42 protein-coding genes and 1 pseudogene (2 of these 43 running past the window's edge) are annotated in these 57,671 nt (G+C 44.0%); 13 read left to right on the forward strand and 30 right to left on the reverse strand.

Annotated features, from left to right (window positions below; translation table 11 throughout):
• Positions 1–661, reverse strand: partial view of a glycosyltransferase family 4 protein gene (locus G3352_RS03925; RefSeq protein WP_163753989.1) — the 5' portion only. The gene continues 350 nt to the left of window position 1, outside the view; only the first 661 of its 1,011 coding nucleotides appear in the window; the start codon lies at positions 659–661; the stop codon falls past the left edge of the window.
• Positions 662–925: 264 nt separating this feature from the next.
• Here G3352_RS03925 and G3352_RS03930 point away from each other — a divergent pair, with 264 nt between their 5' ends.
• Both G3352_RS03930 and G3352_RS03935 read left to right on the forward strand, forming a co-directional pair.
• Positions 926–1,918, forward strand: a complete 993-nt coding sequence (locus tag G3352_RS03930; RefSeq protein ID WP_163753992.1) for a sugar phosphate nucleotidyltransferase — start codon at positions 926–928, stop codon at positions 1,916–1,918.
• Entirely contained in the window at positions 1,915–3,207 is a 1,293-nt protein-coding gene (locus tag G3352_RS03935) for a UDP-glucose dehydrogenase family protein (protein ID WP_163753995.1), read from the forward strand. Before G3352_RS03930 ends, G3352_RS03935 begins: the two co-directional genes overlap by 4 nt.
• Before the next feature lie 503 nt (positions 3,208–3,710).
• Here G3352_RS03935 and G3352_RS03940 read toward each other — a convergent pair.
• Positions 3,711–3,923, reverse strand: a pseudogene (locus G3352_RS03940) (IS3 family transposase); the annotation flags it as partial.
• 1,260 nt (positions 3,924–5,183) lie between these two features.
• Here G3352_RS03940 and G3352_RS03950 point away from each other — a divergent pair.
• From G3352_RS03950 to G3352_RS03980, 7 genes are all read left to right on the forward strand, one after another.
• Complete coding sequence (locus G3352_RS03950) at positions 5,184–6,776, forward strand: GH32 C-terminal domain-containing protein (RefSeq protein ID WP_163754000.1); 1,593 nt, start codon at positions 5,184–5,186, stop codon at positions 6,774–6,776.
• Between the two features lie 138 nt (positions 6,777–6,914).
• On the forward strand, positions 6,915–7,619 hold the full coding sequence (locus G3352_RS03955; protein WP_205524696.1) for an MFS transporter: 705 nt from the start codon (positions 6,915–6,917) through the stop codon (positions 7,617–7,619).
• 148 nt (positions 7,620–7,767) lie between these two features.
• On the forward strand, positions 7,768–8,340 hold the full coding sequence (locus G3352_RS03960; protein WP_163754005.1) for a sugar O-acetyltransferase: 573 nt from the start codon (positions 7,768–7,770) through the stop codon (positions 8,338–8,340).
• Positions 8,341–9,012: 672 nt separating this feature from the next.
• A complete protein-coding gene (locus tag G3352_RS03965) occupies positions 9,013–10,254 on the forward strand; it encodes a DNA polymerase IV (protein WP_163754007.1) in 1,242 nt (413 codons plus the stop codon).
• Positions 10,251–10,616, forward strand: coding sequence for a YolD-like family protein (locus tag G3352_RS03970; protein ID WP_163754009.1), 366 nt, complete (start codon positions 10,251–10,253; stop codon positions 10,614–10,616). Before G3352_RS03965 ends, G3352_RS03970 begins: the two co-directional genes overlap by 4 nt.
• Positions 10,600–10,968, forward strand: coding sequence for a YhjD family protein (locus G3352_RS03975; protein WP_163754011.1), 369 nt, complete (start codon positions 10,600–10,602; stop codon positions 10,966–10,968). Before G3352_RS03970 ends, G3352_RS03975 begins: the two co-directional genes overlap by 17 nt.
• Positions 10,969–11,531: 563 nt before the next feature.
• Positions 11,532–12,629: an AAA family ATPase gene (locus G3352_RS03980; protein ID WP_163754013.1), complete on the forward strand. Its 1,098-nt coding sequence runs from the start codon at positions 11,532–11,534 to the stop codon at positions 12,627–12,629.
• Between the two features lie 633 nt (positions 12,630–13,262).
• On the opposite strand, the gene G3352_RS03985 is transcribed toward G3352_RS03980, so the two are convergent.
• From G3352_RS03985 to G3352_RS04075, 19 genes are all read right to left on the reverse strand, one after another.
• The gene (locus G3352_RS03985) at positions 13,263–15,929 is read right to left on the reverse strand and encodes a discoidin domain-containing protein (protein ID WP_163754016.1); all 2,667 of its coding nucleotides are present in this window, start codon (positions 15,927–15,929) and stop codon (positions 13,263–13,265) included.
• 195 nt (positions 15,930–16,124) lie between these two features.
• On the reverse strand, positions 16,125–17,774 hold the full coding sequence (locus G3352_RS03990) for an extracellular solute-binding protein (protein WP_205524697.1): 1,650 nt from the start codon (positions 17,772–17,774) through the stop codon (positions 16,125–16,127).
• A gap of 23 nt (positions 17,775–17,797) precedes the next feature.
• Positions 17,798–20,032, reverse strand: a complete 2,235-nt coding sequence (locus G3352_RS03995; protein WP_240342925.1) for a helix-turn-helix domain-containing protein — start codon at positions 20,030–20,032, stop codon at positions 17,798–17,800.
• A gap of 341 nt (positions 20,033–20,373) precedes the next feature.
• The gene (locus G3352_RS04000) at positions 20,374–21,495 is read right to left on the reverse strand and encodes a glycoside hydrolase family 88 protein (RefSeq protein ID WP_163754021.1); all 1,122 of its coding nucleotides are present in this window, start codon (positions 21,493–21,495) and stop codon (positions 20,374–20,376) included.
• A 39-nt stretch (positions 21,496–21,534) separates the two neighbouring features.
• A complete protein-coding gene (locus G3352_RS04005; protein ID WP_063563855.1) occupies positions 21,535–22,416 on the reverse strand; it encodes a carbohydrate ABC transporter permease in 882 nt (293 codons plus the stop codon).
• A gap of 10 nt (positions 22,417–22,426) precedes the next feature.
• On the reverse strand, positions 22,427–23,350 hold the full coding sequence (locus tag G3352_RS04010) for an ABC transporter permease (RefSeq protein WP_063563856.1): 924 nt from the start codon (positions 23,348–23,350) through the stop codon (positions 22,427–22,429).
• 56 nt (positions 23,351–23,406) lie between these two features.
• A complete protein-coding gene (locus G3352_RS04015) occupies positions 23,407–25,032 on the reverse strand; it encodes an extracellular solute-binding protein (protein ID WP_163754024.1) in 1,626 nt (541 codons plus the stop codon).
• Positions 25,033–25,354: 322 nt separating this feature from the next.
• The gene (locus G3352_RS04020; RefSeq protein ID WP_433956443.1) at positions 25,355–25,753 is read right to left on the reverse strand and encodes an RDD family protein; all 399 of its coding nucleotides are present in this window, start codon (positions 25,751–25,753) and stop codon (positions 25,355–25,357) included.
• Positions 25,754–25,947: 194 nt separating this feature from the next.
• Positions 25,948–26,910 carry an ABC transporter substrate-binding protein gene (locus G3352_RS04025; protein ID WP_240342926.1) on the reverse strand — a complete coding sequence of 321 codons (963 nt, stop codon included), beginning with the start codon at positions 26,908–26,910 and terminating at the stop codon, positions 25,948–25,950.
• A 59-nt stretch (positions 26,911–26,969) separates the two neighbouring features.
• Positions 26,970–28,712 carry an ABC transporter ATP-binding protein gene (locus tag G3352_RS04030; protein WP_163754030.1) on the reverse strand — a complete coding sequence of 581 codons (1,743 nt, stop codon included), beginning with the start codon at positions 28,710–28,712 and terminating at the stop codon, positions 26,970–26,972.
• Positions 28,709–30,508: an ABC transporter ATP-binding protein gene (locus G3352_RS04035; protein WP_163754033.1), complete on the reverse strand. Its 1,800-nt coding sequence runs from the start codon at positions 30,506–30,508 to the stop codon at positions 28,709–28,711. Before G3352_RS04035 ends, G3352_RS04030 begins: the two co-directional genes overlap by 4 nt.
• A gap of 286 nt (positions 30,509–30,794) precedes the next feature.
• Entirely contained in the window at positions 30,795–31,268 is a 474-nt protein-coding gene (locus G3352_RS04040) for a hypothetical protein (protein ID WP_163754036.1), read from the reverse strand.
• Positions 31,269–31,333: 65 nt separating this feature from the next.
• A complete protein-coding gene (locus tag G3352_RS04045) occupies positions 31,334–33,844 on the reverse strand; it encodes a WG repeat-containing protein (protein WP_163754038.1) in 2,511 nt (836 codons plus the stop codon).
• Positions 33,845–34,023: 179 nt separating this feature from the next.
• The gene (locus tag G3352_RS04050; RefSeq protein WP_163754041.1) at positions 34,024–34,302 is read right to left on the reverse strand and encodes a hypothetical protein; all 279 of its coding nucleotides are present in this window, start codon (positions 34,300–34,302) and stop codon (positions 34,024–34,026) included.
• A complete protein-coding gene (locus G3352_RS04055; protein WP_205524699.1) occupies positions 34,289–36,019 on the reverse strand; it encodes a hypothetical protein in 1,731 nt (576 codons plus the stop codon). The genes G3352_RS04050 and G3352_RS04055 overlap by 14 nt, the downstream gene beginning before the upstream one ends.
• 4 nt (positions 36,020–36,023) lie before the next feature.
• Entirely contained in the window at positions 36,024–39,539 is a 3,516-nt protein-coding gene (locus tag G3352_RS04060) for a DUF4132 domain-containing protein (RefSeq protein ID WP_163754047.1), read from the reverse strand.
• A 51-nt stretch (positions 39,540–39,590) separates the two neighbouring features.
• Positions 39,591–40,781: a VWA domain-containing protein gene (locus G3352_RS04065; protein ID WP_163754050.1), complete on the reverse strand. Its 1,191-nt coding sequence runs from the start codon at positions 40,779–40,781 to the stop codon at positions 39,591–39,593.
• Positions 40,766–43,168 (reverse strand): DUF5682 family protein, encoded by a 2,403-nt coding sequence (locus G3352_RS04070; protein WP_163754053.1) that lies wholly within the window; start codon positions 43,166–43,168, stop codon positions 40,766–40,768. Before G3352_RS04070 ends, G3352_RS04065 begins: the two co-directional genes overlap by 16 nt.
• Positions 43,156–44,256, reverse strand: a complete 1,101-nt coding sequence (locus tag G3352_RS04075; RefSeq protein ID WP_163754056.1) for an ATP-binding protein — start codon at positions 44,254–44,256, stop codon at positions 43,156–43,158. The genes G3352_RS04070 and G3352_RS04075 overlap by 13 nt, the downstream gene beginning before the upstream one ends.
• A gap of 580 nt (positions 44,257–44,836) precedes the next feature.
• Between G3352_RS04075 and G3352_RS04080 the strand changes: the two genes are divergently transcribed.
• The 4 genes from G3352_RS04080 (at position 44,837) to G3352_RS04095 (ending at position 48,294) form a co-directional block, all read left to right on the forward strand.
• Complete coding sequence (locus G3352_RS04080; protein WP_163754059.1) at positions 44,837–46,027, forward strand: cytochrome P450 family protein; 1,191 nt, start codon at positions 44,837–44,839, stop codon at positions 46,025–46,027.
• 39 nt (positions 46,028–46,066) lie between these two features.
• On the forward strand, positions 46,067–46,411 hold the full coding sequence (locus tag G3352_RS04085; RefSeq protein ID WP_163754062.1) for a ribosomal L7/L12 family protein: 345 nt from the start codon (positions 46,067–46,069) through the stop codon (positions 46,409–46,411).
• 170 nt (positions 46,412–46,581) lie between these two features.
• Positions 46,582–46,866, forward strand: a complete 285-nt coding sequence (locus G3352_RS04090) for an ArsR/SmtB family transcription factor (protein ID WP_205524711.1) — start codon at positions 46,582–46,584, stop codon at positions 46,864–46,866.
• 246 nt (positions 46,867–47,112) lie between these two features.
• Positions 47,113–48,294, forward strand: a complete 1,182-nt coding sequence (locus G3352_RS04095) for an MFS transporter (RefSeq protein WP_163754065.1) — start codon at positions 47,113–47,115, stop codon at positions 48,292–48,294.
• Between the two features lie 96 nt (positions 48,295–48,390).
• Here G3352_RS04095 and G3352_RS04100 read toward each other — a convergent pair whose 3' ends face one another.
• From G3352_RS04100 to G3352_RS04140, 9 genes are all read right to left on the reverse strand, one after another.
• Entirely contained in the window at positions 48,391–49,146 is a 756-nt protein-coding gene (locus tag G3352_RS04100) for an SDR family NAD(P)-dependent oxidoreductase (RefSeq protein ID WP_063563872.1), read from the reverse strand.
• Positions 49,147–49,484: 338 nt separating this feature from the next.
• On the reverse strand, positions 49,485–51,212 hold the full coding sequence (poxB, locus tag G3352_RS04105) for a ubiquinone-dependent pyruvate dehydrogenase (protein WP_163754068.1): 1,728 nt from the start codon (positions 51,210–51,212) through the stop codon (positions 49,485–49,487).
• A gap of 225 nt (positions 51,213–51,437) precedes the next feature.
• Positions 51,438–52,199, reverse strand: a complete 762-nt coding sequence (locus G3352_RS04110; RefSeq protein ID WP_163754071.1) for an SDR family NAD(P)-dependent oxidoreductase — start codon at positions 52,197–52,199, stop codon at positions 51,438–51,440.
• A gap of 158 nt (positions 52,200–52,357) precedes the next feature.
• On the reverse strand, positions 52,358–52,663 hold the full coding sequence (locus G3352_RS04115; protein WP_163754074.1) for a Dabb family protein: 306 nt from the start codon (positions 52,661–52,663) through the stop codon (positions 52,358–52,360).
• A gap of 215 nt (positions 52,664–52,878) precedes the next feature.
• Positions 52,879–53,127: a type B 50S ribosomal protein L31 gene (locus G3352_RS04120; RefSeq protein WP_062319704.1), complete on the reverse strand. Its 249-nt coding sequence runs from the start codon at positions 53,125–53,127 to the stop codon at positions 52,879–52,881.
• A 144-nt stretch (positions 53,128–53,271) separates the two neighbouring features.
• Positions 53,272–53,520, reverse strand: coding sequence for an HPr family phosphocarrier protein (locus tag G3352_RS04125; protein WP_079696156.1), 249 nt, complete (start codon positions 53,518–53,520; stop codon positions 53,272–53,274).
• A 184-nt stretch (positions 53,521–53,704) separates the two neighbouring features.
• A complete protein-coding gene (locus G3352_RS04130; protein WP_163754078.1) occupies positions 53,705–54,772 on the reverse strand; it encodes an NAD(P)-dependent alcohol dehydrogenase in 1,068 nt (355 codons plus the stop codon).
• Positions 54,773–54,915: 143 nt separating this feature from the next.
• A complete protein-coding gene (locus tag G3352_RS04135; RefSeq protein WP_163754082.1) occupies positions 54,916–57,066 on the reverse strand; it encodes an alpha-glucuronidase family glycosyl hydrolase in 2,151 nt (716 codons plus the stop codon).
• Positions 57,063–57,671, reverse strand: partial view of a glycoside hydrolase family 52 protein gene (locus G3352_RS04140; RefSeq protein ID WP_163754085.1) — the 3' end only. It continues 1,617 nt past the right edge of the window; 609 of the gene's 2,226 nt are visible here — the last part of the coding sequence; the start codon falls outside the window, past its right edge; its stop codon occupies positions 57,063–57,065. Before G3352_RS04140 ends, G3352_RS04135 begins: the two co-directional genes overlap by 4 nt.

Genomic DNA, 57,671 nt, shown 5'->3' on the forward strand with positions numbered 1-57,671 from the left:
CACAGCTCGCTCTTGAAATCAAATTAATTTTCTTTGCTCCACCGACAGGACCGATAAATCGTATCTTTTCATTTAGATGCGGTTTGACTTCGCTATCGAAATACTCTTGATATGCAGGCTTGTTAATTGTCCCAGCAATAATTAATTCTTTCCCCGTTTTTTGTGCAACTTCAATCGCTAAATGAACTCCTTTTTCTTTCATGATTCTACCCAAAAATAAAAGATAGCCCTTTTTCTTGGTTCGAAAAGTATAGTCACTAAGACGAATCCCGTTATGCACGAAATAACCTTTCTTGTTCTTATCACGAATTTTCTTGCTTACAAATACGGGGATTTGTGATCCTTTTGCCTTTTTGGAATGGGAGTTGTGGAGCGTAGGAATGGGCGGATTTGTTTTCGCAACAATGCCATAGTGATCATGGATAATATCTACATTTGAAGGAATGCGCTTAATGATGAAATCCAACTGCTGATCCGGGTCATCAGTAGGATATTCGTACGTCCTTGTGGCGTTGGTTTTCGAACCTTTCTTAGCAAATAAAATGACCTCATGACCTCGACGAACCAACTCTTCTGTCAGGTAGTGAATATCGCGCTGAGTGCCGCCATAATCTTCTGGGGGAACGGGAAGTGTATTCGTAGATATTTGAACTATTTTCATACCATTTCAGTCTCCTTTGGTTAGCATGAAGCCAACGGCTCTTTTGCCGTCATCTTATGCGAATGACCTGTGGAATGAATGGGCGTCAGAAAATTTTCACAAGCGTCAACGAACCATTTCATAAGAATTAGAAAACTTAGTTTTCTGAGAAACGTTCAAGGCTGTTAGAGCCTATCTATAAAATCTATCAGATGTTCGTCCAATCCAAATATATTTGTTTTTCATAGAGTATACAGAAGTGAAAATTAGAAGGGAGGAAACGACTTGAAAGGACTAATTCTTTGTGCTGGGAAAGGTTCCCGTATGTATCCATTCACTTTCTCTTATCCAAAATCATTGATTCCCGTAGCCAATACTCCCTTGTTGCACTCCTGTATAGATAAATTGGTCGAACAAGAGGTTTCTGAGATCGGAATAGTAATCCAAAAATCCCAAGAATCACTCATTAGAAGTAGCTTAGAGAATGTCACTAGGTGGAGTACGAATATTACGTTTATTTATCAAAAAGATCCAAAAGGAATTGCAGATGCCATATTGCAAGCAGAGCATTTTATTGGTCAGGACTCATTCATTTTACTCTTGGGGGATAACTTAATTTCCATTTCACTCTCTCAACTTAAGAAGCAAATAGAAGAACATGGGAATCATGTTGCGCTGCTTCTATCGGAAGTGGATAGCCCTCAAGATTATGGCATTGCAGAGGTGGAAGACCACCGGATTGTAAAGCTTGTAGAGAAGCCGAAAGCTCCCAAATCAAATCTTGCGGTATTAGGAGCATACGGTTTTACCTCCTCTATTTTCGAAGCTGCCAAAAAGATAGAGCCTTCGGCGAGAGGAGAATATGAAATTACAGATGCGATCCAATGGCTGATTCAACAGGGCTACTCGGTATCTTACCATCAAGCTGAAATAGCAAATATTGACGTAGGAACTTTACAGAGATGGCTTGATGCCAATCAAAAAATGCTTCGGGAGATGCCGGTTGAAAATGATATTCATCCTTCGGTGACTCTAAAAAACTGCAAGATTATTGCCCCAGTCTCTATAGAAGCAGGCTGTATTTTAGAAGATAGTGTGGTTGGTCCTTACGTTTCTATTGGTGCAGATTCCACTATTAAAAGCTGCTACGTCAGAGACAGCATCCTATTAAGTAATGTTCATATCAAGCAACTAACACACGCTGTTGTTAATACGGTAGTGGGGATCGGTTCTACCTTGGCTGGCTTGGAAGCGAGAAGGAAGGGTGACGAAGAATGAAAATACTCGTGATTGGGACAGGCTATGTGGGTACGACGACTGCCTTGGTATTTGCCGAGATGGGCTGGAAAGTAGTAGGACTTGATACAGATGCACACAAGGTCGATCAATTAATGAAAGGTGAACTTTATTTCTATGAGCCGGGTCTCAAGGAACTACTGGTAAAACACCTTAAATCCGGTCAGATTATGTTTACTACAAATCAAGCAAAAGCTATTCAGGAGAATGATGTAATATTTATATGTGTCGGGACTCCAGCGCTTACTGATGGCAGTGCGGATTTAACTTATGTGAAGCAGGTTTCACAAGATATTGGTCGTTATATGAAAGGTTATAAACTCATCGTTAACAAAAGTACCGTACCCGTAGGGACGCAGGAAAAAGTGACTCAATGGATATTGCGGTCACAGGCAGCATCTTATCCTTATGATGTTGCATCCAATCCTGAATTTTTAAGGGAAGGCAAGGCAATGGAGGATTCTCTAAATCCAGACCGGGTTGTCATTGGCGCGACGAGTACTAAAGCGACCAAAATGCTTCAGACCCTCTACGCTTCAGTTCAATGCCCTGTTGTTTTAACTACACCGAGGACTGCAGAACTTATAAAATATGCATCGAATGCATTCCTAGCCACAAAAATTTCTTATATTAATGAACTTTCCAGATTAAGTGACAAACTTGAGGTAGATATAAAAGAGGTTGCTTTTGGGATGGGACTTGATCAAAGGATTGGCAGCAGCTTCCTGCAAGCAGGAATTGGTTATGGTGGATCATGTTTTCCAAAGGACGTTGCAGCTTTACTCCGTATAGCCAAGGAAAATAATACGGAATTACAAGTACTGAAGGAAGTCGTTGATGTAAATGAAACACAATATATGTATATGGTTGAGAAAGCCAGAAAAAGGTTAGGAGATTTCGCAGGCAAAAAAATAGTGGTTCTTGGCTTGGCATTCAAGCCCGATACGGATGACATACGGGAAGCTCCTGCGATCCGGCTCATTCAGGAATTGACTGTGGGACAAGCACATATTAAATTGTTTGACCCGGTCGCCAAACTTCCCTCATATTTGAAGAATTCAAATATTCAATCCATGATTACCCCTGAGGAAGGCTTTAAAGATGCAGATGCTGTTTTTATATGTACGGAGTGGAAGATGTATCATGACCTAAACTGGAGTATGCTCAATAAACAGATGAAGCAGCCCAACATCTTCGATGGCCGAAACATGTTGAATGCCGACTTCATGAAATCGCTGGGCTACTATTATCAAGGTATAGGCTACAACTAATATAGGTTGATGATTCTTGTAATACTCCTCAACCTACCAAAACATGCTGCCGGTGCGAGCTCATAAATTAAATCTGAATAAGTTATACTTCTCATAAAAATCCCTTGGTCCTTGATACTAAAGAACCAGGGGATTTTACATCCGGAATTGAAGAGCAAGACTACATCTCCAATGAACTGCACTAAATAATACTGGCTCTAGGGCCGTGAATACGAGTGAACCAGTGACAAATGCTGTCGTCGCCAATTCTAGTGATTCTACTTCTTCCTGTAATCAAGTTGTCTTGAAAACTCATTTACTTCGACACTCCTTCGCTACGCATGCTGCTCAAACGGAAAAGATTCCGATCGATATTGTGAAAACACTGTTACATCAAAAAGATTTATCTGTCACTGAGTATTATTCCGTACCCACACATCGACAAATTTTAGATCCTGGAGACTCTCTGCATGATAGTTGGCTTCTTTCATTGATATCCAGAAGGGTGGATTGTCAACAGTAAATTAGACAGCTTTTTTAAGGGCTTCTTGGCGATGCTGAACAGGTGTCAGGTATCCCAACGTTCCATGAATCCGATGTTTGTTAAACCAGTTAACGTAATCGTATAATTCCAATTCCAGATGGCGAAGGCTCTGGAAGCTCATCTGGTGGATGAACTCAGTTTTCATGAATTTGTAGGTCGCTTCGGCCACGGCATTGTCATACGGACAGCCTTTCATGCCGATTATATTATCTTTTTTGATTGGCTGATTGCTTTACCACAGTTCAAAAAAGAATAGAAATTGAATTATCCACGCTAGAAACATTAACGATACGTGAAACAGAAAGCTTTTTGTCTTTTTTGGAGTATCAACTTGGGAATAATAAGCTAACAATCAACCGTAAGCTTTCTTCTCTTAAGTCCTCATTTGATTACTTACAGAATAAAGCCGAAACAATTGATTTAAAGAAAAAGAAAGTCAGGAAACGATCGCGAATCGTATGGAAGGAAAAATACTGAGAGAAAATGATTTTGAAGCTTTTAGAGTGTTTGTAGCATACGATTATGGCGATTAAACAAAACAAACAAACAAACAAACGTATCATGCATTTCCATCAGTTTAAACGTGAACGAGATACGGCAATAATTTCATTAATCTTAGGATCAGGACTTAGATCTGACGAAATCATCTGTAAGAGTAACTCGAAAAGGGGGAAAAGAACAATATGTTTACTTTAGCAGCTAACATCCCTAGATATTGAGAATTACCTGCAGGTAAGGGAAACAAGATATACCCCAGAAAAAAATGAAAGATTTTGTTTATTGCAGCACCTGTAGGACGCAAAGGTAAAAATAGACGTTTGACAAAACGTTCTATAGAAAAACTTGTTGAGAAATATGCAACAGCCTTTGGTTTGGAAAGCTGTCGAGGGACAAAAACATGGTCCCATTGAAGTCGCTATTCTAGCGGCTTTTTTATTTTATCGGTGCAAGTTCGTTTCCCGAGCCAAGGACAAGAACTTGTTCCGATTGCCGAAATGGACAAGAACATAGTCCGATCACCTATTAGATGAATACCTAATTAAATAACACGGTAGTCCATAATCTGAATACTAATTGATTGTATGTACCCAACTAATTGGAACATTCGAATTCGAAAATCAAGGAGATGCACTCAATCCCGAATTAGCACTTTTCAACAAACCTCTTAATTTTACATTTGTAAATAATTCACTTTGAAATATAGAAGGGTAATTAGACCGAACTAAATAAAGGTTGTCATTTTCTATTAATTAGCCATAAAAAGTGTGCAAATGTAAATTAAAATAGAGAATTACACATAAAAATATGTGCATATTCACAAGAAAACTTTGACAAATGAAGACATGTGCTTTATTTTGTTAATAAGGAATGGATTTCTAGATATATTAGGTATGCCATCCTATTAGTTACCGAAAAAAATCTTTTTTTAGAATCTAAATAACCTCAAGGGAGAGTGATTAAAATTAAAAAAATACATTTATCAGGGGAAAATAGTATCAGAAAAGGTCTGGGAAAATTTGTTTATAAAGATGAATACAGGCCACAATTTCATTATTCGCCTAAGAAAAATTGGATGAACGATCCTAACGGAATGGTTTATTACGAAGGAGAATATCACCTTTTTTACCAACATACTCCTCATGATACGCAGCCTGACTTCGGCAGAATGCATTGGGGTCATGCAGTAAGTAATGATTTAGTACATTGGGATGAACTTCCATTAGCCATCTCGCCGGGGGAAGATGGAGCGATCTTTTCGGGATGTGCGGTGGTCGATAAGAACAATACAAGCGGATTCTTCAACGAAGCAGGATCAGGATTGGTTGCAATCTATACTAATAATGCCAACAGCGCTCAGCCCGGTAAACCGCAGGTTCAAAGCATCGCTTACAGCAAGGATAAAGGTCGAACCTGGAAAAAATATGAAGGTAACCCTGTTTTATTCCCCACGGAAACGCTAGATTTTCGGGATCCAAAGGTATTCTGGCATGAAGAATCTTCAAACTGGGTAATGGTTCTTGCTGTAAGAGACCGTGTAGAATTTTATACATCTTCAAATCTTAAGGATTGGTCTTTTGAAAGTGATTTCGGTTCCGATATCCCAGGTATCCATCGTGGAATATTTGAATGTCCTGAGGTGTTTGAAATCCAAGTGGATGAGGACCCAAATACTACTAAGTGGATTTTGATACTAAGTGTCGGAGATAGAAATGGAGTAAATTCAAACGATTCAGAACCACCCGCAGGCGGTTCTGGCATGATGTATTTTATAGGTGACTTTAATGGTAAAGTTTTTACACTCGATGAAACATTGGCATCATTCGATACAATCAAATGGATAGATTACGGATCCGACTTTTACGCGGCCGTGACCTGGGATGGTATCCCGAATAAGGACGGGCGAAAGATTTGGGTCGGCTGGATGAATAATTGGCGTTATGCTTCCACTCTTCCTTCTAAGGAATGGCGTGGCCAGCTGTCCATTCCACGAGAGATTCAGCTTAGGACGTATTCGGAAGGTCTACGCTTAACTCAAGCACCCGTAACTGAGTTAAATCAACTTAGAAGATCGATTCTGTCTCTGCAAGACATTACGATTAAACCAGATATGAACGTTTTGTCTGCTGTTTCTGCTGCAAAGATGGAAATTATTGCGGAATTTGAAATCGGTACTGCAACAGCATTCGGGTTTAAGGTGCGAAAATCTTCCTCTTCCGATCAGGAGACAGTCATCGGATATAATGTCTTGAATGAGGAGTTGTTTGTCGACCGGACAAAGTCGAACAACGTTGATTTTCATCCCGATTTTTCTGCAAAACATAAGGCCCTTATGAAGCCAGAGCATGAAAGGATACAGTTGAGTATCTATGTTGATTGGTCAAGTGTAGAGGTCTTTGGTAACAATGGAACAACAATTATTTCAGACATGATTTTCCCTGACTTGGAAAGTAGAGGACTAGAACTTTATGCCTTTGGCGGAGAACTAAGGGTCGTGTCTCTTCAAATCAATGATCTGGTAAGCATTTGGGGAAATGAGACTATTTAGACTTTAGCAATGGCTTGATTCGACGAAACGGTTTACTGCGCGGTTTTGGGCATCAGATCTGAACTTGGTGACCAAAACCAATCAAAGTGGTGGCTGAGGCAACAGGTTTAAGCATAGCCACATGTCGTAATATACTTCATGAACTCCTTAGCACGGGTGAACTCATTGAATTGGATTTGGAGGACTCTACTGGAGGCAGACCTGCGCAAATGTACAGGAACGCTCGTTGGTGCTGGTCTTGGAGCATTAGCTGAGGCAGTCCATTTACAGATCAGCGTTCATTTCACCATATTGTCTCTAGTTATGCTCTGCGCAGTAGTTTATGGACAACGCTACCTGCCGGAGTCTACTGGAAAAGAATTAACGAATACAGATATGCCAAAGCGCTCGGGTATGAAAAAGCAATTCAAGGTATGGAGCGAGAAGCGAACGTTGTTCATAGGAATTATTGTCTTGGGTATGGCATTTGCCGAGGGGGCTGCAAACGATTGGTTACCACTAACCATTGTAGATGGTTACGGGGTTAATTCAACCATTGGCTCATTTGTATATGGTTTGTTTGTTGCCGCCATGACAATTGGACGTTTTGCTGGCGGAAGGATACTTGACCGGTATGGAAGGGTTCGGGTGTTATTAAGTTGCGCCCTCTCAGCTATGCTGGGTTTAACGCTTTGTGATCTGGGGTCAGCATTATATTGTCGCTTCTATAGGCGTCGTCTTCTGGGGTTGGGTACCTCTCTAGGTTTTCCTGTTGGTCTTTCTGCAGCAGGAGACAATCCCCAGGGTGCTGTAGCAAGAGTAGGAGCCGTGGCTACCACTGGCTATATCACATCTCTGGTGTAGCCACCTATGCTTGGTTTTCTCGGGGAACATTATGGATTACTAAATGCCCTGATTCTAGTACTTGTTGGCACCGTTATTTCAGGTTTTCTGTCTAGAGCCGCCAAACCGCTATAAGTTAAATTTTAATAAATAGAAGGATAAAACGACCATGAAAACAGAAAAACAAAAGATGCTTGATGGAGAATTGTATAAGGGTTGGGATCCTGAACTTACACGTGATCGAGCAAATGCAAGACGAATGACGCGAATATATAACCAGACAACAGAAACGGAAGATGAACTTAGAGTAGAATTACTCAAAAAATTACTCGGATCAACAGGAGAACACCTGGGTATGGAACCAAATATTCGTTTTGACTACGGTTATAATATTCATGTGGGTGAACATTTCTATACCAACTTTGATTGTACAATCCTCGATGTATGTGAAGTTAGGATTGGAAGTAACTGTATGTTCGGTCCAGGTGTTCATATATACACTGCTACACATCCCCTGGATCCAATTGAAAGAAATAAAGGTCCGGAATATGCAAAGCCAGTAAACATCGGAAATAATGTATGGGTTGGTGGCCGAGCTATTATCAATCCAGGTGTTACGATAGGTAATAATGTCGTAGTTGCTTCTGGAGCAGTTGTAACTAAGGACGTTCCGGACAACATGGTGGTTGGCGGCAACCCGGCGAGAGTAATTAAACAAATTGAAGAGACCAGTTCTTTCTAAATCTTTGATTAAATCCAAAGTCCAAAGATTATTGACCTTATAAACCGTAACTGTCTCACGATACTTTCAGAGGAAATCGTCGTTTAGTTACTAAACTCAAAAAGTTGTTGTCAAAGACAAGCGCATATTCCTGTCAAAAGTCGCTATTTTAGCGGCTTTTTTATGTTATCGGTCTTAAAAGCTGTAGGGTGGATTATTTTCAAGAGACCAGCTTTACTGACTGCAGATGGAACTAATAAACCATAGTTCCAATTCATGAGTGAGTACCTTCACCTTAGCGGCTTGTTCTGATAGCAACAACCCAGAAAATTAGAAATCGGGTGCTAATGGCGGTTCTACTACATTAAATAATGATGGGGGAAACCTGGTCGGTCTGAACAAAAAGTACTTGCTAAGTTTGAAAAGAGAACAAAAGATACTCTGGGTACAAAGATGAATATTAGAACTCAACTCTTCTGACGATCACAAACAAAAGCTAACTGAAATTGTCTGCCGGAGAAGGAGTTGTTACTGTTGGGAGTTCAATGATGGTGAAGCTGATATAACTTTGTATGATTTGAATCCATCACTACGTCATTTGTCTAATATAAATATTTACCTCTTGCATAAAGAACGTATGTTCGGTTTATAATATATACAAACATACGTTCTTAAAGTGCAGGAGTGATTTCAATGTTGGCTAAGCAGCGAACCATTATGCTGATCGATATGCAGTCGTTTTATGCTTCAGTCGAAAAGGCAAAAATGCCTCAATACAAAAATAGACCACTCGCCGTCGCCGGCGATCCAGCAAGGCGTTCTGGTATTATTCTTGCCGCTTGTCCACTGGCCAAAGCTAAAGGTGTATCTACCGCGGAACCACTTTGGCAGTCTCTTCAGAAGTGTCCGGAACTGATCATTGTGAAACCACACATGCAAGAATACATCGAAGTATCCACTCAAATCATGTCCATTATTGAGGAGTTCACCGATCTGGTTGAACCGTACAGCATAGACGAATTATTCGCTGATTTTACAGGGTCTATGCATCTATTCGGTAATGATCCAATCGATTTAGCCAAGCAAATTCAAGACAAAATCTATAATGAAACAGGTGTTTACGCGAGAGCTGGCATTGGTGAAAACAAAATCATCAGTAAATTGTGCTGCGATATGATTGCTAAAAAAGCAGAGGGGGGCATTTTCCACTTAAAGAAAGAGGAGTTACACCTTCACATTGGAGATAAGCCCATTCGCGATATGTGGGGGATTGGCTCCAGAATGGAAAAACATTTGTGGAAAATGGGCATCCGAACCATTAGAGACCTGGCGAATACACCTCTTTCCAAACTAAGAAGTAAGTGGGGCGTTAATGGAGAGGTCATCTGGCGAGTCGCAAATGGACTGGACCACTTGCCAGTGACCGTCAACACACACAGTACACAAAAGGATATTGGAAATGGTATGACGCTGCCTAGAGACTATACAGAAGCATGGGAGATCGAAGTGGTCATCCTCGATATCTGTACAGAAGTGTGTAGAAGAGCCCGCAAAAAGGGGCTGATGGGTAGTGTCGTTTCCGTGAGTGTGTCTGGAGCTGATTTTGACCACCCAACTGGTTTTCACAGGCAGGTTAAACTGTCTGATCCTACAAACATAACCGTTGATGTATGCAAGATAGCTAAACGCATGTTCCATCAACACTGGGATGGGCAACCTGTACGCCGTGTAGGCGTTTCCCTTTCTCAATTATCCAGCGCGGATACATATCAACTATCGTTTTTTGGTGATCAAGAGCAGAAACGCGCAATTGATCAGGTGATGGACGACATTAAGGATCGATTTGGCGATATTGCCATTCTACGAGCGAGCTCTATTACGGCTGCCGGTCAAGCGATCGATAGAGCATCTAAAATTGGGGGGCATTACAAATGAGCAAAAAACTTGAGGCCAATGGATTATGGGAATCGAGCCGCATGATGCTTCCACAACATAAAGAACGAATTATACAGCATCGTACTCAAATTCATTATCAAGTAAGACCTATAGTCCATGAAGATGAGTGGGAGATTATTGCACAAAATATAGATATGTCGCTTAACTATAGGTTGCAAGCCACCATTGAAGTGTTTCATGAGTGGGGCAATCGGTATATACGCGGGATCGTCACTTCAATCAGTACCTTTGGAAAGAAAATCAGAATTGAAATGGAGAATGGATTTGAATGGGTCGATTTTGATCAATTGGTCACTGTAAAGCTTGAAGAAGGAGGTGTGTACGATGAGACAGACTTCTGATGAACTTGCACTCGTGAAGAGGCTGGTAGAGCTTCCCTATCTTTTGGGTGCTCTGGAGGTAGATAAGCATAAAATATACGCTTCAAACTTTAAGATGAAATCTGTGTATGTTGACTACCTGGACGGTACACAAAAGAAAATTGCTTTAGAGATGTACAAATCGAAACAAAGGCTAAAGGAACATCATATTAAAATCATAGATGAAAAGAGATCTGAGCTGAGTTTAACGGTAGACTATTCGGTAAGAGGTTACCTTCATAAAATGACACTATTGTGGAGCAAAGTGAAAGTGGATGTAACCTTAATGCTTACTGAACATATGAACGTTGATATTACTGAATTGCCCAAATGAACATAGAGTTCAAGCAGAATACAGTATTATAACTTCATCGGGTGGATATAATGCAGTTATGACCATTGTTTTCTTCTCCCATATGGGTAAACCGACCTTTGAAGTTGAAGGGTCGTTTTTTTTGTTTCTATGTTAAAACAAAACTTAGAAGAAAAGAAGAGCCAAGTTGGAGAGGCATGTCGAGAGACAAGAACATTGTTCCATTCCAAGTCGCTATTATAGCGGCTTTTTTTTGTTTTAAGGAACAAAGTTCTTGTCCCAAATTGAGGACAAGAACTTTGGACCATTGCCGAAAAGGACAAGAACATAGTACTATGTCGAATAGAAGTCTGGAAATCTAATCCCTCTACAAACCAAGCAGCCAAGGAATATGTTGAAATGAAAGGGCTTGAAATTGAAAAGATTGAAAATACAAATCGAATTAAAAATGTAGCGCAACTTACAGATCTAAATGAATTTTTCGACTTTTGCAAGACAATATTAAAATAGAATAACCTTATTTGTTTTAGGGTCTATTGTTTCTTAGTTGTGTGGTTTTACTTTTAATGGATTTCATAAGAATTATGAGTTTGGTATATTACTTAATTTTACTTGATATATCACACTTAATCATACAACCACTACTAAGCGCATACTATCTTGAATTCAACATTATAGGGTTCACAACTAATCGTTTCAGAGAAAATTTGTTTAGAGGGCTTTATGATGAGATATTGAAAGTTGTTTTGCCTAATTTAAATCAAAATTTGAGTATGGATGAATTAATTGATGAATACGATTATGAGATTAGAAGTTATGATAATAGTACGAAAAAATTCAGAAAATTCGTGTCGGAATATATGCAGGATTTGTTTAAAGATGATAGATATTATGCACACAAATCTGCATTTTCAATAAATCAGTTGGAACGAGTGCTAGTAGAGTATTTATATGTAAACATGAAAATTAAAGCTTTTTCAAGTGCTTTTTCAAAGAAGCGAGAGACCTATTATAAAGGCGAAGCTCGAAAACTAGTGGATTCTGCTGATATAATTAATTATTTTGAAGGTGAATTTCAATTTTATAATGATATTAAGTTTTTGGGAATGTTTGATAGATATGTGATTTCAGATTTGTGGTTCTATCCTAATTCTGATCATTCTGATATTATTCCCTTATCTTATTGGAGTTCTGGCGAACTAAGTTTATTCCTAAGACTGGTTGAAATAGCCCACTCTGTTTCAGAAAATTCAGTCTTATTAATCGATGAACCAGAAACACACTTACATCCAAAATGGATTAACGGTTATATTAACATCTTAAAAGATATAATTGATGTGAATTGCCATGTAATTATTGCTACTCATGCGCCATTAATTGTTTCAGATATACCCAAAGAAAACATTATTTTATTGAAAAAAAATGGTACTGCAATCTACCAAGATTATATTGAAGAGAAAACAATAGGTTTAGAATACGATGGGATTTTAAAGAAAATATTTGATGTTGAAGAGAAGGAAGGTACAGTTCTAGAGAGCTATGAAAAAAAAATATTGCAATATATAGAAGAAAACAACATTAACTCGGCTATTGAATTATATGATCAACTAGGCGATAGTCCAACAAAATTTCAGTTATTTTTGAAATTAAAAAAAATATACGAGGCAAGGAATGAAGACTGACTAATTATGTATAAGATAACGGAAAACATAAATTTTTTAAAGCCATATCATGATTTTATGTGTACGCTATTAAAAGCAATAAGAATATCTTCAAAGAGGAATCCCCATTATACCAAGGATGAGTTGAAAGTGAATATGATTTTAATTAATCCCAATGTAAGGGATATACTTAACAGAGGAGTACTCCTTGATAAACTCTATAGATTGAAAGAGTGCCCTATAGATTTATGTAAAGAATATGGAAAGTTTGTTAGTAGGTATTGCAAAACGTACTACGAAGTAAAGGGAAAATCGTCGGCTGGGGGAGCCAGAATCTATACTCTATACATATGTACAAAATACGAGTTTTGTGAAACAGTTGTTGTTTTTAAAACTACACGACATCTTGTCATATCGATCGCTCGCTTAGATCGCTCACGCTCACATGGATAAATGTGGCTTTTTCTTTTTATAACCCCCGAGATATTTTTAATTTCGTATGGATAAATATGTGATCTCACATATTATAATTGTCGTATCACACAACTCAGTTATCTTAAATATAATATGCGCCCATTCCAGCTTTAAAATGAGCACATATTATATTCGATATTGAATTTGAATTAATTTCTTTGATTTTATCCTACGTCATTTTTAATTCCCGTGTATCCAAAATTCAATAATGCTGTTCCAGGTATTGGATTCGTTTCCTTGCCCGACATAACGAATGAATTTGGCCTGAACTGGTTCAAATTCAAATGTTTCATAAGCCGCCTGTTTTTTACTGGCCACATTACTTAATACTTTTTGGTAATTAATACCATCAGTTGATATCTCCAAATCAAAATAATTGGATCGCGTATGTCCATTATAGAATTGAATGCTTACCTGCCCTACTTGAGTCTGTTGCTCAAGCTCCAATTGCAGGTATTGTCCCTTTCCATCAGCAGACCATCTGGAGTCTGGATCACGATCGATCGTATGGACCGGCAGATTGCCATCATCTGCACTAGCCGTAACTTTGGTTACAACAGCGAACGGTCCTTCCGGCTCGGCCATAGGCTCTTTGACTTCAAATTTCTCCCGTGCCTCGACCGTTACGCCATTAAAGACGCAGCTCACGACAATGTCGACCTTTCCCGCTTTTAACGCATGGAGAGTAGTTCCTTCCGTATATCCAATCGTATCATCACTCGATGTGTACGTGACAGGAACATTCAATTCTGCAATATTTACGATCTCGCCATTATCTAATGTTAGAAACGAGGATAATTCTCCGCTTCCGCCTGCGCTGATTGCATTCCCTGCGACTCTCCAGCCGGGTACTGTTTTATTGGGACTTATGGAGATATTCTCTGGAAGTACGGGTGTATCAGCTACCTTAAACTTCACTCGCACGTTCTGGTTGTGACCCCGATAGGATACAGTGATCTCTCCAGTTCCATTAGTTCCTTGCGGTTGCTTAACTTTAACCTTTGCATCCTTCGCAAAAGCTTTTGCAGAGATGATCGGTGTTTCGGTTGTACCATAAGGCAAAGTGTGAACGTAATCCGTTCTTAAGAACTGCATCCCCCCTATAGCTTCGCCATTCACCAACAGGGATTGAAGCCCTAGATGAATATCTTTGATTCGTTTCTTGCTCTGGTCCTGATATAAACTTTGCGGGGATAAACGATCGCCCTGCCCAATGCCTTCCGCCATATCAAATGGCTGCGTATTCGCATCCGGAATGGAACCAACAATGTTGACGTTCACGTCGGTGTCCTTTCCTTTCGTTCCAATGACATATCCGTTCCCGAATTGTTCTGATTCAACAATAACGCCGGATTTACTAGGATGTGCCGCCTGACCGGTCGTATTCCAGAACACACTTTCAGTGGTTACCACCCCATGACGATTCGTTTCGGATGATCCATAATCCCGTGTAATGGCAGAGATTCCGTCCCCGTTAACGACCAGGTTATCGATCAGGTTCGCCATGCTCAAGTACATATGAAAATCAGTCAATAATGAAGGTTTCTCAGAATACGAACCTTGCAGGACATTCCCGTTCGCAGAGAAGTTGGCATATGTGAAGCTATGTCTAGCTCCTATTGCCTTACTATTCTTAATGAGATTATCATTGCCAATAAATTGATATAAATAACCGTTCCCATTTGCCCCACGATACTGCGGGTACTGCATGGTTACATGATCCACTGTGACGTTTTTTGTACGATCCAGAATAATCCCTTTGGATAGCAGATGGTAATCTGTATTGCCAGCTGGTTTATAGGTGTTAATATTTCGAATCCAGCTGTTGGCCACTGCAATCACATTGACAGCTTTAGCATTATCGGCTTCATATCCAGCAGTCCCAACGACTTTAAAGTCATCTTCACCAAGCCCCAACTTCGCATTTTGAATGTTTGCAATCGAGAAATCCTCCAAACCTACTTCGACAATCGGATCTGCGGTCTGACTAATCGTAATATCATCGCGCAGCTTCATTGGATAACGCGTCGGAATGTCTAGCGTGATCGTTTTGTTCTCCGAATCTACGCCTACAATTTGGCGATAGAATAACGGTTCTACTTTACCAAGACGTGACGACCACTTGTTTTGCATGCCAAGTTCACGTAAGAAACCTGGCGTCGTTTCGAATGAAATGACCACGTAATCATTCACTGCAAACCCGCTTGTGTCCTCAACGGGTAGCAGGACGGTTGGATCAGTAACTGACTTGCGAAGTTTCGTAGAGATTCCGGTTTTCTTCCAATCTCCGTTACCGATCCGGATAATATCCTTGTTTTTCATATTTTGCTGTGCATTATAGATATGAGTCTTGTTCATCCCGTCACCTTTCAGGACCACACGACTTGCAGGAATGTTTAGTGAATAATCCTTGCCATCCTGAGGGTTAACCTGATATGTACCTTTGGGAAGATACACGACACCCCCACCTAACGCAACAACAGCATCAATTGCCTTTTGAATAGCCTGTGTTGCATCTCGATTCCCTGAAGGATCGGCAAAATACGGTGATTTGGTAACGTCAATACGTTTGTTCTTAGCCGTTTTTGGTAATTCTGTTTCCCCACGCCGATAACCGGCATACGAAAAGTCATGCAGAAACCTTCCCTGTTCATCTTTAAATCCTGGATACCAATCATTTGGATAGAGTCTGCTTCTGCCATCCCTACCCAGAGACAGGTTCTCACCGGCACGATCAATAGATGGCTGTAAGTCACCCTCTGACGCTCGAACCTCCTGGGTTCCAGGTACAGACAATCCAACAGTCAACGTAAATGCCAACAATAAAAAAGGCCACTTTCTACGCATGCTTTCGTTCTCCTCCTTTTGGATTTCAGAGTATGTGAGCGGTTTCAAGAAACCCTTTAGTCACCTCCGATCCTGCTCAAGCAAGAGTCATGTGCATGCCAACTCAGCATGTCATAACCGATTGTAGAGCACGAGGGAACGAAATTACATCAACAAAAACGAAACTTCAATGCCCATTTTATACAATATAAGGGTTTATTTAGAGGATACAGCGCGATTATATCGCTCTAATGCCTGTTGTTGAATCTCAATCGCACGATCAATCTGTAATGACTTGATTTGCTCGACATACGTATCGAATGCATCCAACGGCTCAATGCCAAAAATGATTTTAAGCGACATCTCGTCCACCACTTTGTTCACTTCCTGCATGATGACTGACATCTCCGTGCTTTCTTTCTCGGTTTTGGGCAGAGTTGGTACCTGATGGAGAACAGCATCCGTACTGGACCATAACTGCACCGCCTCTTTCTGTTCCGGCAAAATATAATATTGTTCCATATATCGCGTATCCTGTACAAATGGACCGAAATAACTCGCTCTCGTGTACATCGCAAGCGCTTGCGCCGGCGACCACTTATCAGGGTTTTTCAAAATAGTTTCCGTATACGTCGGGTACCCGTCTTTCATCTTAAAACTAACACCTTCAATACCAAAGTTGAACAGCAAATGTCCCTCAGGCCCGTACCCGTAATCGAGCATCCGTGCTGCTTCTTCTACATGATGACTGTTGCTGGATATGGCGACTCCACTGGAACCGATTGCGGGAGCAAGTTGACCAAATTTCGGGCGATCTCCTTTGTTCATGACAGGATATGGCGCTGGCACAAGCTTTGCATGGGGATCCGACTCCTGCAAGATGGGTAGCCATGTACCGATCCCTGCCCCTGCATTCCAGATACTCGCGCCGCTGCGTCCTGTGGTCATGTTTGTATCCTGAGTCTCTGAATCGACGGCAGCCAGATTCTTGTCAATGAGTCCCTCCGCATACCATTCACGAAATAAGGATAGAAACGCCTTATATTCAGGTTCTTGTGCCCCAAACTTAATTTGGCCATCTTCCACGTAGAACCCCTTTTTAATGCCAAAAGCGCCAATAAAACCTCCACCTTCGATACCAAACAACGGATTCGGAACACCTAGAAAAGTAAGCGGGGCGTCAGCTCCCTTTTTGTCCTTAAATGCCTGAAGCATCGTATGCCATTCGTCAATCGTGGTTGGCACATCAAGTCCAAGTTCATCCAGCCAGTCGTTCCGGATAATCGGCCCTTGATAGGTTCGCAGCTTATCATCTCCCTGAATAAAAGGAAACGCGTAATAACTTCCGCTGGCTGTACGAATCTGCATATCAATGTCTGGATGCTCCGTCAGGTACTGCTTCAGATGAGGTGCGTATTGATCAATAACATCGTTTAATCGCAGAATATATCCATCTTTGATCGCTTTCTCCGGCCCACCGGGATAATTGCTCCACTCGTATTCAATCATATCCGGCAGTTCTCCGGACGTAAGCAGCACATTAATCGCTTCTTTGGCCTGATTGGCGGGAGGCCGGATGAATTGAAGGTTGACTCCGGTTCTCCGCTGCCACTCCTGAAAAAAAGGAACTTCATTGAAGCTGGACTTTATGCTCGCTGCATTGCCATTCAATTCTGCCCAGTAAGTTAATTTTCCATCGTCATTGGGTGAAGCAATTGAGACGGTCTGGTACTCTGATGAGCCGGAACGTTCATCCAGCTTGGCATCCGAATCTGTCCCGTTCTGATCGCAAGCAGTCAGCATGCCAAGTAGTAGGATGAATCCTGTCAACTTTGCTATGAATGCCAACTTCCTCTTTACGTTCATGTTCCGGTCTCCTTTCAAATCAATCAACTGATTTCTTTATATTTACCAGGCGTAATGCCTTCGTATTTCTTGAATACCCGGATGAAAGTTGCTGCATCGTTATACCCGACCAATCGGGATATTTCGGTAATGGATTCCTGTTTATGCTCAATCATTTCTTTAGCCTGTCGGATACGACACTTATGAATGCAGTCCAGCAGACCCTCACCCGTCTGATTCTTGAACAGTTTGGACAAGTAACTGCCCTTAAGCTCAAAATGCTCACCAATGGCGTTGACGTTCAAATTCACGTCTGTATAGTTATTCTCAATATACTGCGTGACTTGGCTACTGAGATGACGAAGGGAATCCTCACGTTCTTGTGATACATTCGTTGCGCGCTTGTCAGCGGCGTAGGAACATACTTCCTCAAGCAAGTTCTGCAAAGCCTCCTGCATCTCCTGAATGGTATCCCCGGCAATAATGTCCTCAATCCGATGCGGGTATTGGGTTAGCGTATGGTTATCCCTGTCTCCCAGATCATTGATGGCCTTGATCATTGTACCTACCAGGTTAAAAATCAGGCAACGTGCAAGTGTGAGCGACATAATCGGTTTATCAAAATTTCGCTCTGTAATCTCGTTCATATAAGCGCTGGCTTGGTCGGTATCTCCCGATTTGATGAAATTAAGAAGCTGCTGTTCCACCTGAAGCGGATAGTAGTAGCCAAACGGGTCATCCGCCATCGCATCACTGCGGACATCACCATAGGTAATGATACCTTTCTTGCCAAGCACCATTTTGTATTCCATCGCGTCTACTGCTTCCTGGTATGCTTCGGCGACACCAATCCACGACGTATGGCGTCCACTGATGGAGATCGTCAATTCCATATCATAGCGTTCCAGGAATCGCTGCGCTTCTGCCGCAATGTGATGAAGATCCTGGTTCCAATCCGAAGAATCCGCTTTCATATTTACAAGGCAGACCATCATATCATCAACTTCAGCCACATATCCGACGTGCTGACGCTCTGAAGCAAGTTCTTCAACCACATTGGAAATAATGAGATGGATTAGCTTGTTTCGTTCGTTGATATCAATACCTGGCAGCTTTCCATAGAGATTCTCTTCATTCTCGATTACAAATAGGATAACAGCAAATTCACTTGAATACAGCGGCATATGGAAGGAACGGAATGCATCTTCATAAGGCACAAGCGTATCCTGTTTGCCTTTGAGAAGCCGATTAATCATATTGGAGCGCAGCACCTGCTGATGTTTCTGCAACTGCTGGGCAATCTCATTCTTTTCTGAACGTGTGTTCATGATGACCTTCTGAATAAACCGAAGTTCGTTCCGATCAGCAGGTTCGTTCTGACTATTTTTGTCTTTTAGTGATTCCACGAGCTGTTGGATTGGGGAGTAATTCCGGCGCATGAAGAACCAGGTCAATACACCCGCACTAATGAGACTCACCACGATGCTGATATACGTAAAATTGCGGACATACACTGCCTTTTCCCAATATAGGCTGCTGGGAATAATCAATGCGTACTTGAGATCGGATACCGCAGAGTCCATGTAGAACATCTCCGACTTGCCTACCTTGGCGTTATCCAATTGAACCTGATTGCCATTCATGAATGGCTTCAATTCCTCTGACCCCGGATGATTGCTCATCAGAATCTCGTTATTCTGGTTTAGAATCAGCAGCGTGGCATCACTAAAACCCGAAATGCTCTCAATCGCTTCCTGGAATCTTCGCGTATCCGCCATGACGACAACCGTACCGGTCTCCTGACCATTCAAATCATCAGGCAGACGTGTAATGTACGCAATGGAAGACTCCGCCGGAGCTGCATTCTGATGTGGCAGTATAACGAACTGATTCGTCTCTGCACCCAGAATCTGATCCCGCCACGCTTCGAAAGACATTGCACCTGTGTTATGTATGGTATGAAATGCCGTTCGCATATCCCGAATATTACCTGAACGGAGAATGGATTGATCTTTTTTCCACACGACGTAGAATTCATCGATGGATGCGTAGGATGTTTTATAGAGACGGAGTTCCTTTACCAGTTGGTAAGCCGTATACGGCGCCTCTTTGGCGGGCTGATTGGAATACATCAGCGTTTGCAGATTTGGACTCCACGTCATCTCCATGTTTAACCGCTTCATCAGATCAACTTGAGTATCGATCGTATATCGCATCTGCTTCAATAAAGAATCGTTGGCCCGATGTATTTCACTCTTCAATGTCTCATTTGCTTGCATGTAAATAACCAAACTGATCAGAATCGGAACAATCAAAACAGCACTGTAAGAGACAAGCCAGGTTACAATTATGCTTTCTCGTTTTTGCCACAAATATCGAATGTTTAGCAACAACTCATCACCCAACTCTTCGTAGATTATCTATGTTTGGATCAGGAATTTATTATAACGGTAAGAGCGCGATTGGGATATAGATAAAAAGTTCAATTCGATTGACAAAAAGGGTAGCCACCACCAATTTTCCCCGTCAAATCAAGCACAAATAGCCCGAATAGACTAATTTCGTCTATCGGGCATTCGGTATCAAATTGAGAATTTTTTTAATATTCTTATTAAATTTTTTAGAAAATGCGGTGCTTCCAACCGTTTAATTTGGCACTCGCCTCGACGTAGAAATAGTCACCGTAAATGAGTGAGACGTTTACGTTCTGACCTGCCGGTTTATGACCGGTTCCCTCGAGAAGCATACCTTCGTGCTCAGGAAGATCCCATGTTCCATAATGATCCCTCAGGGAACTCAGGATACGTTTGGCAACAGTAGCATAGAGTCTGCCTTCCGGATCAGGAAGTACATCTGCAAGCTCAAGCAATCCGGAAGCAGCAATGGCACCAGCGGAGCTGTCTCGTGGGATCTCCTCCCCTTCTTCGGGCTCAGCACGGAAATCCCAATGCGGAACGCTATCCTCAGGCAGGCTGGAAATGAAGAAGTTCGCCACACGCTGTGCAGCATCCAGATATGCCGGGTCCTCTGTATAACGATACGAATTCGTTAATCCATATAAAGCCCACGCCGCTCCCCGACTCCATGCCGAATCCGGCGCCGCTCCCTGACCCCCTATCGCTTCTGCACGTTCACCTGTCTCGGGATCAAAGCGAATGATATGATGCACAGAACCATCTTCCCGCACAAATTGCTTCATGACCATATCCGCATGAGCTTTGGCGATATGGCTGAAACGAGGATCTCCACTTTCCTCAGATGCCCAGAAGAGCAAGGACAGGTTCATCATGGTGTCGATGATCGACCAGCCCAGCATGTCTCCATTCCAAGCCCGGATGAAGCCGCCTTTGGTATTGAAGCGGCCAGCCAGGAAGTTGGCGGCAAATAAGGCACGCCTTGCGGCATCGGCATCTCCGGTGAGTTTGTATTTGATGACGGCCGTAGGCAGGAAATGAAAGCCCACGTCGTGATCAAAGTAGTTGTTTTCTAGAAAACGTTCCGATAGTCTCTTATCCCAATTCCATGCAGCCTCTTTATACTTCTCATCACCCGTCATATCGTACACAATCCATAACATGCCCGGCCAGAATCCCGAGGTCCACCAATCGATTCTCATGTCGTCATAGATGCCATTTGCTCCAGCGACATGCGGAGACTTTTCACCTATGGCAGCAAGCATCTGATCGGCTTTACTTTTAATCTGATCCCATACTTCCTTGTTCACTTCATTTAATACGCTCATGTAACGTCATACCTCCTTACCGTTCTTCAATACTCTGATTTAACCTTTCAATGAACCAACCATGACACCTTTCACGAAAAAGCGCTGCAAAAACGGATAGATGCACAGGATTGGTATCGTCGCTACCATAATCGTCGCATACTTGATGGTTTCCCCGATCTGGAAGCGATCTCCAGCCGATGCACCTGCCGACATGCTCTCTGTAGAATTGGCGATCAGAATCTCACGCAGCACCAATTGCAATGGGAACAGCTCTCGACTTTTGATAAATACAGACGCATAGAACCATCCGTTCCACTTATCGACTGCGTAATACAGAATCATCACGGCAATTACTGGCATGGACAATGGGATAATGATCCGGAACAAAATGGTGAAGTGATTGGCTCCATCAATCTTGGCCGACTCTTCCAGGCTGTCCGGAATGCCCATAAATGACGTTCGCATGATGATCAGGTTAAACGTGCTGATGGCAAAAGGCAGAATGGTCGACCACAATGTATCTAACAGGCCAACGCCTTTTACAACCAGGTACAGTGGAATCAACCCGCCGCCAAAGAACATCGTGAACACGATAAAGAACATGAAGACCTTGTTCCACATCACGTTTTTACGGGATAGCACATATGCACCAAGCGCAGTCATGAACAGATTGACGATAACGCCGAACACAAGAATAAACAATGTATTACGGAAACCTGTGGCTATACCTGGATTGGCAAGTACGCTCTTGTAAGCTTCCAGACTAAAGCCGACCGGCTTCCACAGGAGACCTTTGTTTGCTAACAGCTGCGCTGAATCACTTAAGGACGCAAATAACACGTAGAGCAGCGGATACAATGTGACGATGACGAGCAGGATTAGAAACGTATAATTGAAGATCGTAAAGATTCGGTCAAACCAACCACTTTCCTTAATCAAAGTTACCACCTCACCATAAGCTGTTTTGACTCACTCTGCGGCTGATATAGTTCGCCGAAATCAGAAGAACGAGATTGATCACCGAGTTAAATAGACCGACTGCCGAGCTGTAACTCCATCCGAACTCCAACAATCCCTTTCGATATACGAAGGAGGAGATTACGTCAGCTGTTTCATAGGTCACCGGATTATAAAGGAGAATGATTTTCTCGAACCCGACATTCAGCATATTACCCATCCGGAGAATGAACATGATCGTAATAATAGGCAGCAATCCGGGTAGCGTAATGTGAAACATTTGCTTGAGACGGCTTGCTCCGTCTATCTTCGCCGCTTCATACTGCTCCAGGTCGATGCTCATCAACGCAGCAATATAGATAATGGATTCCCAACCGATCCGCTGCCATATTTCAGACAAGACATAGATCGGACGGAACAGCTCGGGCTTTTGCAGCATCGCCTGACCGTCATATCCAAGCATCATGATAAGGCGGTTGATTAAACCATCCGCGTTCGTGAAGTCCGTAATAATACCGCATATGACGACGAGAGAGATGAAATAAGGCATATACGTTATCGTCTGAACAACCCGCTTGAACGCGCGCTTGCGTACTTCGTTAATTAGCAGCGCCAGAATAATCGGTGCGGGGAATTCAAAGACCAGTGTGTACAAACTGATAAGAAGGGTGTTCTTCAGAACACGCAAGAAATAATAACTGTTGAAAAATTCTTCAAAGTGCTTCAGCCCAACCCAATCACTCCCCAAAATACCCTTCATCGGAGAATAATCTTTAAAGGCAATAATTGCACCGTACATCGGACCGTAATGAAATATTAAATAATATCCAATAACGGGAATCATCATGATGTATAAATACTTGTTCATCATGAAGTCCCGCACGAACCGGCTTCTAAAGGATTGACGATTGCTCATGATGTACCTTTTCACCTCTTTTCAATCGGGAGGGCTAGAGCCCTCCCCTTTTACAATTACCGGTTGTTGTAGCGTTCGAGTGCTGCTGTCTGGATTTCAATAGCTCGATCCAGATGTAACGATTTCATTTTCGCGACATAGCTCTCGAATTGATCCACCGATTCGTTGCCCAGAATGATTTTGATGGTCATCTCATCGACGAGTGTGTTGATATCATTCATGATGGTCGCGTATTCGGAGCTCTCTTCAGGTGTAGGTGTGATTGAAGGCAGATTATATTTGGCGGCCTGTGTATTCTTCCATACATCAATGGCATCACGCTGAGTCTGTAATGCAAAGAACTGCTCGGCATAACGTTTGTCTTGAACGAATGGACCGTTATAGCTGCTGCGGGCATATAGTGAAATCGCTTGTGCAGGAGCGAGTTTATCCGGATTCTTCAGCAGCAAATCCGTGAATTTCGGATAATCTCCTTCCAAGTTATAGCTGACACCCTCTTCACCAAAGTTGAAGAACATGTGCCCTTCCTCACTGTAACCGTAATCCAGCATGCGAACGGCAAGTTCCGGGTCCTTGGCTGCTGTTGTGATGGCAACCGTACCTTCCGAGGCATAACCCTGGTTAAGCTGGCCGAATTTAGGAATATCACCTTTGTTAAGTACCGGATATGGTGCGGCGACCAGAACGGCATCCGGATCATTTGCTTCTACGAGCGGCTGCCATTTGCCGATACCTCCGCCTGCGTTACCAACACTAGCGCCAGTAGCACCAGAAGCGAGGTTACCGTCGACGGATTTGGTATCCGCAGTCGAGATGTTTTTATCAATCAAACCTTCTTTGTACCATTCCTGGAATAACGTCAGGTATTCTTTGAAACCTTCTTCCGCAGGACCAAATTTGATCTGTCCGTCTTCCTGATAGAATCCGCGGTTTACACCGAAGGCGCCAAGGAACGCACCATTACCGGAATCGTTAAAGAATCGTGGCTTACTTACAACAGAGAACGGAGCGGCTGCGCCTTTCTTCTCTTTGAAAGCTCTCAGGGTTGTTGTCCACTCATCAATCGTTTCCGGAACCGGCAGTCCCAGCTCATCCAGCCAATCCTTACGAATGATTGGTCCCTGGAAGACACGAAGATACTCATCTCCCCGAATGAACGGGAATACATAGTAGCTGCCACTGTCCGTTTTGACCATCTTGTCGATGTCCGGATTGTCCTGCAGGTATTTCTTCAGATTCGGAGCATACTGGTCAATCAGATCGTTCAGCTTGAGGATATACCCATCATTGATGGCTTTCTCTGGTCCACCGGGAAAATCTCCGATGAAATTGTACTCCAGCATGTCTGGCAAATCCCCGGAAGCAAGCATCACGTTAAAGGATTCTCTGACCTGACCGGTCGGTGGTGCCGTGAATTTGAGTGGCACGCCGGTTTTTTCCTGCCATTTTTGAAAGAATGGAATTTCGCTGTGCGAATTTTTGACCCCGATCAAGTTTCCGTTAATTTCACCCCAATACGTAAGCGTCTTATCCGTTTGAATCGGATAGGTTGTCGCTTCCGTTGATCCGCTTGGTGTCCCTTTATCAGCTTCGCCCGTTTTACTGTCTCCGGACGAACACCCCAGGATCGTTGTACCTAATAACAGGATCATCAAACTCGTAGATAACACTTTTCTTCTCATGGACCTTATCCTCCACCTTTTGGGAATGTCTGTGCTCTACCTCAGAGTAAGGGAGAGCGCATTGTAGCGATATTCGCAAAAGATGAAATGACATGTTGATTTCGTCATAACCAAAATGATCATTTAGCCAAAACGATAGACGAATTCTCTATATAATCTTCTGCAATGCCTTGAATTTGCAGTGTTGGCGCGGGTCTGTGACTGTACTTCTGACAGCACAAAAAAACAGACGATGAACACTGTTCATCGTCTTGTAACGTGGGTGAATATGAGTGGATTTGAATATAACGAATATATTATGCCAGGGCTCGCTTTCTCATTTTTAGTCCCAGACAACTTCGGTACCTGCGATAAAATCATGTATTGCACGTTTGTCTTCTCGTACAGCAACCATGATGACACTCGCAATGAAACCAATGCCAAATGTGATTCCATATATCAGTCCTGCAACAACAACTCGCATGAGCATGGTTCCAATTCCAGGGGGCTCATGTGTATCGTATTTTCGAATTCGAATTCCGCAAATACGTTTTCCTATCGTTCGGCCACTCCATAATACAGGTAATAAAATGGAATATAATCCACTCAAAAGTTTAGCTAAAGGCTCGTCATTATCAAAATTTCCTGTCAGTACACCTACAATAATGGCTAAAGGGATTGAAACGATAATTCCATCCAACAAGTTTGCTCCTAATCTAACCCAAAATCCTGCTTCTCTCAAATGAATGCCTCCTTTCATATGGATTTAGTTGAATGTATGTAGACACATATCCATGTAGTATAACAGAAAAATATTCCATTAAGTTCTTAATCATCCTTTTCAAGGAATCAAGATAGGCCCCTCAACTTTTGTTGAGAAGCCTATCCATGGCGAACCGTTTAACTTTTAATCTTTCGTTATATTTCTGTTCAGCGTTACTTCTGTCCTTCCAAAATCAGGTTACCCAAACGATCCATGAGTTCCATCCGTCCCATAGCCGTATAAGAATAATTGTAGTTATCTACGCTGGAGATTTTATAAATCTTCCCATCCTTGACGGCATTCATGTTATTCCACACCTTGCTGTCTTCCATCTTGTTCTCGCTATTCTCCATCAGCACCAGCTGGTCCGGATTGACGGAGATCAACGCCTCTATACTGATCTGTTTGCCTCCCCAGCCTTCGGGCTCAGGAATACCTTCTGTGCGTTTTAGTCCCCACTCGCCGTACAACATCTCTGCCGCACCTTTATTCGAATAGATCACCAAATTATTGGGATAGGTTTCAATGACCGCAAAAGATTCACCTTTCACAGCCGATTCGAGTTTTTGCTTCCACTCAGCCGACTTTGCATCATATTTAGCCAGGAACTCATCCTTTTTGGTTTTTTCTCCGAACGTATCTGCTAGAAACGTCAGACGTTCTCTCCAATCATAATAGGAGTATGGCAAAACAATCGTCGGTGCAATCAAGGATAAGGTTTCATACTGATCTGTATTAAAATCCTTTCCCAGAATGATCAGATCCGGGTTCGATGCAGTCACCGCTTCTATACTGAATTTGCTGCCCAACCACCCCATAACTACGGTATTTGCATCCAACTTGTCTTTAAGGGGTGGAGTGATCTGATCCTGCTGCCCATAATCGGCGCTGGTTGTAGCGACAGGCGTTTTGCCAACGATCAATAATTCCTCTGTTGAGCCGGACAGATCCACAATCCTCTCCGGATTAAGGGGGATTGTAACTTCCTCTCCATTTGGATTGGTGATGACTTTCGTTGTCGCTTGCGTCGTTCCCTCTGACGAACTAACCTCCTGACTGCTTGTCTGTTCAGTTCCGCAAGCCGCAAGCATTAGCATGGAGCATAGTGCAATCCATATATAAATTCGTTTTAACATTTAAATTATTCTCCTTTTGAGTCAATTCATCTATCTGGTTTGGACGACTACGTTCATCGCTATGCCTTTACTTGCCATCCCTCGGCATCATGCTGTAATTGCCACAGACGCGAATAGATCCCCGAGCCTAGCAATAATTGCTCATGCGTTCCTTGTTCCACAAGCTGGCCCTGATCCAGAACAAAGATCTGATCCGCATTTTGAATCGTTTTCAAACGATGGGCGATTAGAATTACCGTTTTGTTCGCGACCAGCTCATTAATCGCTTGCTGAACTGCGGCTTCATTTTCTGGATCAAGTGATGCCGTAGCTTCGTCCAGCAAAACGATGGATGCATTTTTCAACAACGCACGTGCAATCGATATACGCTGCTTTTCCCCACCAGATAACGTCGAGCCTCCTTCTCCCACTAACGTGTCATATCCTTGAGGCAGACTTGCGATAAACTCATGACAGCAAGCCCGGTGGGCTGCTTCTTCGATTTCTGCCTGGGTAGCCTCTTTCTTCCCTACACGTATGTTGTTACCAATCGTATCCTGGAACAGATAGACGTCCTGGAAGACAACAGAGATATCCTCCAACAGTTTCTCCGGGTCCATACGGTTAATTGGCTGCCCGCCAATGGTAATGGAACCTGACTGCACATCCCAGAAACGCGCAATGAGACGGGTAACTGTACTTTTACCACTGCCGGAAGGCCCTACAAGTGCAGTAATCGTATGTGGAGGGATGGTAAACGACAAATTCTTCAGCACAGGCAGCTCATCATCATAACCAAAGGTTACGCGGTCAAACGAAATCGCCTGATTAGGTTGTACACTGCCTGTTCCTGTCATCGGAGCCTCCTGCTGCACTTCCATAATGCGCCGTGCACTATATGCGGAGTACCGCATCTCGCCATAACTCATCAGCGCAACGGTCAGAGGTTCAAACACTTTCGTACCGACCAGCAAAAATAGCAGAAATATCGGCAATGTCAATTCCCCGCCAGCAAGCAAATAACTCCCCGCCAAAATCATCCACGTCATGCCGGAACGCGCAAGCAGCATCGCCCCCATAATCATCGGACCCATAATGCCTTCCAACCGAATGGATGCCGACTTCAACTCGTCAAAAGAACGACGCAGTCGTTCAAATCGTTCTCCACCCATATTGTGGGCTTTGATCTCACGAATACCGGTTAAATACTCTTGCAGCCGACTGGCCGCTTCATTCTTGGCTCTCACATGATTCTCGCTTAAGCGAGCCTGAATGGAGTCTGTCATCCATAACAAGGCCACCCCCAGTGGAACAGCGACGAACATCGCCACTGCCATTCGCCAATCTACAAACAGCAGTCCAACAAAAGCCAACACCGGCAGCACAATTGCGCTGATGAGCTGTGACAGATTGTGAGAGATCGTATGCTCTACTTGTCCGTAATCACTCAGAATCAGATTGGTCAGATCTCCCGGGTCCCTTTTGCCGAAGAAACCCAATGATAGATGACGAATATGTTCAGCCAGCTTCAAACGTCCCGTTGCGGCGAGGCTGTATGCTGCCCGATAGGTTTTATCATAGAGAGAAGAGTAAGCCGCATACTCCACCAACAGCCATGCAAACAGAATGCAGCACATAATCCACATTCGCTGGATGTCCAATCCCTTATCCGGTTCAGCGAAGGATTTGTATATCGTATTGAAAATATCAACGAGCAGCGCAGCCGGAACGATCTTGGCAATCCCGTCCAGAATGGCAGCTATGATGGATGGAAACAGACCGCGGGGGTTACCACCCGATATATTGTATAAATAGTTCCTCATTGCTTCGCACCTCCAAGCTTCCAGGAAGCTGCATGAATATGGGCCTGCCACATCTTCTCATACAAACCGTTTGCTTCGCGTAATTGTTCATGTGTACCTCGCTCAACAATGGTACCCTGGCGAATGACCAGGATCTGTTCAGCTGACCGAATGGTTGTTAGACGATGAGCAATAATCAGGACCGTTTTACCTTGAACCAGTTGGGCAAGTCCTTGCTGGATCTTATGTTCATTCTCTGCATCCGCATATGCTGTCGCTTCATCCAATACGAGAATGGGAGCATCCTTGAGTAAAGCTCTCGCAATGGCAATCCGTTGAGCTTCACCACCAGACAGGTACGTACCACCTTCTCCAATTTTGGTGTCATATCCCTCATCCAGCTTCTCAATAAACTCATGACAACAAGCTGTCTGAGCCGCAGCAATGACATCATCCCGCGATGCAGTTGTATTGCCCATGCGGATATTTTCCTCAATCGTATCGTAGAACAGATGTACGTCCTGAAATACAAACGAAACCGTCTCCATCAGCTTCTCTGTCCCCATTTCCTGAATGGGAACCCCGCCAATCGTAATATCGCCTTGCTGCACGTCCCAGAAACGCAGAAGCAGATTGGCAATGGTAGATTTTCCGCCACCCGAAGGTCCAACCAATGCGGTCATTTCTCCTGCTTTAGCTACAAAATCAACTTCTTGAAGTACAGGTTTGAACGTTTCGCTATCCTTTTGTTCATAAGCAAAGGATACCTGCCGAAAAGCCACTTCATATGTATCGGGCACTAGCGGAGAGAGAGGTTCCTGTACAACCGACTCGGCAAATACAGCCTTGATCCGATTCTGACCTTCTACGATCTCACGCATGCCACTTCCCAGATACATCAGTTTCAAGAGTGGTGCGGACAAACTTGGTGTAATGATTAGAAATAGAATAAAGGTGATCGCAAAAGACTGATTGCCTGCGTTTTCGCTGGAAAGTAAAATGCCGATCGGAACAATAAAGGTAACCAGCGAAATAATGATGATGAAAAACATGCCATACGACGTCTTGCATAAATCGGTTATTCTCAACGAGATATCCCGATATCTCGTTACTGCCTGTTTAAAGGTGAGAAACGAGTCCGCTGTAATACCGAAAACTTTTACCGCAGGCATTCCTCTTACGTACTCAACCCCTGTTGAGTTCATCTCTTCAATCGCATGCTGAAAATCACGATATGCCTGACGCCCCCGTTCACTTCGGAAGATGCTGCTTTGCAGCCAGAAGCCGATAATCATGGGAACTAGCAAAACCAGTGCCATACGGTAATCTAGCCAGAACAAATAGCAAAGCAGCACCAGTGGAATGACAATTGCACTCACCAGATCGGGAAGCTGATGCGCGATGAACTTCTCTATTTTCTCAACGCTGACTTCAATAATTTTTTTCAGCTCACCTGTCGCAGTTCGAGTGTGATACCCCATCGGCACTTTTGCCACATGATCGGCAAGCTTTACTCTGAGTTGGTACAGGATGTTGAACGCAGCGATATGCGAGCACATGCCTCCGATATAGAGCGCAATAAGTCCGGCGATCAGCGCTCCAAAAGAGACGAATCCCCAATACATCAGCAAATCCCTGTCTAGGCCAGATGGCTCCCGAGCATGGATTAACAGTTCTTCGACGATTTTATACACTCCGATAAATGGAACCATTTGCAGCAGACTCGATAAAATAGAGAAGATACTTGCTGTAATCAGCAAACCTTTCCGCTCCTTGGTGACTTCCATTAAACCGGATACTTCAGATGTGGTGTTCATCCCGCTCCTCCTGACGTTAATAATCATTCTCAATATCGCGTAGTGTTATATACGCCCAATTAATATCTCACAGCACAGTGATCAGCTACTACCTCAAAACGGAGCAAAAATACCTCTATACGGATAATAAATAGGATCATTCTGATTTATTTCATCTAAAAATTAAGGCAAACAAAAAAAGACCATATGTGACATATGGCCTCTTACCAATGATGAATGGATATCGTGAAAAATACTCCGGGGCAGAATAGTGTTCCCTTTGAGGGATCTTTCACCCTTTTCGTTCTCAACCCTTATTGGAAACTCCCATGTTCTCTGCTCGCATCTTATACCGTTGTATAACCCTATTTTCTACTATGGCGTAGATCATCCCCGCAAGAGCAAATAGCCAGATGGAAGTCGTTCGGTTCAAATGGTATGTCTCCACGATATGGTCTCTGAACATCTGATCAAATACCCACGACCCTAGTAACCCGCAACCGACACTATATACAATCACCCTGGCGATAATAAAGGGGACATATTTACGCAGAAGCCATGAAATCGGACTTACAACTACAGTATAAAAAGCGAATACGTGTGGGCTAAAGGTGATAAAGATCAGGAGAAAAAAGATGTGACCCACATTCCGCAGGCCATAGTATTCTGTCGTTGTAACTTTGTATCCTTCCAGGACTTCAACTGCGACTACAGCACTCAGCATCACGATAACAAACTCAATCCCCAAAACCAGAAAACGTTGAACAGCGTTCAGCAACACTCAAAATCCCCTCCCCTATCTAAACACCATTCGTAGGCATTAGGTTACGGGGTGAAATGGATTGGTTACGGCTGCTCGTGAAAAGCTTTCCAGAATGAACCCTCTGTATTAATAATATCCTTGATCTGGGCAAAAGGAATCGTAAACGTCGGGAATCCCGCAACGTAAGGAGCGATTTCATAAGGGCTAAAATATAGATGCAGTGCATCGGCTGTGACAAAAAACGGCTGATCCGGGCTGATTCCCTCATATGTGTCCGGAAAAACATAAGAGTATTGTGGATCGTTCTTGATCTGATCACCTACAATTTTGCTGAGCACCTTTACATAATCACTGTTCGGTTTAAACAAATCCTTGAGTTCATACATCTGGCCGCTGCTCAGATTAATAATCGCATAGATCATCGTAGGCATGCCATGTGCTGCACCAGCTGGGTAGTTATAACCCGTGAGTTTGAGTTGAAGCAATTGCTGCTGATAGAACGTAATATCAAAATCCCCTGTATATGTGTAACCCAGCTTCTGATCCGCAGGGATTGGCTTCACTTGGGAAAGTGCCTTTAACTTGGCGTTTACTGCAAGCTGAACGGCTTGATCGGTTAACCCTTCCACCTGCGGATAATACACGAGATAATCGGGGTTTGGCTTATATTTCTCTTCCCGTACACGATATGGCGGGTGAAGTGGAACGATTGTATTTTGCCGCCAAATGATCTGCCCGGTTCGGTTTACATAGGATACGCGCTGGTCCACATACGCCTTGATCAGATCGGGAGCTACCAATTCAAGTGTGCCTGAGCCTTCAACACGGGGGTATCCCGATGCAGGTCGCCCATTTAGATCCAGAAAGAACGTTTGTGTTCCATTCGTGACTGATGCCAGCCCTCCCTTGTAATTCGATACATCCGTATATACAAAATCCGAAAGTTTTCTACCATTGACCTCTGCAATTGCATAGACCGAACCTAGAAAAGACTGTTTGGGGTCAATCGCTTGCCCCAAGGCCAGCCGATGTTCACCCAGGTCTCGGATGTCATTGTAGGCGGGTGGGATGGTAAATGTGCCCTGTGTGTTAATAACGCCATAGATGTAGTTGTAATCCTCCGCTGTATTCACAATAGCGTATCCACCACTGAACGGAAATGCCGAAGTGAAGCTCGGCTGAATCCGGATATGACCACTTTCGTCGATATAACCGTATTTACCTGATGCTTCTTTCTGAAAAGGAAGTAATCCGTCACCTAGAGGTCCTACATAGGCATATGGATACGTCGCCAGCCGCTGACCATTTCGGTTAATTAACGCATATTCATTTTCCTTGATCTGCACAACGGCCTTGCCATCCTGAAAATCGTTCGCTGAAGCGAACTGCGCCCGAATGACCTCATTTCCAGAGGTGTCCAAATAACCGTAACGACTGACTTCCCCGCCTGCCTGACTGCTGTCTGTAAGGTAAAATAGCGCTCGACCGTCCTTCACATCGGCAATAAACGGATATGCCCGTTTGGTCAATACTGCGCCTTGTTCATCAATCATCTTGAACCCTTGGGAATCAATGACAATGGCCCGACCTTCTGAAAAAGGATTAATGGAATCGTATACAGGTTGAACGACAAATTGCCCGTTAAGATTAATGATACCAGTCTTCCCGTCTTTCACCACGACAGCCAGGCCATTTCGTTGAAAGTCTTGGGCATCGTCAAGTATCGGTTCAAGACGAATACGACCTTGGGCGTCCATATAGCCCCACCGGGTTCCAGTTGTTGTTCTGACCGATATCGGAAATAACCACGTCGTTTCACGCGGCCCATCTGTGCCCATGGCTTGCCTAATCTTCTTTTCCAGCTCAAGCAGAACTTCCCTTGAAGGGTATGGGTCACTAAAACTTAGCGCTTTTTGGACCGAAACGAGTGCGGCAGGAAATAATCCGGCCTTGTACTGGGCATCTGCGAGATAGTACCAATAGAAAGTGTAGTCTGGATAGTGTTCAGTCAATTGTTCGTAATACTGCACAACTTTAGGAAAGTAATACGGATATACATCTGTTGCGGGAACCCATTTCCCATTCTGCCAGCGGATGATCTCGACCCGATAAGCTTCACCTGTATCATGAATCCAGAGTGCAATTTCTACTTTGCCATCTCTGCCGTGGTTACCCGGCATATCGATGATTTCCGCATGGCTGTAATACAAATCTTCTGGCGCGAGATCAGTCAGTCCTGATTCTGTCCAATCGTATACAGCAAGCTTCGACCAGATCGCACCGACCTGCCAGCCAACAATGAGATTGTTCCGCGCCGTGGATGTCACAGATGCCGCTGTCAGCAAGGTAACACCATAACCCAGGCCTTTCGTCAAAGACATCTTGATCCAGTGACCCTGGTAAAATTTCAGAACAAGCAGCATTAATTCTCCGTCCTGCTCATATACAGCAGCAATCTCCGGCATTCCGTCTCCGGTTAAATCTGAAGCATAAATGGCCGGATGTTTTACCGGTTTATCAATGGTGACGACAGTCGCGTCAACGGGGATATGTTGATTGACAATTTGTGTTAACAGAGGTTCGCTCATGGACATGCCTGTTTCCTCCTTAAGACAGCATTCGCCTAATGGTATGGGTATGCATCATAAGCGGGGATATGACATCTGAGCGAATATAACCGTTAACTTTGGAGATTCAAAAACCTAATTTACTCAAATGAAATAAAAAGAATTGCAGAGCTCACGCTTCTGCAATTCTTTATGTATCAATCGGTTCAGGATGATTCTTGAGTGCTGAGCTGCACATACTGGGTGAGGCGGCAATAATGAAGCAACATAAGCTCCTCATTACCGTTCCCCAGAGCAGTTTTTCGGCCCTCTTCGATCATGAGCTCCAGTATTTCACGAAGGAAAGTCATTTGAAACCTCAAGGTCTCCGCGATTAGCTGTTCCAATACTTCAATATCTTTCAGTGTGAATTGGGATAACCCGCGAAGCAACAGCTCTTCTGACCAGCTGCTGATCTTCTGCATCAACTGACTATAGTCTTCCAATTCTCCCCGTCCTTCCATAACCCGTATCCAGTTTCAGACTGATCACTGTTGGACCCTTCAGGAAGCTGATCGGGTATATCCGTTGCTGCTCTATACGCACGAAAGCATAAAAGTGTTCGAGTGTTCCTGTTCCATAACCTGACTCCAACCTTTTGATCATGGTCTCCCATTCCGTTGAATAAGGAAGAGTTAGATCTAACGTCTCCCCATGGTCACTCTCCATCGTTAGAATAAGATCCTGCAATTGCTTATCGAAGCGATGCTCTACAACCCGGGCAACCTTGATCATCGCCAGTCGTTCTTTCGGAACAGAAAACAACTCAAATGAGCGTGCATCCTCAGCGAGTACGGAGGGTATATCTTGCATGTACTTGCCCAGATTCATCTCTTCCACTGATGTTCGTGGCAACAGTGTAAGCTTTGCGCCTTCCCCGGAGGAGAGTCTATGCTCTTCATTTACTTTCACCGAGCGAAACTGCACCTCTTCCCCGGCAAATTGACGAAAAGTCAGATTGGGCAGCCATGGAGTGAAGGAACCATAATGCTCTGTATATGAGAATTGATTATCTTCATAGTATACCGCCCGCACATCGCTGTACGTATAGATCTCCGCATCATCAAAGCAATAGAAATAATAAGTGATTCCGCGGTAACCGGAGCGTGTCTCCCATGCATCAGCCCCCAATCCATACAGATGCAGCTCTGGAACCGCATAGTATTTACTTCGGAAACTGCCAATGAGCTGACTTTGTTTGAACGTAGATACCTTCTCTTGTTCAAGCACCTGTAATGCAAGATACAACTTGCTTACCCGATCAAGCATCGATTGCATGGAGAACCGTACATGTCGGTTAAAAAACAGTTGCAGTTCTCCCTGAATCCCGCGTAAACTCCGCTCAATTTCGGGAAGATGACCACTATGGGCCGTAATGGCCAGTGTCTCCAATTGAGCCATATACGATTGCGGTAGACGAGCAAGTCCCGTCTTTAGCAGACCTGCAAGCATGGAACGACATTCCTGCACCGTTTGAAGTGAAAACGTGGCATCATGGACTCTTCCACTTATGGCTTCCGTATCATCCAAACCTTGTTGCATCCGATACCGCAATAATGCTTCAAGTTTGGCCATATTACCGGCAGTTTGTTTGACTTTGCACAGGGCCTTAGCCAGACTAGCTTCTTCTGTAAACGAAACCTCAATTTCTTGTTTCACCAGACGCACCGTTAGAAGAGAATCTTCCAATACTTCAATCTGCTCAGGATATCTTAATCGGAACAGAACCTCCTCAATCAAGGAAGAACTATACGATTTAATCAAAGGAGCTAGATCCGATTCAACCATCCAGCGGAAGCGGGACTCCGTTTCCATACCAGACTTAGGTTCCAACTCTGCTGATGACGCTGCTTCACCCTGATTTAATGTATCCTCTGTCTGATGTTCCCGTTGATAATATAAAATTGAAATCAGTATATGTTTGCAAATGTTGTCTGCCGGACAGGAGCACTCCCAATGATCCAGCGTATTTTCAAGCGTACAATCTGTACCATCACTCAACTGACAACTCACAGAGGCTTCATTCCATGTGTATTGCACAGTCACGCCATTATCCAACTCTTTCAGAGACCGTTTGTACAATCCCTTGTTGGCATGTCGAATCAAATAATCCTCCGTACACAGCTTCGAAAACATCCGAAATTTCAGTTCAAATCCGCTCACGTGATCAACGACCTGACGCTCTTAAAATATCATAGATCGTCTCACTGAACACACGACCTGCAATTTCACCCAAAGCAATGGACTTGTGATCGCTATAATAATAGTGTTTCTGACTTGCAGGTTTAAAGAAGTGCAGAGATTCCAGCGTGATATCTTCCAATCCTTCATAATATGAAATGCTGGTACCACTGAAGCGAAGTTCTGCGATAAGATCTCCATACTCTTTGTAAAATTCATGATACCAGCCGCCATCCTGTGCTGGACCTTTGATCCATCCGTATTTCTCCAGTGCTTTGGGAAATGCGGTGGGAGAGAAATCAGACTCCGGCAAGCGGTCATATTCAACCTTGTTTTTGTCTTCATTCTCAGGCACATGAATTTGACGATTCAGCTGCTCAAACGGCTGCTTGATCTCATAATCCTCCAGCTGCGTTTTCCATCCTTCGAGCGTAGATTGGTCAAGTTCGAGTGGATGAATCAATCCCACCAGCGATCCCGAAGGCAGCTCATATTCATCCTCATCGACGGTATTAAACGTGCCATCCTCCATATAACGGAACGTGGTGACTAACTGACCATCTTCATATGTGCCCCATATCAGACCTACAGCAAATTTCTGCATGATTACATTCTGTACAAACAATGCTGTCCACTCATCAGCAGACCACAGCCGTTGTTTTGACAAAGATTCTTCCAGACGTTGCGCCTGGATGTTAACCATTGTTTTGAGATCCTTCTTCAATTGTGTGAAACGCGCCTTAGATTGTGCTGCAAGTTCAGCATCATCTTTCTGTGCAGGAGCAGGTAGACTCTTCACAGATTTACCCGTTTCTTCATTTACAACAACGACCTGCAGATCTCCATTCACTTTAATCAGGAATGAACGCTCCCCGTAGCTCAGCTGCATCGTTCCATTCTTATCAAAACCAAGTGTGGTGACGAGTCGATCTTCCAGTTGTTCCGAGGTGAGTCCCAAATTTTCCGCTGCCAGCTGCAACGCTTCTTCAGCCGCACCCTTAACCTGGCGGTTCTTCACAGTGCGTTTAATCTTGTCAATCGCCATGAGAGAAGAAGGTTCCTTAAGATAGGCCAGTACTTTTACAGCATCAGCCGCAATGGCGCCTCGGCTGTTGTCTGTCCATTCCTTAATTTGGGGAGCCAATATATTCACAATTTGAGTATCGCCAAAGAGTGCCGAGAGGTACATTACCCACTTCTCCTTCGCAGAAGCACTCTCCTGAATCCACAACTGCAGCAGCTCGCTAGCAAACCTTGCGAGCGATTCCTCGCTTACATACTCACGTAGTTCATTCAATCTTTCGTTCGGCGCAGATGTATGATCTATTGATTGCACCAAGATATATTGCTTGATTCGATCATCTAATGGTTGATTGTCCTCTGAACGTATCAGAGAAGGAAGATCGTTCAAGGACAACCAGCTTAGTCTGGTCAGCTTTTTGGCATCTGCTTGATCTGCAAGTGCCGCATGAGCATACTCTGGGCTTTGATCAGCGGTATCCAGCAGAATTTGAATCAGGTTCTTCCATTCGGCAGACTTCTCACCCTTCAGAAGCTCAAGGTATATATCCTTGCTGTGATCCAAACTGCGGATGGCGCTCAAAGCCATTTCTTTCACACCCGTTTTTTTCTCGGAACGATATATTGTCGTGTATAAGTCCTGGTCAGGAATCCGATTGAATTCAGATAACGCCACGCCATTTGCCTTTTTGGATGAATCCTGCAATCCGGCACGAATCGCTTCAGCTACCTGTTTAGTCGATAGCTCTTGACGTTGTTCAAAGGTGATTTCCAAAATTAAGATGCGCGTGTCCGTGGGTAGTTTCTTGTACTGTCCCAGAGCAAAGTCCAGATTTTGCTGAATGATCCGGCGATATTCATCATTAGGCATCGATTTGTACTTGTAATCGGTCATACCGTTGAGAGAGATCAGGCTTGACAGCAATTTCTCTTGTTTTACCTCTGGATCTTGGCTGTAAAGTTCAAGTAGCTTCTCACCGCTAAACGCGTAAGATTGATACATATCAGAAACGATATCCAGTGTCCACTCGGGATACGTGGTCAGAATCACGAACCGACGCATCGCCTCCGAATCCAAAGGCAGGAAACTAATGCTGATCAAGTTATGAACGCGCCTTTTGTCACGATTCAGGTTATTAAACAGTCCACGACTATTCGGATCTTCCCAGTAGTCCTCAAGGGAACTCTCCCCGTTTAAATATCGTGCAATCGCAATTCCCTGTCTGCCTCCATCTAATGGATGTCGAAGAGCGCTGAATACGGCTTGCTCAACCGTTTCATCCACATCTGGCACTGCGATTCCATGGTCCTCCAGCACTTTTTGAATACACAATTTGAGGAATGGGGGTTTTAATATGTGGTATGCACGAATCGCTTGTTGCGGATCATTCACAATCATTGATTGCAGAAATTGCCATGGTATGGTGTACGATTCGAGTTCATTACGCAACATTTCGATGAGCTGATATGGCTCGTCCAGGGGCACCAGCCCTGACAGCAATTCGTTGGCATTTTTCGTTCTTGTATCCATACTTAACAAATAGCGCCGAACTTCAAGTGGATAGATCTCATGTAATTGGTTTATGGCTTCGAGCAAAATAAGACCGGCCTCACTTTTGTCTTCAAGGAAACGTTGTTTGCCGCCACTGATGTTAACCAAATACAACAAAGCATTGCTCAAAAGGATCATCGTCTTGTCGAACTCACTGTAAGACAGTTGCTCCTTTTTGGAAAGAGAAGTGTTCGAATAGTTCTCAGCTATAACCTGATTGTGCTTCTCCTGGAGGAATTCATCATTTAATTCATATGCAGATTTGTTATGTTTCGTTTGAAAATTGCAAACCACCAATGGCTCAATCAATGCATGCAATTCTTTCCGCAGCTTATTTGTATCATGGGTCATCACATGTTGAAACAATGCAGGCAGAGATTGAGTGAACTGTTGCACCTGGGCAAGATGGGAAGGGCTATTATTGAGATCTGAATAGAGTCGAAGGAGTATCATTCCATTGATTACATCATGGAAATTCCCCTTCAGTCTGCTCTTTAATTCATCCAGAATTTCCTTCTCTCCAGCATAGCGATTGATTTTCTCCAAACGGGACAGCAATTCGCCCATCCGATCATTGGTTTTGCTCTTTCCACTCAGTCCATAAGCTTCCGAGTCGTTTCCAAGGCAGAGCGTAAAACCATCGGTTCTCCACGAATTTCTTCTGGAATAATTGGATTCCATATGAATTACAATGGCTCCCGCTCGAAAAAAGATGTCTCCGTCATCTTTTTTGGCAATTTTCATGAGTACTTCTATCGTCTGGTACGCATAATGGCTGGAACCTCCCATCATATCGGGAAACTTATCCGTCGTTCCCATCACATAATCTATGATTTCCGGACTCCGATCCGTTTTCAACGAATATTCATTGGAACACACCTCTGCAAACTTCTCCACCAGAGCTTCTACTGCGCGATCTGCAGTTAACATTACACATTCCTCCTCGAATATGAGTTTATAAATAATCTTGTATAAAACCAATTAAGTAATAATTTCGCCAATCCAATCTGCCAACTCATTGGGTGTAATCGCAGCTACATGTGCACCCATATTGGACAACGTCTGCGCAGCATGTTTGTTGTACACGGTATCTCCATTAAAATCGAGTGCAGTAAGAACAAGCAATTTGCAGCCCGTATCCAGAATATCCTTACATGCTTTATACATGTGCTGGATCGGGTAACCCTCCTCCAAATCACTAACGAGAATGTATATCGTTTTCCCAGGATTTTCGATTAACGTCTCACCATAACGGAGTGCCTTGGTAATATGCGTTCCCCCGCCAAGCTGCACATTCATAAGCACATCTACCGGATCTTCCAGCCTGTCACTCAAATCGACAACCTGTGTGTCAAAAATGAACAATTTTGTTCGCAGTGCATTCAGGCGATAGAAAATGCTTGCCATCACCGAACTGTATATCACTGAATCCAACATGCTTCCGCTCTCATCCACACCAATGATGATGTCCCACTTGTTGTGAGACTGGATATTCCCATCAAAATATAGACGATCAATTACAAATCTTCGATTGTTTTTGTCATAGTTCTTCAAGTTCTTGGTAATCGTCTGCTTGAAATTCAAATTGCGCAAGGAACGCACTGAACTGGATGCATAACGGCTGCGTTTCCCCATAATGCTCGCTTTGGTCTGAGATTCGAGTTTGCGTCGCAGCTCTTCAACCACGACTCGTACGATTTCCTTGGCGCTCTTTAATACGTCGCCTTTCATTCGTCCTTTAAATTGCATAATGTTCTTGAGTAGGTTCATATTGGGTTCGAGGGATTCCAGCAGCTTTTTGTCCGTTAACAATTCCGTTAGGCCATAACGGTCAAGCGCCTGTTTCTCCAAAATTTCTACCGTTGATTTCGGGAACAGTTCCCTGACCTTATGCAACCATTTGGGAACGGTTAGATCCGAGGGGCCCCTTCCTCCCCCTTTTCTGTAACCCTGCTCTTCACCGTATTCGCGATTATACAGATATCCGAGAATCTCATCGACTTCGGTATATTTAAAATCATCAGGGGAGTAGTCTTCTGCATTGGACAGTCCTTCTTCGGCGGATTCACCAAGAATAAGGCGCCAACGGTTTAAGGTTTCTGCCCGGTTCAGCTCTGCATTGTCTTTCACAATTTCCTTGGTTGTATTGAGCTCATTCAGATCAGCTTCCATGCGTCAAACTCCTTCCGAAGGGCTTCATCCCATGTTTTCGTCTGGATCAGCATTCGCTCGTCAACGGAAGGCCATGACATCTCTTCGTTCTCTACCTGATGCAAGCTCGCAACCCGATCCGCAATCAGGCCTGTCTCCATTGGTGTGAAGTAAGTAAACGCCAAACGAAGTTCAGGGATCATACGAATAAACTCTTCATAATCAAGCTGCTCGATCATATAGTTCAATTCTGATAAAAGCTGATCTTCATATAAAAATGCGTCCCGTGCTACAGAGAACACGCCCTGTAGATAAAGTGCAGTCTGTCGGGTCTGTTCCTGCGATCCCCGGATGTATGCACGTGCTCGATCCACGATCTCTTCTCTATGCCTGTCGCCAAGTCCTGAAGATATGGCAATACATACTCCCTCCAGCTGTGCCGGAAGCTGGCTGTCTGACAGAAGTTCATCCAGATGTGCCCTGAATGGTCCATCCCGGAAATGCTCTTCGGACGATTCTGCCAGCATGGCGAGCAGCTTCAGTCCCTGGACAATCGCTTCATGTTCATCCGGATTCGTTCTTGAGAGCTGCATCAGTTTGTCAACGGCATTGTTATAGGCTTCGGACACGAGGTTAAGGAGCTGCTGTTCCTCAGATAACCCAAGAAGTCTGCGATGCTGCTGAATTCGATTCAAAATATGCAGACTTCCGCACAGTGACAAGAAATTCCCATCCTTCCGGAGCGCTGACTTTACTTGTTCATACAGCTTCATTGCGGTATCCTGCAGGCCCATGAGCAGAGCCTGAAGCATGGATTTGGCGAGGTCACCGCTGTGATGATCCGGTATTCCCTGCATTTCCTCTTCCATCTTGCGCGTAGCGGCTTCCCGAATTGTGCCTCCATAGAGCGAGTTCTCGATTAATCGAGCCTCAATTCTGGAGGAATAGGAATATACCCACGTCTCCCGAACAAGGTTCATGTCACGCTGTGCAATCCAATCCGGGCCCGATTGTCGCTTCGCGAAATCTGGAACGAGATAGACCATACATTGAAACAATTGACTTTGCCGACGATGATCTGGTTTGGCATATAAATCAAGTATTTTCTTATGTTGACCTGTAGTACGAATTTGAAGTTTTGATTCTGTACAACGTTCTTTGAAATCCTCAACGATCGGAATACTGAATGGGTTGGGAGCCACTTTTCCGATGACATCTCCGGTTAGCAATCTGTGCAGTTCTTGTATTGGTTTGTCTGAAGCTAATGTAAGTTCACCCTTAACAAAGGAAGAAAGTGTTGCATCCATCAGCTCATAGACTCCGCCTTCCCTTTTTCCTCTTAGTCCTGCGAGTCCTTGCACCATGCTGTACGCCTCAATAGCGTCGCTGGTTGATACATGTTCATGTCCTTCCCTCAGCTTGCGGGTTAGTCGTGATAACAAGTCCAAAGCGGTCAAATTGTACACGGAGTTCTTTTGGTGAAGCAGCTGGGTCCAGATCTGATCGTAATAATTCACGTAAGGCATACCACTTGCATACCCATTCAGCCGATCCGCTTCGGCAAACGTGTAGACCATGGGATACATCTGCTGATGCACCGAATTCTGAGCCTTCGCATGCTCTTGCATCGTCATCTCTTCTGAGTCCGTCTCCACATTCTCGGGCATCAGCAGTCCATACGTATGAAATCCGCCAGTGATGACAAGCACACGTTCATGCTCCTGCCCAGCCTGCTTAATACGACTTCTCATATGAGCTTCTCTTGCCAAATCACCTGTACTGTGCAAGCGTTCCGCTGAATAACACATCCGGGATAAGCTACAGTACGTGAATACATCCTGTACAAATGCCTGTGTTGACTTCTCCAGACCACCAATCTCAAATACGTTCTCCCACAACTCATCGAAACTTCGACAGTTTGTTTTCTGACATAAACGATGGATAAACTCAGACCCTGCAAGCAATGTCTCGTCTTGAATGGATATCTCCCGCTGTTCTGCCTTGTTGGGTTTGGAGAAATGATAATAATCCAGGTCGATAAAAGTTGCAGGGATCCTCCGCCGAGCCGCTTCTTTCAGCGCTACATATTCAGGAGAATATCGAAGCATCGGATAATAACAGGCCGCTCTCTCCTCTTCACTCTCATAGGTGTAGTAAAGACTAACAGGAGGTATGGTCGCCTCATCAGCCAGAACTTGAAGTAATGGATTGCCGCTCTCAGGTCCTTCGATTAGAATGATATCCGGCTTGTATTCTTCAATTAATCGCAGCAAATGATAGGAACAGGCTGGGCTATGATGGCGTATGGGAAAATAAAGCGTTCCGTTGTTCAGGTTATACACTTGGGACTCAAATACCGTCTGTAACCGGGCAACATCCAAATCTGCTTTTCCTGTTAACCGATCCATTTCTTTTCCTCGTAGTAATCCTTCCAAATCCCTTCTTCTCTCGAACGCTCCTTCACGACCTTAGAGAAGTAGGTTTTGAGAATGGACAGATCCTTGTCGCTTTCTTTCGCTATCGTCCCTAGCATGTTTTGCACAAGCCGATCCAATGCGATTCCCTTGTCTTCGTAATAATAGGAAGTCATTGCACTCTGTACATATACAGATACGGCTTCAGCCGTACTCATGGACGCTTGGGGCGTATCCAACTTGTAACCTTCCCGCGTCATTCCTGTGCGAAGCTCCATAAATGTCGTGGCCAGCAATTCAACCACATCCGAATTAATCTCGGTGTCTATTCCGCTATGTAATAATAGGCTTCGCGCCTGGGATTCAATAATTTTGGCTTCCATTTTCACACTGCTAATCGGTTTAATCGTCTCAAAATTGAAACGGCGCTTCAGCGCACCACTCATTTCATTGACGCCTTTATCGCGAATGTTCGCCGTAGCAATCACGTTAAACCCTGGTTTGGCAAACAGCACACCACCATCCAGCTCAGGTATACTCATCACCTTGTCACTCAGAATACTGATCAGGCTGTCCTGTGCTTCAGCGGGGCAACGTGTAATCTCCTCAAAACGGGTAAGAATTCCTTTCTTCATTCCGTTATACAAAGGTGAGGGTACAAGTGCCGCTTCGGATGGGCCTTTATCCAGTAGCATGGCATAATTCCAGGAATATTTGATCATGTCTTCGGTCGTACCTGCTGTACCCTGAATGGTGTTCAGACTGGTTCCAGAAATGGCCGCGGTCAGCAGTTCACTGAGCATGGTCTTGGCTGTTCCGGGTTCTCCAACAAGCATCAAGCCCCGATTGCCTGCCAGTGTCACTACTGCACGTTCAATGAGAACATCGTTGCCATAAAATTTCCGTGTAATGGAAACCTCTTCTCCATTCAACATTGCAGGTTTATCCCTACCAATAATAAAATCTCTGACATAGGCCGGGGACAGCAGCCAGTTTGGAGGGCGTTTTCCCGTATCTTCTTCTCGTAACGCCCTTAATTCTGTCTCATATAGTGTCTCGGCGGGTGGCTTAAGCATCTCCATCGGCAAGGTTTCTCCTCTCGCATAAACAGATCGTATGTTCTTATTAAGTTTTATCTTATCACAGCAGCCTTTGAACGGACTTAGAAAACGCCAAAAATGGTTGAAACGTCCTTCTTATCAGCATTCTTCCTGAGCCAATGGACATAGTTCGTAGCATAATTGTGAATTACTTATCTCGCTGCATCATGGTTACTGCATACAAAACTAATTTGAATTCACGTCCTTGTTGTAGAAAACTCCAATTTATAGGCCATACGTCCCTATAGTTCATTAAACGTGCCGTAATATGGTTCAAGCAGCTTAAGTCCAATCTCACAAAAAAACACAGTCCAGTAGTCTGTGTCTTTACTTCATTTCTGTTCTTCATATCTTCTGATTTTTTTCCTTATCCAAGTGCTATTCTATTTGAAATAAGTTGTCTTTCATACCATATTTGTTAGTCAAAAACAAGGTTTCAATCCATCCAATATTGAATATATAGATGGTGCAGGCTTTTCGTATGAAGCCACCGAAATTAACATATGATCCCTTAGATAAGATGCGTAACAATACGAGCTTTTGATGAGAGGAGATTAACCATTTGAGTACTAATGAAACTTCACAGTCTGAGTTGTTCACTCGAGAATTTACACAGAACCCTTACCCCGTATACGAAAAGCTGAGACAAAATGATCCCATTCACAGAGTCCTGTTCCCTCATGGTGATTTCGGTTGGATTATTAGCCGCTATGAGGATGCAGTGGAAGTGTTGAAAGACAACCGTTTCAGTAAGGACGTAGTCAAACGTTATGGACCCGATCAACAAAATATATTCGTGCATAACATGCTTTTTTCCGATCCACCTGATCATCGCCGGTTACGTGGACTCGTACAGAAGGCTTTTACTCCCAGATTGATTGAGGGCATGAGAAGCCATATTCAAGATATTGCTGACGATCTCCTGGATAATCTCAATTCCCAGGATAAGATGAATCTGATTGATGAGTTTGCATTTCCATTACCGATCATTGTCATCAGCGAGATCCTGGGTGTACCTCTTGAAGATCAGGACAAATTCCGTTTATGGTCTAATTCCATTATCGATGCGACAAGTGAGGAGCATTCCGAAGTATTTGAGAAGCATGCTCAGGAGTTCATTGATTACCTGAATAATTGGTTTGCCAAAGTACGTGAGCAGCCGGGTGACGATCTGATCAGTCAGCTCGTTGTGGCAGAAGAATCAGGAGAACAACTCACTGAAAAGGAACTGCTTGGTGTTGTCGCTCTGCTGATCATCGCCGGGCATGAAACAACTGTCAATCTGATCGGTAATGGTGTACTTGCCCTTTTGGAGCATCCGGAACAACGCGACCTGCTGATCAAGCAGCCTGAGTTAATCCATAATGCTGTTGAAGAAATGCTGCGTTATAACGGTCCGGTTGAATTCAGCACGTCTCGCTGGGCATCCGAGGACATAGAATTTCATGGACATCACATCGCTGAAGGTGAACTAGTTATTGTAGCACTGGATTCAGCCAATCGGGATGAAGAGAAATTTAAAGATGCGGATGTTTTTGACATCACTCGTGAGAAGAGCCCACATTTGGCTTTTGGCAAGGGCATTCATCTCTGTCTGGGAGCCCCTCTCGCGCGACTTGAAGGTGAGATTGCGATTAATACACTCCTTCGCCGCTTTCCCGATATGCAGCTTCAGACGGATGTTAATGAACTTGAATGGAGACCCGGAATGATTGTTCGAGGTGTTAAGGAGATCCCGGTACAGCTTAAATAGTTATGTATTTGAAGCAAGGAAAGCGAGGCACCTGACTGCATGGAAATTAACACCATTGTTCTAGTTGTTTTTTTGTTTCTTATTCTTATCTTATTGGTTCGCGTCATCAGCTTGCAGACACAGTTGAATGAATTGAAAAGGGATGTTGAACGTCTGGAGAATGGTTCAGGACGTACCACACACTCCCCTCTCAGTTATAACGATTCTGCAGTGAATGTTTCTCTAACTCCACCGGCACAGGCTGACCTCACTGAACTTGATAAAGAGTTGCAGGAGCTTGCAAAACAGGGCAAGAAAATAATCGCAATCAAAAAGGCTCGTGAAGCCAGAAACCTGTCATTGAAAGATGCCAAAGATTACGTTGAGTCTCTTGAACGCCTGTAATTAGTATGTAGATAGACTTTTCAACTCCCTGCAAAGGTTTTTGCTTTCAGTTGATTCATATTTGACTGGAAACAACGATCTTCGCGGGGAGTTTACTTTTTTCTAAAGACATGATACAGTTATTTCAATATTTATAGAAATAAGAAATAAAGACGAAAGGACCGATTTTGATGCAATCCAATCCGATTGATACTGAACAGGCTGTCAAAATTCATAAAGCTCTGGGCGAACAAACGCGATATAAAATCATTCAGATCCTTTCGGGTGAAAGCAATCTTTGCCCAGCTGATTTGGAGAATCGGCTTGTGACCGTAGCACTCTCCACTTTATCTCATCACCTGAAACAACTTTCCGATTGTGGTTTGTTAACCTCACAAAAGAAAGGTACGTATATTTACTACAGTCTGAATACGGATACTGTACAGAGATTCGCTCCTTATCTGTTGGAGAGATAAAATTTTTGTTTTATATTTCTATAATACTAGAAATATAAAATCATTATATTGGTAATGCTACCTAGTCCGCTGAGCCTTATCGTAGTCGTATAAATACCCTTTTGTTATAGCACGCGGTACATTTGATGGATTATTTACTCGCTTTGCCTCATTGGTAGATTAGTTATTTCTTAATCCCGTTCTCTCGTCTTTATTTCTATATTTCTAAAAATATAATAATTATAATCAGAAAGAGGTTATATACTCATGTCTAACACATGGAAAATCTATGTCCTGGCCTTGGTCAGCTTTCTTGTAGGGACCTCCGAATATGTCATTGCGGGCATTCTGGATCGGATCTCGGACACCATGAATATATCGTTGATTGCTGCGGGACAGCTGATCACAATCTTTTCACTCATTTATGCTCTCGGTACGCCCATTATTATCGCCTTAACATCCCGCATGGATCGACGAAAGCTGCTGCTCTACTTTCTGGGACTTTTTGTCGTTGGTAATGTCTTGGCCTACCTGTTACCTGGATATGGACTCTTTATCGCTGCACGTGTCCTTATGGCACTGGGAGCCGGAGTCGTCGTTGTAACATCCTTGACAGTCGCTGCCAAAATAGCGCCCGCAGGCAAACAGGCGAGCTCTATCGCAACGGTCATTACGGGGTTTACCGCATCTCTGATCGTGGGAGTTCCACTGGGAAGAATGGTTGCTGCAGCTTGGGATTGGAAACTTATTTTTGCAGGTATCGCAATTTTGGGTGTGATTGCCATGATTGTTATTGCATCTACGATCCCGCCATCTGAAGGCGAAGCACCCGTTCCTTTGAAAAAACAATTAGCTCTCCTTAAACAACCTCGTATTGGATTTGCGCTACTTGTCAGCTTTTTCTGGTTAGGAGGCTATTCTATTGCGTATACTTACATTTCACCCTACCTGGTATCTGTTGCAGGCATGAGCGAAACGTTGTTAAGTTCCGCTTTGCTGGCTTTTGGTATCGCAAGTCTGATTGGTTCCAAATCTGGAGGATACAGCGCCGATCGTATGGGAGTTAAGCGAACACTCATCCTGGGAATGGCCCTGCATGTCTTAAGTCTGCTGATGCTGAACATCACGGCTCATTCAGGTATGGCCGTCTTCATTGTGTTGATTCTATGGTCTTTCTCCGCTTGGTCTTCCGGCCCAACACAGCAATATAATCTGGTTACAATGGCTCCAGAATCGTCCGGGATTATGTTAAGTCTGAACAGCTCAGTTATGCAACTGGCCATGGCTGCTGGTGCGGGTATTGGGGGAATCGCCGTCAGCTCAGTATCATTGCCATCTATCACCTGGATTGGAGCTGCAGGGGTATTAATTGCAATGATCATCATCATTCTTGCCTATCGTCCGGCAATTGCCACAACAGCTCAGAATGAATCTTCCAATGTGGCATAATGGAGCGTAAACTCAAGAATAAAATGATAACACTCAAAAAGAGAGGCACTGTAACATTACAGTCGCCTCTCTTTCTTATTCAGTCTGATTGGTGCCTTATTGTGCAGTTACAGCACCATCAATGGGATAAACAGCGCCATTAATATAAGGAGCTTCGTCTCCCAGCAGGAAGGATACCAGATTGGCAATCTCTTCAGGTTTACCGAGACGACCGGATGGAATGCTGTCAAGGGTCGCTTTGAATACTTCAGGATTATCCTTACCAAACTGAACCACCATTGGAGTTTCAATCGTACCTGGGGCAATGGCATTTACACGAATGTTTTCTTTGCCATATTCAATGGCCGCTGTACGTGTCAGTCCAACTACGCCATGCTTCGTCGCTGCATATGGTGCAACCGCTTGAACACCAACAATACCTGCTGTAGATGCCGTATTGACGATGGAACCACCGCCAGTTTTGAGCATTTCGGTAATCACATACTTCAATCCGTAAAATACACTTCTCAGGTTAATATCAATGATTTGGTCAAACTGCTCGATAGTATGCTCAATTAGTTTAATACCAGGACCAGCGATCCCGGCATTATTGAAGAACATGTCGATTCGACCGAATTCCTCGATCGTTTTGTTAACATAATTCTCTACCTCGTTCGCCTTACTTACATCTGTTTGTACAAAAATGGCTTTACCGCCCAGCTTCTCAATCTGTTTTACAGTTTCCTGACCCGTCTCAGCCACGAGATCAACGACCACTATAGACGCGCCCTTCTCTGCCAGCTTCAGTGCAGTCGCTTGGCCTAATCCACTTCCTGCTCCAGTGATAATTGCTACTTTTCCTTTGTGACTCATTTTGATCTCCTCCATGCGTGTTCGTCATCTGTCATCGGATCGATTAATTCGATATGAAGCGATATTGCGTTGGAATGCAACATATGTAGGGTAAAAAGCTTTGAATCCTGCCTGACTTTACCTATTTTAAAGGAGTTTCAATTTAAAAACAAACCATATAATATAAGTACATACTATAATATCTATCACATACTAGACATCTCAAGAAGGAGAACTCCTTAATAAAAGCGTGTAACATTCTCCTTCATTTTGGTGAGATGTACAGTTTGAATTCATGCATATACATTGTCAGATCGACGGATGAACAAAGTGCGATAATGCTAAGGAAAACCTAATACTTATCTTAGCAAATTGGTTTTGGCCAGCTCGATCAGCTCATCGCCACGTCCATTCAGCACCGCCTTCATCATCCATAAGGTGAAGCCTTCGGCCTGTTTTATATTAATCTTCGGAGGCAGGGACAGCTCCTGACGGTTCACCACAACATCAATCAGAACAGGGCCATCATGCTGCAATGCCCGCTCTACAGCCCCTTCCAGATCAGCCGGATCTTCAACCCGTATCCCCTCCAGGCCCATCGCTTGAGCTACCATCGCAAAGTTGGGATTTACAAGCTCGGTACCGGATTCAAGCAATCCGGCAGCTTTCATCTCCAGTTCAACAAAACTGAGTGCACCATTGTTAAACACGACAACTTTAATCGGGAGATTATGCTGTTTAAGCGTCAGAAGATCACCCATCAGCATGGCAATGCCGCCATCACCGGACAAAGAAATTACTTGTCTTCCCGGATCAGACACCTGCGCTCCAATTGCCTGTGGAAGAGCATTCGCCATAGTGCCATGACTGAATGAACCTAACAGTCGGCGATTGCGACTCATTTCAATATAACGAGCCGCCCATACCGTAGGTGTACCTACATCGCAGGTGAAGATTGCATTTTCTGCTGCAGCATCGCTGATAACCTTGGTTAGATACTGTGGATGAATTGGTGTTTTTCCGGGTTTACCTACGGCAAGCTCATCCAATTCTTTGCGAACTTTCTCGTAACGTTCCACACTTTTATGCAAATGTTTGTCGCTATGCTCTTCCGTGAGATAAGGTAATAATGTTTCAATGGTGGCCTTTATGTCTCCACACACTCCATAATCGAGCTTTGTACGGCGACCAAGGTGTGAAGACTGAATATCCACTTGAAGTACAACCGCATCGTCCGGGAAGAATTGACGGTACGGAAAATCTGTTCCCAGCATCAGGAGCACATCACAGTCCATCATGGCATGATAACCGGAGGAATACCCGATTAATCCCGTGAGGCCCACCGAATACGGGTTATCGTATTCCAGGTATTCCTTGCCTCGCAAAGCAATAACCATCGGGGATTTCAAGCGATCACAGAGCTGCATCAGAGGTTCACGCGCACCGGCGCAGCCTGCACCACACAGCAACGTGATTTTTTTGCCTTGATTCAGGAATTCCGCCAGTTTCCGCAGTTCAGGTTCGGATGGATGTACAACAGGCTGTGTCGCATGATATACATGCTCTGGCACAGGCAGGTCGGCCGCTTCTAAAGCCGCTACATCACCCGGCAGTATAATAACGGAAACGCCTGAACGCGCCACTGCGGTCTGCATAGCCATCGTAAAGGAACGCGGCATCTGTTTGGCTGTTGTGATCACTTCACAATAATGACTACATTCCTGAAACAAATACTCTGGATGAGTCGCCTGAAAATACTCACTCCCAATCTCATCACTTGGAATATGAGCAGCGATGGCAAGTACCGGTACACGGTTCCGATGACAGTCATACAGACCGTTAATCAAGTGCATGTTTCCCGGTCCGCTGCTGCCCGCACATACGGCGATACTTCCGCTCACTTGGGCATCTGCCCCGGCCGCAAAAGCAGCCACTTCCTCATGGCGGACATGAATCCATTCAATTTTACCCGAACGACGGATGGAATCGAGTACCGCATTCAAGGAGTCTCCAACGATACCATAGATGCGTTTGACGCCTGCGTTCAATAGTGCTTCGACCAGAACGTCTGCAATTGTTTTTTTCATGACAGGTCGGTCTCCTTTATTCGCTTATTTTGAGTTATGTTTCCACCGCGTTAAACTACCTATTCTTTTACCCCAATCTTTTGAAATTAGAAACAAAATCATATGTATTTATAGATATATACAAAAATCCGCTTGTCATGGACTGACAAACGGATCATGGGTTGTTATGGCTTAAAAAGCGGTTCATTGCATGTTTAGTAATTCATTCACATCCATAAATTAATATTAAATGGCAGGCATCACATTGCCACCACTGACTGGGATATAAGCTCCTGTAATAAACGAGGACAGGTCGGATGCCAGAAATGCTACCGCATTGGCAATTTCCTGATCTTCTCCCCTACGTTTCAACGGAACAGTTTGAATATAACCCTCATCATGCCCCGATTCACTGCTGCGGTCGCGCTCACTGATCGTCCATCCAGGCGCAACCTGGTTGACCGTAATCTGATATTCGCCTACCTCTTTTGCCAGCACACGGTACAAACCATCCATGCCGCGTTTTCCCGCTGTATATGCAGACTGGGTAGCAAAATTTTGCATCGCACATTCCGTATTGATACCAATGAATCGACCAGCTCTGGCTTCTTTCATATAAGGGATGAATGCTTTGGCAAGATACACACTCTGCATCACACATGATTCGAACTGGCTTATATAATCATCCGGTGATTGTTCCAGCACCGTTGTCCAGGCATATTGGATGACCGCATTGGCAACCACGATATCCACATCGCCGAGGCTGGACTGAATTTCATCCCGCAACCGAAATGCCGTATCCTGCTTCGTAATATCGCCCTGAACAATGAACGTTTTTCGACCGATGGCTTCAATCTCAGCTTGTAGCTCTTTAGCCTTCGTTTCATTATTTATGTAATGTAGCGCGAGATCAGCACCACAGTCTGCCAACGTACGAGCGATGACCCTTCCCAATTGACCGGTTGCGCCTGTCACCAGTGCCGTTTTACCTGTAAGATCCAATTTCATAGGGAAAAGTCCCCTCCTTTGAGCCACATGTGTAAACACGAAATTTAGTGATGAAGAAAGAAGGATTTCAAAATGATTTAACCCTCATTAATCAAACTAGAAAACGCTTTCGAAGTTCATGTTATCTTCTGTTTGGTTCAATGAGATTCATCATTTCATTACTTCCCGTGCTGAATGAGATCGATTTCCTGGAAGCGACTAACTTCTTTTTCCCACCGTTCTTCCACATATTTGCGGTGAACCGGATGATCATTGTATGTATCATATGCAGCCTGGTTGGCGAACACCATTGAAAAACTATAGTCAAATTCATTTTTTTCGCTTACCTGACGCAGGATCTGGAATTGCTCTACACCGGGGATATTCGCCAGTGCATCCGCACTCTCTTTCAAAAATGCCTCTGCTTCGGGTGTATCTTTACCCGCGTAAAGTGTAAACGTTACCATATGATTGATGCTGCTCATCTCTATTTCCTCCTCCAATATGTCTGATTCTGTTTTCTAGTGTACATCCGAATGTGTTGTAAGCGCAATAATTGGTTGAATTAATTTTAGAGGAAATGAATATGTATGAGTATTAGAATTACTTTTACTCTGAATTACATGGGTTTACTAATCGGTATGCAAACAAAAAAAACCTCAGGATTAATCCCGAGGTTTTCTTGTAATGGTTGGACAACCTATTTGATGTTGTATTTACGGTTAAATTTATCAACACGACCACCGATGTCCACGTTTCTTTGTTTACCAGTGAAGAATGGGTGGGATGCGGAGCTAGTGTCCACACGGATTACTGGGTATGTGTTACCATCTTCCCATTCCATTGTTTCGTTCGAGAATTTAGTCGAAGAACTCAGGAATTTGTAATCAGCACTTGCATCGAAGAAAATTACTGTTTGTGTCTTTGGATGGATATCAGCTTTTGGCATAATCTATTTACACTCCTTTAATATGGGTACTTCTTAGAATAGAACTAAATTTTATTATACTCTTTTTTTGGACGAAGTACCAGTCGGAATTGAAGAAACGATAAATATTTTACAATTCACTGTGATTTGTACAGGTTTCAGAGTTCAAGTTAAGCCCTTCTCCAGCACATTTAGCATATATTCCAACGCTTCAAGTTCATCTCTTCCCCGTGTCTGTAATCTCACCACACTGCCATGTCGAATGGGAAGAAGCGCCATACCAAGCAAGCTTTTGACATCTACACGATGCTCATGATTCGCATCCATAAATGACAATGAAATATCCGATGCAAAACGCGACGCTTGAGAAGAAACAGACATCAGATCATCCCGGTGGAAATCAGAGTGAATCATAAATTCATGTGTTCTCACTACCTTCAGTTCCTTTCGCTAGATGCTATTTAACCCATTTGGTGTGTATAATTTTATATATTAAAATCTTCAAGCATTATACCACGTTATGGAAGCTTGTTTAATCCTTTTATGGCGAAAAATACAAAAAAGAAACCCTAAACATCAGGGCTCCTTTGAAATAGATTCATTTTCCGTTCGGATACACCATTACTTTGAGACTGCCGCTCTTGTTGTGCAATGCCCGTTCCATAGCCTGCTGCGTCTCCTCAAGCGAATAACGATCAGTAATCAGGGACATCACATCATGCTGACCTGTACTCAGAAATTCAATTCCCGCCGGATACGTATTGGCGTAACGGAAGATTCCGTATATATCCACCTCGTTGTCCGCGATAAAAGGAACATTCAGTGCAATTTCGTCCTGTGCGGGCAGTCCTACAATAGCAAGCTTGCCTCCTCGCCGGAGCGAATATAATGCAGACTGAAGTGCCTTCGGATTCCCCGCAGTTTCCCAAGCTGTATCTACACCGACGCCGTTCGTTAACTCACGGATCACCGCCTGTGCATCCTCGTTCCGTACATTAATGGTATGGGTGGCGCCCATACGACGAGCAGCCTCCAACCGTACTTCCTCCAGATCGGTGACGATGATGTGTTCTACGCCAAACGATTTAGCCGCTGCAACAGCCATCAATCCAACAGGTCCCATGCCCATAATGGCAAGTGTGGTGCCAGGAGCCAGTTTACTGCGTCGTGCAGCATGAATGCCAACCGAGAAAGGTTCGTTCATGGCTGCCTCTTCAAAAGACAGATGATCCGGGATCGGGAAAACCATATCCTCCCGAATGGTCATGTACTGTACAAATGCCCCATCTACCGGAGGCGTCGCTAGAAATTGCACATCGGGACATAGATTATAACGACCTTCTTTGCATGCCGTGCATCGTCCGCAGGTTACCCCGGGCTCAATGGCTACCCGATCTCCTTCTTTCAGCCGTGATACTCTTGAACCTACAGCCGCTACGATACCTGCACATTCATGTCCAAGTATAATCGGTTTCTCAACTACAAATCGGCCAATTCTACCATGTTCAAAATAATGCACATCCGATCCGCAAACGCCAACGGCCATCACCTGAATGAGCACCTCGTCTTCAGCCGGCTGTGGTACAGCCTGTTCTTCAATGATGATGTGCCCCGGCTCTGTCATGACAGCAGCCTTCATGGTCTCTGGTAATTGATGATGTCCCATATTTTCCCTCCTTCTCATGTATGCCAACGTTGTTCTTTCCTCCGAAGGTGATAGAGGTGAACGCTCGGCTTCGTCAGATTTGCTCTGGCCTCTCTGTTACCCTGTAAATGTTTAGTTCAACTTATATCACTCTCGTATCCAAATTAATATATCGTTCTTCCTTGTTCATCTGCAATACCACTTTTGCGATAGAAGTACGTATTGATCATGTCTCGCCATTCCTTCGCGTGCTCCGCCTGCCCTGCCTGTAACGCAGAGACTTTATCAAATACAGTAGGATCAACCTTGCCTTCCAGCTGTCTCCAGGTCTGTGCTAATGCTTCCGCCTGCTCTGCTCCATCAAAATGTGTATCATAAATGTGCTGAATGACCGTTTTGCCAGAATGCAGAACATGCGTATACGGGACATGGTGGAAAAATAACAGCAGCTCATCCGGACAGGAGTCTACGGATTCATATCTTTCGGCATTTTCGCGGTGGTATTGCGATGTATATCCCGTTCCACTGCTCACAGTCCGGTCCACACCAATGCCATCACAATCGGCAAAATGATACGTACCCCACTTGGAATATTCATAGCCATCCACATTAGGCCCATAATGGTGCTCCGGATTAACCATCCAGCCTACACCGAGTGGTGCTGTATAACTTTCATAGATATCCAATGAATTCAAAAGCATGCCAGAGATTAGACGAACGACCTCTTCGTCATGTCCGAATGTAAGTCTGACCCACTCCTCCGCGATCTCTTCCGATGACAGTTCCGGATTCCAGGCAAGTCTTCCATATCCATATAGATTCGCCTGAGCGAGCGGATGTCCTGTCCAGCAAGCATCTGCACCGATATTGGATACTGCGGCAAAGCCGCTGTAGGGTCTATTGTACAGAGAACCGTCAGCAATGCGTTTGATTTCAGAACCTGGCCCCTTGGCAAACGTATCAAAATCCAATACTTCTTTCCACTGTGGAATCAGATAACAGAGATGCCGCTGCTGGCCCGTATACTCCTGCGTAATCTGGAATTCCAATACCTGATTTGTGTTCTCCATTGCACCAAACAGCGGAGATACGGCCTCGCGAACCTGAAAGTCCATCGGCCCATTCTTGATCTGCAAAATGACGTTATCCGCAAATCGGCCATCCAGTGGTTTGAAGTGATCATATGCCGCCCGTGCGCGATCCGTGGAGCGGTCACGCCAGTCTTGTTTGCAGTTATAGACGAAGCAGCGCCATATTACCAGTCCACCAAACGGGCGAAGTGCTTCGGCCAGCATATTCGCTCCATCCGCATGATCACGGTTATACGTAAAAGGTCCAGGCCGATTTTCCGAATCCGCTTTGATCAGATAGCCGCCAAAATCCGGGATTGCCGCATACACCTTGGCTGTCTGAATGTTCCACCATTCACGAACCTGTTCATCCAGCGGATCTGCCGTAAGCAATCCACCAATCTCTATTGGACTAGCGTAGTTGGCGCTAAGGAACAATCGGATGCCGTATGCCCTGAATTGGGCAGCAACCTTCGCAACATCACCCAGGAAACGTTCCGTCAGGAACAGGCTCTCACGCTGATGCACGTTTACGTTATTGATGGAAATGGCATTAATGCCTGTAGAAGCAAGCAATCTGGCATAATCTCGAATACGTCCAAGATCACGAGTGAATTCTCCATTGTCATAGAAAATGGATTTTCCAGCATAACCACGCTCGATGCTGCCGTCCACATTATCCCACTGATTGATCATGCGTAATGCATTAATGGGCTGCTCAGAGATATAGCTTAATCTTCCCGCAGCAGGATGCACATCGTTTGAATTTTCTTGCTCCAGAACAAGCTCCCTTAATAGATGAAAAGTACCATATAGAACACCCTGAGGGGTTTCAGAACCAATATACAGCCTGCCCCGTTCCTTATCTTCGCGGATAATATAACCTTCTCCTTGCACGGTAGAACGTTCCGTATCGCTGAAGGCCTGAACCACGGGTACTGAGCCCGCCCATGTGCCAAGCCAGATTCCTTTTGCTTCCTGGTGGGCTGAATCCGACTTACTCACCTGACTGGCAGTTTCCTGATTAACTTTCGCTTTGGTGCCAAACAGCATATCCAGTCCCTGAGTCAGTTCGGCTGTTGCTGTTGATATGATTTCGTGACTTTCCGTCACCAACACGTTATGACTCCAGACAGGGGCTGCCTTTTTGGCGACTCCTTTTACTGCAGATTGACTTTGAAGATATCCAAGCCACGCATCGTATTGCGGGCCGGAAATATTGGATTGAACGGTTGTGTTGCTCATTGTACAGCCTCCTTGCTGGCATAGATCTGCTCCAGACGATTACCTTTGCCTTCGAGCAGCCATAGAATTGATGTTACTCCGCGCGGGTAATACTTGCTTCCGACCGCTACACCTGCCAGGATCTGGTCACTCCAGCACCAGTAAGATTCCTCTGGATGCAGCAGCCAGTTTACATGAGCTGCGTCAGAAGCCTTGCCTGTTTTATCCCATTCCACGCCCAGCAGTTCTCGTGCGATGAACTGGGATAGATATATTTTGCTGAGCCATGAGTTATTGCTCGTAGAGGACAGTTTCCAGCCTCCATCTTCAAACAGGCATGTACCAGGGACAAGAACCGTTTTAAAGTGGGTTAGGAGCGCTTGCAGATAAGGACCGAAACGGCCATTTACATCCAGCGCGCCTTCACAGCCGGTAAAGTATGGGAACACCAAGCCTTCAATGGCTGGAATGATACGGGAATCATTATTTTCGGCGATAACTGCCGGAATGTAGCCACCGTCGGTTAACTGGGCTGCGATACTGGCTGCACAGCGATCCGCCTGACGTCCTGCATGATGAGACAGTTCAGTCAGCTTCTCTGCAGCGAACAGCTTCTCCAGTGCTAC

Origin of the sequence: Paenibacillus sp. ALJ109b, from assembly GCF_010747435.1 — a bacterium.
GTDB lineage: Bacteria > Bacillota > Bacilli > Paenibacillales > Paenibacillaceae > Paenibacillus > Paenibacillus taichungensis.

Bases quoted from the DNA above. Each gene is read 5' to 3' on its own strand.
- G3352_RS04100 (WP_063563872.1), bottom strand. From the start codon at position 49,146: ATGAGTCACAAAGGAAAAGTAGCAATTATCACTGGAGCAGGAAGTGGA.
- G3352_RS03965 (WP_163754007.1), top strand. From the start codon at position 9,013: ATGTTGGCTAAGCAGCGAACCATTATGCTGATCGATATGCAGTCGTTT.
- poxB (WP_163754068.1), bottom strand. From the start codon at position 51,212: ATGAAAAAAACAATTGCAGACGTTCTGGTCGAAGCACTATTGAACGCA.
- G3352_RS03970 (WP_163754009.1), top strand. From the start codon at position 10,251: ATGAGCAAAAAACTTGAGGCCAATGGATTATGGGAATCGAGCCGCATG.
- G3352_RS04090 (WP_205524711.1), top strand. From the start codon at position 46,582: ATGCAATCCAATCCGATTGATACTGAACAGGCTGTCAAAATTCATAAA.
- G3352_RS04115 (WP_163754074.1), bottom strand. From the start codon at position 52,663: ATGAGCAGCATCAATCATATGGTAACGTTTACACTTTACGCGGGTAAA.
- G3352_RS04125 (WP_079696156.1), bottom strand. From the start codon at position 53,520: ATGATTCACTCTGATTTCCACCGGGATGATCTGATGTCTGTTTCTTCT.
- G3352_RS04120 (WP_062319704.1), bottom strand. From the start codon at position 53,127: ATGCCAAAAGCTGATATCCATCCAAAGACACAAACAGTAATTTTCTTC.
- G3352_RS04130 (WP_163754078.1), bottom strand. From the start codon at position 54,772: ATGGGACATCATCAATTACCAGAGACCATGAAGGCTGCTGTCATGACA.
- G3352_RS04065 (WP_163754050.1), bottom strand. From the start codon at position 40,781: ATGGAAGCTGATCTGAATGAGCTCAATACAACCAAGGAAATTGTGAAA.
- G3352_RS04135 (WP_163754082.1), bottom strand. From the start codon at position 57,066: ATGAGCAACACAACCGTTCAATCCAATATTTCCGGCCCGCAATACGAT.
- G3352_RS04015 (WP_163754024.1), bottom strand. From the start codon at position 25,032: ATGAGAAGAAAAGTGTTATCTACGAGTTTGATGATCCTGTTATTAGGT.
- G3352_RS04110 (WP_163754071.1), bottom strand. From the start codon at position 52,199: ATGAAATTGGATCTTACAGGTAAAACGGCACTGGTGACAGGCGCAACC.
- G3352_RS04085 (WP_163754062.1), top strand. From the start codon at position 46,067: ATGGAAATTAACACCATTGTTCTAGTTGTTTTTTTGTTTCTTATTCTT.
- G3352_RS04035 (WP_163754033.1), bottom strand. From the start codon at position 30,508: ATGAACACCACATCTGAAGTATCCGGTTTAATGGAAGTCACCAAGGAG.
- G3352_RS04070 (WP_163754053.1), bottom strand. From the start codon at position 43,168: ATGGATCGGTTAACAGGAAAAGCAGATTTGGATGTTGCCCGGTTACAG.
- G3352_RS03995 (WP_240342925.1), bottom strand. From the start codon at position 20,032: ATGCAAGCAAATGAGACATTGAAGAGTGAAATACATCGGGCCAACGAT.
- G3352_RS03935 (WP_163753995.1), top strand. From the start codon at position 1,915: ATGAAAATACTCGTGATTGGGACAGGCTATGTGGGTACGACGACTGCC.
- G3352_RS03955 (WP_205524696.1), top strand. From the start codon at position 6,915: ATGAACTCCTTAGCACGGGTGAACTCATTGAATTGGATTTGGAGGACT.
- G3352_RS04095 (WP_163754065.1), top strand. From the start codon at position 47,113: ATGTCTAACACATGGAAAATCTATGTCCTGGCCTTGGTCAGCTTTCTT.
- G3352_RS04000 (WP_163754021.1), bottom strand. From the start codon at position 21,495: ATGAGCGTATTAAATGAAGTGAACAAGGAAGTATGGGATCAGATTAAA.
- G3352_RS04030 (WP_163754030.1), bottom strand. From the start codon at position 28,712: ATGAGGAACTATTTATACAATATATCGGGTGGTAACCCCCGCGGTCTG.
- G3352_RS03980 (WP_163754013.1), top strand. From the start codon at position 11,532: ATGAGTTTGGTATATTACTTAATTTTACTTGATATATCACACTTAATC.
- G3352_RS03985 (WP_163754016.1), bottom strand. From the start codon at position 15,929: ATGCGTAGAAAGTGGCCTTTTTTATTGTTGGCATTTACGTTGACTGTT.
- G3352_RS04025 (WP_240342926.1), bottom strand. From the start codon at position 26,910: ATGTTAAAACGAATTTATATATGGATTGCACTATGCTCCATGCTAATG.
- G3352_RS03975 (WP_163754011.1), top strand. From the start codon at position 10,600: ATGAGACAGACTTCTGATGAACTTGCACTCGTGAAGAGGCTGGTAGAG.
- G3352_RS04045 (WP_163754038.1), bottom strand. From the start codon at position 33,844: ATGTCCATGAGCGAACCTCTGTTAACACAAATTGTCAATCAACATATC.
- G3352_RS04060 (WP_163754047.1), bottom strand. From the start codon at position 39,539: ATGTTAACTGCAGATCGCGCAGTAGAAGCTCTGGTGGAGAAGTTTGCA.
- G3352_RS04010 (WP_063563856.1), bottom strand. From the start codon at position 23,350: ATGAGCAATCGTCAATCCTTTAGAAGCCGGTTCGTGCGGGACTTCATG.
- G3352_RS03990 (WP_205524697.1), bottom strand. From the start codon at position 17,774: ATGAACGTAAAGAGGAAGTTGGCATTCATAGCAAAGTTGACAGGATTC.
- G3352_RS04075 (WP_163754056.1), bottom strand. From the start codon at position 44,256: ATGGAGATGCTTAAGCCACCCGCCGAGACACTATATGAGACAGAATTA.
- G3352_RS03960 (WP_163754005.1), top strand. From the start codon at position 7,768: ATGAAAACAGAAAAACAAAAGATGCTTGATGGAGAATTGTATAAGGGT.